39 protein-coding genes and 2 pseudogenes (2 of these 41 running past the window's edge) are annotated in these 57671 nt (G+C 46.0%); 31 read left to right on the top strand and 10 right to left on the bottom strand.

Features of this window, described 5'->3' with window-relative positions:
• On the top strand, positions 1-2010 hold the 3' portion of the coding sequence (locus GC102_RS24305) for an adenosylcobalamin-dependent ribonucleoside-diphosphate reductase (RefSeq protein ID WP_171691784.1). Its footprint begins 618 nt before the window's first position; only the last 2010 of its 2628 coding nucleotides appear in the window; the start codon falls outside the window, past its left edge; it ends in the stop codon at positions 2008-2010.
• Positions 2011-2493: 483 nt separating this feature from the next.
• On the opposite strand, the gene GC102_RS39650 is transcribed toward GC102_RS24305, so the two are convergent.
• Positions 2494-2919 carry a hypothetical protein gene (locus GC102_RS39650; RefSeq protein WP_246321090.1) on the bottom strand — a complete coding sequence of 142 codons (426 nt, stop codon included), beginning with the start codon at positions 2917-2919 and terminating at the stop codon, positions 2494-2496.
• A 39-nt stretch (positions 2920-2958) separates the two neighbouring features.
• A complete protein-coding gene (locus tag GC102_RS39645; RefSeq protein WP_246321089.1) occupies positions 2959-3270 on the bottom strand; it encodes an IolE/MocC family protein in 312 nt (103 codons plus the stop codon).
• Positions 3271-3406: 136 nt separating this feature from the next.
• Between GC102_RS39645 and GC102_RS24295 the strand changes: the two genes are divergently transcribed.
• From GC102_RS24295 to GC102_RS24260, 8 genes are all read left to right on the top strand, one after another.
• Positions 3407-4669 (top strand): Gfo/Idh/MocA family protein, encoded by a 1263-nt coding sequence (locus GC102_RS24295; RefSeq protein ID WP_171691783.1) that lies wholly within the window; start codon positions 3407-3409, stop codon positions 4667-4669.
• Between the two features lie 180 nt (positions 4670-4849).
• Entirely contained in the window at positions 4850-6901 is a 2052-nt protein-coding gene (locus GC102_RS24290; protein ID WP_171691782.1) for a family 43 glycosylhydrolase, read from the top strand.
• A 209-nt stretch (positions 6902-7110) separates the two neighbouring features.
• Complete coding sequence (locus GC102_RS24285; RefSeq protein WP_171691781.1) at positions 7111-9558, top strand: glycoside hydrolase family 2 protein; 2448 nt, start codon at positions 7111-7113, stop codon at positions 9556-9558.
• Positions 9559-9675: 117 nt separating this feature from the next.
• On the top strand, positions 9676-10590 hold the full coding sequence (locus tag GC102_RS24280; protein WP_171691780.1) for an ABC transporter permease: 915 nt from the start codon (positions 9676-9678) through the stop codon (positions 10588-10590).
• A 25-nt stretch (positions 10591-10615) separates the two neighbouring features.
• Positions 10616-11509: a carbohydrate ABC transporter permease gene (locus GC102_RS24275; RefSeq protein ID WP_171691779.1), complete on the top strand. Its 894-nt coding sequence runs from the start codon at positions 10616-10618 to the stop codon at positions 11507-11509.
• Between the two features lie 67 nt (positions 11510-11576).
• Complete coding sequence (locus tag GC102_RS24270; protein ID WP_171691778.1) at positions 11577-13205, top strand: extracellular solute-binding protein; 1629 nt, start codon at positions 11577-11579, stop codon at positions 13203-13205.
• Between the two features lie 78 nt (positions 13206-13283).
• Complete coding sequence (locus tag GC102_RS24265; RefSeq protein ID WP_171691777.1) at positions 13284-14858, top strand: response regulator; 1575 nt, start codon at positions 13284-13286, stop codon at positions 14856-14858.
• Positions 14859-14868: 10 nt separating this feature from the next.
• Positions 14869-16617 carry a sensor histidine kinase gene (locus tag GC102_RS24260; protein WP_171691776.1) on the top strand — a complete coding sequence of 583 codons (1749 nt, stop codon included), beginning with the start codon at positions 14869-14871 and terminating at the stop codon, positions 16615-16617.
• A gap of 93 nt (positions 16618-16710) precedes the next feature.
• Here GC102_RS24260 and GC102_RS24255 read toward each other — a convergent pair.
• Positions 16711-17404: pseudogene (locus GC102_RS24255) on the bottom strand (IS6 family transposase).
• A 183-nt stretch (positions 17405-17587) separates the two neighbouring features.
• Here GC102_RS24255 and GC102_RS24250 point away from each other — a divergent pair.
• The 4 genes from GC102_RS24250 to GC102_RS24235 all read left to right on the top strand — a co-directional run bounded on the left by GC102_RS24250 (position 17588) and on the right by GC102_RS24235 (position 20706).
• The gene (locus GC102_RS24250) at positions 17588-18058 is read left to right on the top strand and encodes a MarR family winged helix-turn-helix transcriptional regulator (RefSeq protein WP_171691775.1); all 471 of its coding nucleotides are present in this window, start codon (positions 17588-17590) and stop codon (positions 18056-18058) included.
• Positions 18059-18108: 50 nt separating this feature from the next.
• The gene (locus GC102_RS24245; protein ID WP_171691774.1) at positions 18109-19170 is read left to right on the top strand and encodes an LLM class flavin-dependent oxidoreductase; all 1062 of its coding nucleotides are present in this window, start codon (positions 18109-18111) and stop codon (positions 19168-19170) included.
• Positions 19171-19471: 301 nt separating this feature from the next.
• Positions 19472-19951: a DinB family protein gene (locus tag GC102_RS24240; protein WP_171691773.1), complete on the top strand. Its 480-nt coding sequence runs from the start codon at positions 19472-19474 to the stop codon at positions 19949-19951.
• A gap of 425 nt (positions 19952-20376) precedes the next feature.
• On the top strand, positions 20377-20706 hold the full coding sequence (locus GC102_RS24235; RefSeq protein ID WP_171691772.1) for a hypothetical protein: 330 nt from the start codon (positions 20377-20379) through the stop codon (positions 20704-20706).
• 1 nt (position 20707) lies between these two features.
• On the opposite strand, the gene GC102_RS24230 is transcribed toward GC102_RS24235, so the two are convergent.
• Entirely contained in the window at positions 20708-21835 is a 1128-nt protein-coding gene (locus tag GC102_RS24230; protein ID WP_171691771.1) for a GntR family transcriptional regulator, read from the bottom strand.
• Positions 21836-22044: 209 nt separating this feature from the next.
• On the opposite strand from GC102_RS24230, the gene GC102_RS24225 reads away from it, so the two are divergent.
• The 5 genes from GC102_RS24225 to GC102_RS24205 all read left to right on the top strand — a co-directional run bounded on the left by GC102_RS24225 (position 22045) and on the right by GC102_RS24205 (position 29482).
• Positions 22045-23346 (top strand): glycoside hydrolase family 125 protein, encoded by a 1302-nt coding sequence (locus GC102_RS24225; protein ID WP_171691770.1) that lies wholly within the window; start codon positions 22045-22047, stop codon positions 23344-23346.
• Positions 23343-24245 (top strand): carbohydrate ABC transporter permease, encoded by a 903-nt coding sequence (locus tag GC102_RS24220; RefSeq protein ID WP_216628147.1) that lies wholly within the window; start codon positions 23343-23345, stop codon positions 24243-24245. Before GC102_RS24225 ends, GC102_RS24220 begins: the two co-directional genes overlap by 4 nt.
• Before the next feature lie 13 nt (positions 24246-24258).
• Entirely contained in the window at positions 24259-25089 is an 831-nt protein-coding gene (locus GC102_RS24215; RefSeq protein ID WP_171691769.1) for a carbohydrate ABC transporter permease, read from the top strand.
• Between the two features lie 99 nt (positions 25090-25188).
• On the top strand, positions 25189-26538 hold the full coding sequence (locus GC102_RS24210) for an ABC transporter substrate-binding protein (protein WP_171691768.1): 1350 nt from the start codon (positions 25189-25191) through the stop codon (positions 26536-26538).
• Between the two features lie 109 nt (positions 26539-26647).
• Complete coding sequence (locus tag GC102_RS24205) at positions 26648-29482, top strand: carbohydrate-binding protein (protein WP_171691767.1); 2835 nt, start codon at positions 26648-26650, stop codon at positions 29480-29482.
• A 177-nt stretch (positions 29483-29659) separates the two neighbouring features.
• Here the strand turns inward: GC102_RS24205 and GC102_RS24200 are convergent.
• Positions 29660-31228: pseudogene (locus GC102_RS24200) on the bottom strand (IS1182 family transposase).
• A gap of 179 nt (positions 31229-31407) precedes the next feature.
• Positions 31408-33234 carry a UbiD family decarboxylase gene (locus tag GC102_RS24195; RefSeq protein WP_171691766.1) on the bottom strand — a complete coding sequence of 609 codons (1827 nt, stop codon included), beginning with the start codon at positions 33232-33234 and terminating at the stop codon, positions 31408-31410.
• 167 nt (positions 33235-33401) lie between these two features.
• Here GC102_RS24195 and GC102_RS24190 point away from each other — a divergent pair, with 167 nt between their 5' ends.
• The 3 genes from GC102_RS24190 (at position 33402) to GC102_RS24180 (ending at position 40832) form a co-directional block, all read left to right on the top strand.
• Positions 33402-34493: a Ger(x)C family spore germination protein gene (locus GC102_RS24190; RefSeq protein ID WP_171691765.1), complete on the top strand. Its 1092-nt coding sequence runs from the start codon at positions 33402-33404 to the stop codon at positions 34491-34493.
• 574 nt (positions 34494-35067) lie between these two features.
• Positions 35068-36231 (top strand): DUF4317 domain-containing protein, encoded by a 1164-nt coding sequence (locus GC102_RS24185; RefSeq protein ID WP_171691764.1) that lies wholly within the window; start codon positions 35068-35070, stop codon positions 36229-36231.
• A gap of 551 nt (positions 36232-36782) precedes the next feature.
• Positions 36783-40832, top strand: coding sequence for an FIMAH domain-containing protein (locus tag GC102_RS24180; protein WP_171691763.1), 4050 nt, complete (start codon positions 36783-36785; stop codon positions 40830-40832).
• Positions 40833-40968: 136 nt separating this feature from the next.
• Here GC102_RS24180 and GC102_RS24175 read toward each other — a convergent pair whose 3' ends face one another.
• Positions 40969-42141 (bottom strand): ROK family transcriptional regulator, encoded by a 1173-nt coding sequence (locus GC102_RS24175; RefSeq protein ID WP_171691762.1) that lies wholly within the window; start codon positions 42139-42141, stop codon positions 40969-40971.
• A gap of 311 nt (positions 42142-42452) precedes the next feature.
• Here GC102_RS24175 and GC102_RS24170 point away from each other — a divergent pair, with 311 nt between their 5' ends.
• From GC102_RS24170 to GC102_RS40150, 9 genes are all read left to right on the top strand, one after another.
• The gene (locus tag GC102_RS24170; RefSeq protein ID WP_171691761.1) at positions 42453-43898 is read left to right on the top strand and encodes an ABC transporter substrate-binding protein; all 1446 of its coding nucleotides are present in this window, start codon (positions 42453-42455) and stop codon (positions 43896-43898) included.
• Positions 43899-43958: 60 nt separating this feature from the next.
• Positions 43959-44906 (top strand): carbohydrate ABC transporter permease, encoded by a 948-nt coding sequence (locus GC102_RS24165; protein ID WP_246321088.1) that lies wholly within the window; start codon positions 43959-43961, stop codon positions 44904-44906.
• A 34-nt stretch (positions 44907-44940) separates the two neighbouring features.
• Complete coding sequence (locus tag GC102_RS24160; protein ID WP_171691760.1) at positions 44941-45777, top strand: carbohydrate ABC transporter permease; 837 nt, start codon at positions 44941-44943, stop codon at positions 45775-45777.
• Positions 45778-45824: 47 nt separating this feature from the next.
• Positions 45825-46997 (top strand): ROK family transcriptional regulator, encoded by a 1173-nt coding sequence (locus GC102_RS24155; RefSeq protein ID WP_171691759.1) that lies wholly within the window; start codon positions 45825-45827, stop codon positions 46995-46997.
• Between the two features lie 38 nt (positions 46998-47035).
• On the top strand, positions 47036-48016 hold the full coding sequence (locus GC102_RS24150; protein ID WP_171691758.1) for a Gfo/Idh/MocA family protein: 981 nt from the start codon (positions 47036-47038) through the stop codon (positions 48014-48016).
• 62 nt (positions 48017-48078) lie between these two features.
• The gene (locus GC102_RS24145) at positions 48079-49068 is read left to right on the top strand and encodes a Gfo/Idh/MocA family protein (protein ID WP_246321100.1); all 990 of its coding nucleotides are present in this window, start codon (positions 48079-48081) and stop codon (positions 49066-49068) included.
• 165 nt (positions 49069-49233) lie between these two features.
• Positions 49234-50001 carry a Cof-type HAD-IIB family hydrolase gene (locus GC102_RS24140; protein ID WP_171691756.1) on the top strand — a complete coding sequence of 256 codons (768 nt, stop codon included), beginning with the start codon at positions 49234-49236 and terminating at the stop codon, positions 49999-50001.
• Positions 50002-50468: 467 nt separating this feature from the next.
• Positions 50469-51578 (top strand): SGNH/GDSL hydrolase family protein, encoded by a 1110-nt coding sequence (locus GC102_RS24135; protein ID WP_312883371.1) that lies wholly within the window; start codon positions 50469-50471, stop codon positions 51576-51578.
• A 212-nt stretch (positions 51579-51790) separates the two neighbouring features.
• Positions 51791-51916 carry a hypothetical protein gene (locus GC102_RS40150; RefSeq protein WP_281367700.1) on the top strand — a complete coding sequence of 42 codons (126 nt, stop codon included), beginning with the start codon at positions 51791-51793 and terminating at the stop codon, positions 51914-51916.
• On the opposite strand, the gene GC102_RS24130 is transcribed toward GC102_RS40150, so the two are convergent.
• The 3 genes from GC102_RS24130 to GC102_RS24120 are packed head-to-tail and all read right to left on the bottom strand — an operon-like array spanning position 51898 to position 56774.
• Entirely contained in the window at positions 51898-53487 is a 1590-nt protein-coding gene (locus tag GC102_RS24130) for a response regulator (RefSeq protein ID WP_171691755.1), read from the bottom strand. The two genes, GC102_RS40150 and GC102_RS24130, sit on opposite strands and share 19 nt — an antisense overlap.
• A complete protein-coding gene (locus tag GC102_RS24125) occupies positions 53480-55252 on the bottom strand; it encodes a sensor histidine kinase (RefSeq protein ID WP_171691754.1) in 1773 nt (590 codons plus the stop codon). Before GC102_RS24125 ends, GC102_RS24130 begins: the two co-directional genes overlap by 8 nt.
• A gap of 4 nt (positions 55253-55256) precedes the next feature.
• Positions 55257-56774, bottom strand: a complete 1518-nt coding sequence (locus GC102_RS24120) for an ABC transporter substrate-binding protein (protein ID WP_171691753.1) — start codon at positions 56772-56774, stop codon at positions 55257-55259.
• Between the two features lie 168 nt (positions 56775-56942).
• Between GC102_RS24120 and GC102_RS24115 the strand changes: the two genes are divergently transcribed.
• A protein-coding gene (locus GC102_RS24115) for an ABC transporter permease (protein ID WP_246321087.1) crosses the window boundary here: on the top strand, positions 56943-57671 show its 5' portion. 249 nt of this gene lie beyond the right edge of the window; 729 of the gene's 978 nt are visible here — the first part of the coding sequence; it begins with the start codon at positions 56943-56945; the stop codon falls past the right edge of the window.

Below are 57671 nucleotides of genomic sequence, written 5' to 3'. Positions count from 1 at the left end.
CTTTTTAGCTATACAACAGGCTTAATCGAACAAGGAGGCAGCCGTCGCGGAGCACTTATGCTTATGATTAATGACTGGCACCCTGATCTTGAGGATTTCATCACTGTGAAGTCAACGATGGGTCAAATTACGAATGCAAATTTATCCGTTTGTGTAAGCAATGGATTTATGAAAGCCGTTAAGGAAGATCTCGAGTGGGAGCTTGTTTTCCCGGATACGACGGATCCTGATTACAATGATAAATGGGATGGCAACTTAGATGCTTGGAAAAAACTAGGTAAAGCCGTCAAGCCTTATCGTACTGTACGAGCACGTGATGTTTGGCATACAATCATTGAATCTGCTTGGAAATCAGCTGAGCCGGGTGTCGTATTCTTGGAATACTACAACCAAATGTCCAACAGTTGGTACTTTAATCCGATTATTTGTACGAATCCATGCGGGGAGCAGGGGCTGCCGGCTTGGGGCGTTTGCAACTTATCCGCTATTAATCTATCTAAGTTTTATGACGTGGAGAATCATGATGTGGATTGGGCAGATTTGGGCAAAGTGGTTCGTTATTCGACTCGCTTTCTCGATAATGTTATCGATAAGACACCTTATCATTTCGAAGAAAACCGTACGAATCAACAAGGCGAGCGCCGCGTAGGCTTAGGTACTATGGGTCTTGCTGAACTGATGATTAAATTGAAAATTCGGTACGGAAGTCCGGAATCTCTGGAGTTTTTGGACAAAATCTATGGCTTTATGGCTAGAGAAGCTTATCTGGCATCGGCTGAAATTGCCGGTGAAAAAGGGTCTTTCAAAGAGTTTATTGAAGATAAATTCCTTGAGAGCGGATTTATGAAAAACATGACGAAAGTATTCCCTGAAGTGGGCGAAGCGATTAAGCAAAATGGTATGCGGAATGTAACAGTAATCACTCAAGCGCCTACTGGAAGTACGGGGACGATGGTCGGTACTTCGACGGGCATTGAGCCATACTTTGCTTTTGAATATTTCCGTCAAAGCCGTCTTGGCTTTGATAAACAATATGTACCGATCGCACAGGAGTGGAAAGATGCGAATCCGGGTCAAGAGCTGCCGGACTACTTCGTAACCTCCATGACATTGACTGCAGAAGATCATATCCGAGCGCAAGCTGCGATTCAGACATGGGTGGACAGCTCGATCTCCAAAACAGCGAATTGTCCTGCAGACTTCACTGTGGAAGAAACGAAACGCTTGTATGAATTGGCTTTCGATCTAGGTTGTAAGGGTGTAACAATCTACCGTGATGGCAGCCGTGACGTGCAAGTATTGAGTACTAGCGCGGATAAAAAGGAAGAGAAGAAAGCAGAAGCAGCTCCAGTGGCTGTTGCCGCGGAAGCCGTGAAAGAAGCAGATAGCTTTACTAATCTATCAGGCAAACTAGCTGTAGATGTGGATGCGAAGACAGAGCAAGTATTCGATAAACAATATAAGCGCCGTCCGCAAATTCTACGCGGTGCAACATATAAAGTGAACACACCATTCGGGATGGCGTATATCACGATTAATGATATGAACGGTACGCCGAGTGAAATTTTCCTCAACGTAGGAAAAGCAGGCTCCGACGTGTTCGCGATGTCCGAAGCACTCGGTCGCGTGTGCTCCTTGTTCCTGCGCTATGGCGATCACGGCGATAAAGTGAAGCTGCTCGTGAAGCACTTGAAAGGCATTGGTGGCTCTGGCGCCATTGGCTTCGGCAACAACCGCGTCGAGTCTATCGCAGATGCGGTTGCCAAAGCGCTCGAGCAGCACGACGAAGTGATGAACGAGCAAGACGACGCGCGGAACTACGTGACCGCGACGAGTGAAGTGCTGGATGCGCCAGCACCAGTAGTGCCTGCGAACGGGCACACGGGTCATAGCAGTAGCGCGGCTAGCGCTGCGCCGAAGGACCTGTGCCCGTCGTGTGGATCCGCTTCGCTGGTTAACAGCGAAGGGTGTAAGAATTGTGTCAACTGCGGATATAGCAGGTGTTCTTAGTATTGAGCCAGGGCGGGAGCCCTGGTTTTTTCTTAACTGTAAATGTTTCAAAGTTTGTTGTAGTTTTTGTTTCAAAAAAATGATTATACAAAAAAATGAATAAATATTCATGTGTGTTGTAATTAAAATATCGCTGATTTGAAGATAAAATGTCATTGAATTTGAACTTAAATGTCGCAGGCTCATACCTTGATGGTTTTTTGCTTTTAATTAGTTTTGTGTGGCGTCATAATTTCTAAGATTGGTTTGGCAGGCATTACAACATCGGACTGGAGCCATTCTCAAGCTATCCGACTCATGGTATAGCCGACGCCGTGTGCATGGAACTGCGAAGCTTATCCAAGGTGGAGAAACGCAAATGTTCACGATGTCTGCAGCATTGCTGGAGTTATAAAATCTTATGAATCAGAGTTAAAGGAGCTCGCTACCGGAGCTCCTTCCTTTATTGATGAACATATGAACGTTTGGTTACTTGAGATGTTTCTAGCAGCGTGCACGCTGCCAAACGTCCAAGATAAGTTGCCTGAAAAGGAGCGCCTGCTCCCAGCGATCGGAAATTTCCAGCCTTTCCGCTGCATAGTTGTCGGACGTGATGCCATAAGCGGGAGGCCCGAGTTCGGGAAGAAAGGGAAGCATATCTCCCGGCTGCGCGTCTTGCAACCAATTCCGCACCCCTTTTTCCCACCAACGCATATAATGCGGCACCATCGGATGCTCGGCGTTCGGCCCGATATCCACCTGAATCTGCTCCCCATTGGAAACGCGGGCATGGATCGCCGTAGTTCGCCGCAGCAGTTCGTCGAAGAAAGGCTCAGCCTGCTCGGACTCGCCCGTCATTTCGCCGGCGACAACATAGTGGGACAAATCGATCGTTAGCCGCAAATTCGGTATGGCGCGAACGTATTCCACCGTCCGGTGCAGATCCTGGGTAACGCGTCCGCGGTGGGTTTACACAAAAACAGGCATTTGCGCAGCAACCGCTTCGTCGATCAGTCCGTTTAACAAAGCGATCGCCTCATCCCCGATGACGAATGAATCCATCACCTGTGCATTGACGTACTGCGCGCCGAAATCTTTCGCTTGCTGCAGCAGCTCGCGCAAATCCTCGCGCTTCCGCGGGAAGGCCAGCGCACCGAAGCTGAAACGGTATTCGTCCAGCTTTTTGCGCCATAGCTCGGCCTCTGCCGGCTTCGGCACGAACCCGACAATACCGGTAAAACCGGCTTCAGCGATTTTCTCGAATTTTTCCTCGAACGTCAATTCGCGCCTCCGTTGCCGATTCCGATCATGGCCCAATTCTCCAAGTTCGTTGATTTAGTTCACTTTTCGTTGGTTTGATAACTAGAACTATATCCCCCTCACTTAATACAATTAGGCATAGAGGAGATGGATGAAAATGACCCAATTAACCGCTATATTGATCGGCGCAGGTGCTAGAGGCGCACAGAGTTACGCACCTTATGCGCTCGATTATCCGCATGAACTGAAGTTTGTCGCCGTTGCCGAAGCAAGTGAAAGCCGAAGAAATAATTTTGCCGAGCTTCATAATATACCGTCTGATTGTTGCTTTGAATCTTGGGAGCAGCTGTTGGAGCGACCGCAAATGGCCGATATCGCCGTCATTTGCACACAGGACCAGATGCATTACGAGCCGACCATGCAGGCATTGGAGAAAAAATATCATGTTCTGCTGGAGAAGCCGATGTCGCCATCTCCGATGGAGTGTATCGAAATGGAGCTGGCGGCAAAGGAAAACGAACGTCTTTTAACGATTTGCCATGTGCTTCGTTATACGCCGTTTTGGTCTGCAATAAAACGAGTTATTTCCGATGGCAAAATAGGACAAGTTGTGTCGATTCAATTGAACGAAAATGTAGGATATTGGCATATCGCCCATAGCTTTGTACGAGGAAATTGGAACAATTCGGAGACGTCAAGCCCGATGATATTGGCCAAATCGTGCCACGATATGGACGTTTTATCATGGCTGATGGATCAGCCGTGCGTGCGCGTCAGTTCATACGGTTCACTGATGCATTTTCGTTCGGAGAATGCACCCGAGGGAGCTACCGACTATTGTCTCAGCGGATGCGCTGTTGAGTCCAAATGCCCGTATTCCGCGCCCCGGTTTTACTTCGGGGAAGGCAAGAGCTGGGCGCGCCATTTCGTCGATGAGCTGACCAAAGAAAATATCGTCAAAGGACTTCAAGAGACAAATTACGGACGCTGTGTTTATAAAAGCGATAATAACGTGGTTGATCATCAAGTGGTCAATATGGAGTTTGCGAACGGTGCTACCGCCATGTTCAGCATGTGCGGATTTACGAGGCACCAGGAGCGGAGAATTCAAATCATGGGAACGGGTGGCGAAATTCGGGCTGAGGATAGCAAAATCGTTGTGCGCGATTTCTTGACCCATGAGGAAACCGTCATTGAAATTCCGCTGCAAACAAGCGGTCACGGCGGAGGGGACAGCGGCATTGTACGCAGTTTCTTAAGCGAGGTCCGAAGCTTTGCAGGCGGAGAAAGCCTCTCCTCGGCCTCGGCTTCCGTAAGAAGCCATATGATGGCCTTCGCTGCCGAGCATTCGAGACTTCATAATGGCAAGTCGGTTGAGCTGAATGAATTTTATAAAAGCATCATGAACACACCGGATTAATGCGGCTGCATAATGCCAGAACAGTTTCCGGCTGGCATGACAAAACTTGATTTACGCGTATAACTCTGATGCAGATGATTCGGAAGTGTTCTTTCCATTCCGAAACATCTTTTTTCTTTTGTTAGCTATATCATGATCATATCGGTTATGTAATTCCAAAAAAATGGGAGGTCTACGACTATGAGAAGAAATGTTACAGAAACTGCAAATGGATGGATTGCTGACAATGGAAATGGCACTTATACAAATCCAATTATGTGGGGGGACTATCCGGATAATGATGTGATAAGAGTTGGTGTTACTTACTATATGTCTTCAACGAGTATGCATTTATTTCCAGGTTGTCCTATTATGAGCTCTAAGGACTTGGTGAATTGGGGATATGAAAGTTATGCTGTTGATAGGATGGAAGGTGACCAATACGACCTTATCAATGGCGATGTTTATGATGAGGGTCCGTGGGCAACGAGTCTAAGGTATCATAAAGGAAAATTTTACCTTATGTTTAATATCAATAAAGATGCTGCCTATGTAAGTATTGCAGATCAAGCTAAGGGGCCTTGGACACTCTATAAACTTGAAGACGAGCTTTATGATCCAGGATTATTTTTTGACGATGACGGTAAAGTTTATGTTGTGCATGGACAAGGAGAACTCTATATAAGTGAGTTAGAGATCGTAGATGAAGAAACAGGCCGATTATCTATTCGATCCAAGAGAGAACCTGGAGCTACAAAAAACGGTAAGAAGATTTACTCTTATCCATGTCCCGGTCATCGTTACTATGGGTATAATGAGGGCTCTCATGTATATAAAATCAATGGATTCTACTATATTTTAACGACGCCAATTTGGAAGCATGGCTCAAAAAAAGAAGTTGCCATTCGAACCAAGGATTTAGCCCACGGACCTTATGAAGCCCAGGATATTATGGCAAGCTTTATGAATTTCTGGGGCAATGGTATTCATCAAGGGGGGATTGTCGATGTTCCTCAAGAAGATGGTACATTAGAATGGTGGGCAATTATATTTCAAGATCGATCGAAACTTGGAAGGGTGCCTACCTTGCAGCCAGTAACATGGAAGGACGGTTGGCCGTACATGGGGGAAGTCGACGGTGAAAAAGCTGTCGTTACTTATAGAAAGCCTAATATCCCGAATTTAGGTCATGTTGAACCTAAGGCACTTCCAACTTCGGATGATTTTAGTGCGAATGTGTTAGGGTTACAGTGGCAATGGAATCACAATCCGGATAACAGTAAATGGAGTCTTGAAGAAAGACCTGGGTATATGAGACTCAAAACATCAAGCTTAACAGATAACTTAACCTATGCAAGAAATACGCTTACACAGCGGGTTGTTGGTCCGGATTGTGTAGGGACTGTGAAGTTAGATGCGAGTTATATGGCCGATGGCGATACTGCAGGTTTATGTATCATGCAAAGAGAGTTTACCTTTATAGGGATCAAAAATGGAGCGAGTCATAAATCTATTGTAATTCGTGATAATATGACTGAACTTGTATCCGTCGATGTATCTATAGATATTCAAAACGTATGGTTCAGAGCTGAGATTCCACGACATGAATATCGAATGGAGTTTTCCTATAGTTTAGACGGTATTCATTTTACACGTCTTGGCGGAAGATACGATATGCGTTATGGAACCTACGTTGGAATGAGATTTGGCATTTTTAACTATGCAACAATAAAGCTTGGCGGATATGTAGATGTAGATTCCTTTGAACTGATAACGACAGAAAATCAAGGTAATCTATTTGGGATAAATAGAAGAATCGATGCTGCACGCTACGATGATCAAAAGTTTGTTTCAGATAAGGATCTCCAAATAAACCCAAAAACAGAATGGATAAGTGATGATCCAAACAGCGAATATGATCTATGTATTTCGAATCTAAAAGACGGAGATTGGTTGCAATATGATCAAGCCGATTTTGGTGCCGGCGATGCAGTATGGTTAAATGCAAGAGTAGCAAGTTCTTTAACTGGGGGTACGATTGAGGTAAGAATCGATCACATTGACGGCGATTTGATAAGCACTCTTCCTATTCTAAATACTGGTGATATAAATAAGTATGTAAATGTGAAAAGTGACCTTACAAAAAAAGTAACTGGAAAGCAAAAGATATTTCTTGTGTTTCATGGCGCGAGTCAAAATATGTGTAAACTTAACTGGTTTATGTTCGGTTCGGGAGAATTTCAAATTTCCTAAAGTTGAAGATACGATTTAGGTGATCAACTCGGTATGACAAAGCTTGATTGGCGCGTCGGATACAGATGTTTCGGAAACGTTCATTCCGAAACATCTTTTTTTGTCAGCCATACATCATGATCGTTGCTGGAGTGTACATTTCGTTGATGCGTGCAGTAGTTTTACAAAGCTTTAAAAAAGTAAAATAACGATAAGGGAGGAAGTCATACATGACACTGAAAAATCGCTCTAGACAAACTATAAATTTCAATAGAAACTGGAAATTCATTCGTGAGGATATCATTGGCGCCGAACGGAAACAATTTTCGGATGAAGGCTGGGACACCGTTTGTTTACCCCATACCCCGGCAATCGAATCCGTGCATGTCGATCTGCATTTTCAAGGGATTTGCTGGTATCGCAAGCATTTTACCGTATACGAAGAAGATGCGGGAAAGAAAATTGTTGTGGAATTCGAAGCGGCTATGCAACATGCTGACGTATGGGTCAACGGAACGTATAAGCTCAACCATAAAGGCGGTTTTTTGCCGTTTACGGTGGACATCACGGATGATGTCAATTTAGATGGACCCAATGTTGTAGCCGTTCGGCTCGATAACCGAAACAGCGGAATCATACCGCCGGGAAGGCCGCTTGAGAGCTTGGATTTTTCCTATTTCGGCGGTCTTTACCGCAATGTGCGGCTGCATATCACGGAGAAGCTTCATGTCACGGACGCCGTTTACGCCGGAAAAGCGGCGGGTGGCGGGACTTTTGTCAGGTATGCAGACGTCTCGAAAGATTCGGCGACGGTCGAAGTTCAGACTCATGTGCTTAATGAGCATAACGCGGCCAAAACAGTAAAAGTCGTGACAACCCTTCTCGATCAAGAGGGCCGGCATGTTGTTTCAGCCGAGAGTTCGAGTGAGACGGTTTACGCAGGGGAAGAGCAAACATTCTGGCAAGCGCTTAAGGTAACGAAACCACGGCTTTGGCATCCGAACATTCCCTATTTGTACACGCTGCATACGCAAGTCATAGGCGACGGCCATACGGAGGACGAAGTTTACACCCGCATAGGAATCCGCACGATTGCGTTCAGTAAAGGAGGCGGCTTTGCGATTAACGGAGAAAGGCTTGTCATTCGCGGAACGAACCGCCACCAGCAGTTTCCCTATATCGGGAATGCAGCTTCGAACAACGCGCATTACCGCGATGCGAGAAAGCTGAAGGAAGCCGGATTCAACTTCGTCAGGCTTGGTCATTACCCGCAGGCGCCCGCCTTTCTTGACGCTTGCGATGAGCTCGGACTGATGGTTGCCGAACCGGTGCCGGGCTGGCAGTACTGCGAGGAAGGCGAATTCCAGGATCTTGTCCGCCAGAACATCCGGGATATGATTCGTCGCGACCGGAACCGCCCATCTGTCATCATGTGGGAGGTAAGCTTGAACGAAACGTACCACCGCAGAATAGGGGCGACGGACGAATTTTTTCATGAATGCCATCTGATTGCGCATGAAGAGTATCCCGGGGATCAAATGTTTACATGCGGGGATACGATCGGACGGACGAATCCATCTTACGTCAATTTTGACGTGCCGTATACACTATGGAACGACGAGAACTTGACACGTCCTCTGGAGGAGGTCCTTCCTGACAAAGGAGGGTTTGATAGAGAGTACGGGGATTACGAGTTCGGCGGTCACGAGAGCACGAGCCGAGTATCGCGCGGCGTCGGAGAGCAGAAGCTGCTGCTGCAAGCTTGGAATTATCAATGGTCGCTGAACCGGAACCGCGGCAACCGTTGGTCGCTTGGGGACGCTTCGTGGGTCGGTATCGACCATAACCGCGGCTGTTATCCGCGGCTGTCGGAATGCGGGGCGCTCGATACGTTCCGGCTGCCTAAGTATGTGTACTATTTTTATCAAAGCCAAAGAAACCCGGAAATCGTTCACGAGCATGCCGAGAGCGGGCCGATGGTTTTCATCGCGAATGAATGGTCGGAACGCACCTCGCCGGCGAAAGTCGTCGTCTATTCCAACTGCGAAGGGGTAGAGCTGTTCGTCAATGGAGTATCGGTCGGCGTACAACTACCTGATCAAGGTCCGGACACGGAATACGGTGAACGTATTACCGGTTATGAAGTGGACTATTGGCTAACGGATGAAGAGCAGCACAAGGGAAAGGACGGAAGCGTACAAGGAAAAACGGATGCCGGCGATATGAAGGTATTCCCGCATGACGGCGGTAACTGCCGCAATTTGGCGCATGCTCCGTTTACCTTTACCGGTGTGACGTATGTGCCCGGGGAATTGAGTGCTATCGCGCGAATAGGCGGCAAAGAAGCCGCACAGTGCGCTGTTCGTACGCCGCTGGAGCCCAAGGACCTATCCATCCGCATCGACAAGAGCGGGAAGGAGCTTGCCGCGGACGGCGCCGATTTTGTGTTTGTCTATGCCGAAATCAAGGACGTGAATGGAACCGTGGTTCCTTCCGCCGACAATGAGGTTTTGTTTGATATTGAGGGTCCTGCCGTTATCGTTGGCGCAAATCCGGCACGGGCAGAAGCCGGTATTGCGGCAGTGCTGCTTCAATCCCGGGAAACGCCCGGGGAAATCATGGTAAGGGCGTATTCCACAGGTTTAAAGCCGACCGCGGTCAAGTTTGCAAGTGTATAAAAGCAAGATACTTTGTTGATAAAGTGCAGGTTTCGTTGATAGCGTCAGTATTTTTCATTTTGGATAACCGCTAGAATCAAATTAGAGACTGTAAGACGGAATAATGAGGTGAGCTTGATGAGAAGACGTTTTCTACAGCAATGGGATTTGCAAATTATGGTGATTCCGGCCATTCTCCTGATCGTCATCTTTTCCTATATTCCGATGTGGGGTGTGCTGACGGCATTTCAGGACTACAGTCCGGCAAAAGGACTTCTGGGGAGCAATTGGGTCGGATTTAAACATTTCCGGATGTTTTTCAATGCTCCTGAATTTTGGGTGATTATGCGCAATACGGTCGTGATCAGTTTGCTTAAGCTGCTTGTGGCTTTTCCCGCGCCCATCGTTCTCGCTTTAATGCTAAACGAGATTAAAAATGGCGCGTTTAAGCGCTTCGTCCAGACGATCAGTTATTTGCCGCATTTTATATCCTGGGTTATCGTCTCGGGGTTCGTCATCTCGATGCTGTCCGTCGATAACGGGAGCCTGAACATGGTGCTGCAAAAGTTCGACTTGATTAAAGAACCGGTCAACTGGCTGTCGATTCCCGAATATTTCTGGACGATCTTGATTGCTTCAGGCGTATGGAAAGAGATCGGGTTCGGCGCGATCGTCTATTTAGCGGCCATCGCCGGCGTCGATCCCCACTTATACGAGGCGGCCTCGATCGACGGCGCCGGACGTTTAAGGAAGTTATTTTCGATTACGATACCTTCGATCTCCCCGGTTATTGTCATTTTCTTGATTTTGTCGGTGAGTCAAATTTTAAATGCAGGATTTGAAGAAATTTTACTGTTGACGAATCAGGGAATGAACGTCGTTTTGAGACCCGTATCGGAAATCATCGATACGTACGTATATCGTGTAGGGATTGAAAACTACCGCTATTCCTATGCGACGGCCGCCGGTTTTTTCAAAGGTGTCATCAGTGTTGGACTGCTCGTTATGGCCAACTGGGTAGCCAGAAGGCTGGGCAGGACCAGTTTATGGTAAGCGCGTTCAGAAAGGAGGAGACAGCTTGAAGCGCTCAACTGAGGACTATGTAATTGATATTGTGATTTATTCCAGTTTGATTATTCTCGCTTTCTTAACCTTGTATCCGTTCTGGAATTCACTTGTTATTTCATTTAACGACGGCAATGACACAGCTGCGGGAGGCATCACCTTTTGGCCGCGGGAATTTACGCTGGAAAATTACCGGTACGTTTTCAAGGATAACCGAATGATTCATTCCTTATGGGTCACCGTTGCGAGAACGGTTGTAGGTACCTTTCTATCCATCATGTTTACTTCCATGTTCGCCTATGCGATGGCCAAACGGGATTTGATCGGCAAAAAGTTTTACATGATCGTTTGCGTGATCACGATGTATTTTGGCGGAGGACTTATTCCGACCTACTTGTTGATCAAAGAGCTGCATTTGATGAATACGTTTTGGGTGCTTGTCATACCCGGTATGATCAGCGTCTGGAATATGATTATATTCCGCACGTTTTTCCAGGGGCTTCCCGATGGGCTTGAAGAATCGGCCAAGATCGATGGCTGCAATCATCTCGGGATCTTTTTCCGGATCGTCCTTCCTGTATCCGGGCCTGTCATCGCCACATTGTCGCTGTTCACGGCAGTAGGCCATTGGAACGCCTGGTTTGACGCTTCGATTTATATTACGAATCAGAAGCTGCTTCCCATCCAGGTGCTCTTGAACCAAACGATCCGCTCGATTGTTGCCGTCGAGTCTTCTACTCAAGTAAGTGCAACGAAGCAGGAGTTTTTGCTCGGCTTGCAGAGCGTTACGCACAAGTCGATTGTGATGTCCACGACGATGGTGGCGACCATCCCGATTATGCTCGTCTATCCGTTTGTGCAAAAGTACTTCGTCAAAGGTGTGCTTGTCGGTTCGCTGAAAGAATAACGCTTGTTGTTAGATGCCGGTGACGGCTTTAACATATACTAGTGATTACGAAAGGGGATAGTGTCACATGAGAAAGAAAACATGGTTCGCCGGTTCAGCAGCAGCTGCGCTAGTGCTTGGCACGCTGCTTACCGGATGCGGGAGCGACAATGGCGCCGCCAAACCGGCAGAAGGGAAAGAAACCGCTTCGCCTACGAAGGAAATGGATAAGCCGCTTTCCTTTAGCTATTACAATTTCGACGACGACTGGCAGCCCGCACCTTGGGGAGAAACGGTCACAACCAAATGGATTCAGGAAAACAAGAATGTCTCGCTGGGCTACGTGCCTACGAACGGCAACGCCAAGCAAAAGTTTAACGCCATGTACGCCAGCGGCGATCTGCCGGACGTTATTGCACTGGGTGCGGGCCCCGAGCTGGACCGCTTGATCAGCGAAGGCCAATTGGTCCCGCTTGATCAATATCTCGACAAATACCCGAATCTGAAAAAGTCGGCCGGCGATAAAATCATCAACATCAACCGCTCGAGTGATGGCAAGCTGTATCTGATTCCAGATTGGTACGTAGGCGGCGATCATTTGAACGGCAATGGCGGCTATGCCGTCAACCGGAAAATATATAAAGAACTCGGTTCTCCGAAACTTGACACTTTAGCGGATTTGGAAAGCTACTTGCGCACGGTCAAAGAGAAATATCCGAACGTCATTCCGCTTGAAGTCGGCAATCCTAGTGCGATCAAAATGATGTATTCAGCATTCAAAGAAAACAGTCCGCCCTTCTTTATAACCAGAATGTTCTATCCGGAAGGCAATGCGCTGAAGTCGATTACGGAAGATCCGGCCTTCAAGGATTTCATGCTCTTCGCCAGCAAGATGTTCCGCGACAAGCTGATGACGCAGGACGTCTTTACCCAAAAAACTGATCAAATGATCGAAAAGCTCAGCCAAGGTAAAGTAGCTGTCGCGATCGAATCGAATCTTTCCAGCAGGGCCCGCGTTCCGAACTCGAAGCTCAGAGCACAGGATCCTGAAAGCGGATACGAATTTATTTGGCCGGTGCATAAGGACGGTCTCGATAAAAACAAAATTTATCCGAACTATACGGGAAGAGAAGGCGGCGGCAAAATCGTCATCACGAAGAAAGCAAAAGATCCGGAACGCATTTTCGCTTTCCTCGATTGGGCGACCAGCGATGAAGGGCAAGCCGTCCTTTGGTTTGGCCCTCAGGGATTGCTTTGGGACAAAAAAGATGAGAACGGCATTCCGATTCCGAACGACAAATATAAAACAATGGACAAAGCAGAGCTTGACAAGCTGCACATTTCCGATAATATGATGGTTGGCAACGCGACCTGGGTTGACTTGTCCAAGGTTGCCAGAGACAAGCAGCTTAAGGAATCCGAGAGAGATTTCACAACGACGCAGCAGGTCAACGTTACCTGGAAAACGTCCATGGATATTACCGCCTTTGCCAATACGGACCCGCAGGGCGATTCCGATGAAGGCATTGTCTTGCAGGCCGCGAAAGATATTTTTGACCAGGGATTCTCTAAAATGATTTATGCGAAGAGCGATGAAGAAGTCCTGTCGATTTTGGCAAAAACGAACGACGATATGAAAAAAGCCGGGTTTCCGAAGGTTATCGATTTTGTCCAGAAGAAATGGCAGGATAATCTAAAGAAAATTGGTGGCAAATAATGCATTTGTTTGACTAACCGTTTGGGAGAGTATACTCTATAGTATGCTCTCCATATTCCATTTATAGGGATGATAATCATGTACAACGTGTTACTGGTAGACGATGAACAATTAGACTTGGAAGTGCTGCAGCGGTTCATGCCTTGGGGGATGCTGGACATGACGATCGTTGGGAGAGCGAACAGCGGATTTGCCGCAATGAAAGTGCTGCAGGAACACAAGGTGGACGTCCTGATAACCGACATCAAGATGCCGATTATGACCGGACTTGAGCTTGCAGAACAGGCTAGAAGTTTAGCACCCGAGCTGAAAATTATTTTTATAAGCGGACACGACGAATTCCAATTTGCCCAAAAGGCGATTAAGATGAATGCCAGCTCTTATATTCTGAAGCCGGTGGACGATCAGGAACTGCTCAATACGCTGCAGCTGGTCAAAGAGCAATTAAATTACGAACGGGAACGGCAAAAGAAAGAATCGCAAATCGAGGAGTCGATCCCGCTGCTGCAAAACGAAATGCTGCTTCAGTGGTTGAAGGGTGCCATCGATTTTCAGAAGCTTGACTTTCTTTACGACGGGCGCCGCATTCGCCAGCAGGTCGGGCAAGGCAGTGTCGGTATTATTGAAATCGACGATCGGGCGTGGAAGCTGAAGCAGTTTTCCGACGATCAGAAATCGTACGTAATTGAACATGTTCTTCGTTTGGTCACCGATTTTATTCACATGCATCGGCTTGGTTTTTTTTGCAATACGGATGATGACAAAATTGTGCTCGTCTTATCCGGTGAGGATATCGATCCGGTAACATTAATGCAGTCTCTGGTCGATCATGTGCGAACGCATTCGAGCCAGACCATTACGGTCGGACTGGGCTCGCCGGTATCGGACATCCAGGACATGCCGAGCTCTTACCGGCAAGCGGGGGATGCGCTCGCCACCAAAATGTTTCTTGGCAAATGCAGAGTAATCACGCTGGAAAGTACGGAGAGGGAGATCGTCAAATCGACATCCGACCTTGAACAAATTATGGAAGTGATGCTCGCGGCTACCGCCAATTATGAGCTTGTCCGCATTTACGATTGCTTGGAGCAGCTGTTCAATCTGGTCCACAGCTTGAAGGAAAAGCTCACCGTCTATAACTTTGCTTTGTACGTGATTTCCAAGATCGATTTTTTCCTGCGGTCGCTGAATGCTAATTTCTATGATTTGTTAAGCATAGAGCTGAATAGCTTGAATGCGCTTTATGAATTTGAAACGATCGACGATATCAAAGCCTGGCTGCGCCGGCGGCTGTTCGAAGTTTCCGAGCATCTGCATTTAAAAAAGAAAAACCCGAATCGTAAGCTGATCGGCGAAATCGAGCAATACGTCGCGGAGCAACTTGAGAATTCGCTGCAGCTGAGAGATGTCGCGAAGCAATTCGGTTTCTCGCCAAATTACCTTGGTTACGTGTTTAAAGAGGCAACGAATGAATCATTTGGCGATTTCGTGACAAGGAAACGGATGGAGAGGGCGAAAGAGCTTTTGCACGATCCGAAAATAAAAATATACGAAGCTGCAAACCGGGTTGGTTACCAGAATCTTACCTTATTTAGCCGGCATTTCAAGATGACCTGTGGTCTTGCCCCTGTAGACTACCGTAAACAAAGTTAGGTGTAAAAGGATGAAACGGTTTCCCGATATTACGGTTTCGTTTGGATATAAACTGATGATTTCTTATTTCCTGCTGGTGATGATTCCGGTCGTTTCGATCGGCTATTATGCGTATACGACATCCGTCCAGTATGTAAAAGAGCAGACAATTCAAAATGCAACCGGAACGTTGAAGCAGGTTCGCGACAATATCCTCGAGAAGATGAAAGTGGTCGAACGTGTCGACAATCAAGTCTACCTGGATCAATCGCTCCAGCAGGTATTAATTAAAAGGGTGGAGCCTTACGACAGCTATCAGATAACCTCCAACAATGTAGTTCCGCGATTGGAGGCCGCTTTAAATTTGACATCGAACCATATCGCATTGGATTTGTTTTTGCATAACGACACGCTCCCTGAGATTTTTTTCGGTAACACGGAACAAGACCCGTTGTCGAAAGGAAAGAAATACGAGCTGTTTCATTTTGAGCGAATCGAAGGCCTCGATTGGACCCGCATGTTCAGTGCTTTGAAGACGGATTCGTTGTGGGAGCAAGTGGATATGGACGCGAAATTCGGCAACGTTTCGCTCCTTAGAAAAATGATGGATTTTCATACAGTCTCCCCAATAGGATTCATGCGCATTACGGTCAAAATGGATGATCTGTTTGAAAACTTGAACTACGGCAACAGCAATACGGGCGTCCCGAGCTACTTGGCCGTAACGGATGAACGGAATACCCCTATTTATCAAAGCATTCAGAATCCTTTGCCCCATGACTGGACCACGCAGCCCGAGCGTTATTTGCAAATTCGCGAGCCGCTTGAGGGATTTAATTGGGAGGTTATGGCGCTTGTCCCGCTCCATGAGCTGGAGAAAGGGGCAAATAAGGTTAGAAACGTCACATTGCTTGTATGTTTGCTCAGCCTTACGATTTTTTTGGCGCTTGGCGCGCTTATATCCACCTACTTCACCAAGCATATCCGAAAAATTGTCCAGTCGCTTCAATCTTTTCAAGAAGGCAATTTTTCCAAACGCATCCGTTTTACCGGCACGGACGAGTTTGCCCGGATCGCGGGCGCGTTCAATGAGATGGCGGAAAATATCGAAGCATTGATTCAAGAGGTATACGTCAGCAACCTTCGAAAAAAAGAGGCGGAGCTTGATGCTCTGCAGGCCCAGATTAAACCGCATTTTCTTTACAATACATTATCCTCGATCAGCAGGTTGGGCCGTTTGGGCGAAGCGGACAAGCTGCACAGGATGGTGAGCGGACTGGCCACATTTTACCGGTTGACCTTGAATCAAGGAAGATCGATCATCCCGATTCGCGAGGAAATCCGCCAGGTTCAATCTTATATCGATATTCAAAAAATTAAACATGTCGACCGGTTGGACGTCAGCTATGACATTCATTTTTCCGTATTGGAGTATGACACGGTGAAGTTGATCTTGCAGCCGTTTGTTGAAAACGCGCTGGAGCATGCCATGTTCGAGGAACGTTTGCATATCCGCATTGTCGCGTATCTCGAAGAAGGAAATATTGTGTTCAAAGTGATCGATAATGGAATCGGGATGAGCCCGGAAACCGTTCTCAAAATATTCGCTGATAAAGATCAAAGTATCGGCTACGGAATTCGGAACGTCAACGACCGGATCAAGCTGCAATTCGGAGAATCGTTCGGCGTCACGCTGCATAGCGGTTTGGGGATCGGTACGACAGTTCGTATCGTCTTACCGGTATACAGAGAGGAATATCGTCAGCCATATGATACGTGAGGAAAATAGTCTCGTCCGCTGGGCGTAAAACGTTCGGCGGTTTTGGTGCAACTATTGAAACTAAAAAAAGATAACCGTCTTATTGTTAGTTGACTATGCTGTCAAACCAAACAATTTTTTGATTAATACAACTGCAGAGAGGACAGACGAATGATTGCATTCGATTGTCCTTTCCTTATCATGTGCATGACTTCGATTCCCGCGATAGTTTTTTCGGCAGTTTTGAAAGACTTGAATCCCAACATTGGTTTTATGATTTTCTTTATGAATCGATGATCTTGTTCAATAATATTGTTGAGATATTTCTTTTTTCGAAGTAACGTTTCTTGATTCATAACTTTCTCGTCCTTCAATTGCTGAACTGCGGCAGGGTACGCTGGTTTTTATCGACAGTGATCACGCGTGGCGATTGATTGTGTGGTGAAGTCAACATCTTCATGAAAAATCGTTTGGCCGCAGGAGCATCTCGATTTTCAGACAACATGGAATCAATCGTATTGCCGTTTGAATCCACGGAATCATTAGTCGGCTTTAAATAGGGACGAATTCGCTTATCTAGTTCCGGCCCAAACTGATGAACCCATCGCATGATCGTTGTATGAGCGATATGTAAGCCCCGTTCTTCTATCATTTCTACTAAATCACGATAACTTAGACTATACTTCAAATACCATCTTACCGTTAGCAAGATAACCTCCGATTCATACTGCTTCCACTTAAATAAATCTAATCCCGTTTCCAAAGTAAATGTCCCACTCTCATGGCTTAATTTCAATGATATTATCATGAATTAGAGCTTTGCACCACAACCTAAAAAAACTAGGATCATAGGGACCTGGCTTTTTTGTTATGTTTATTTTTATGTTGACAAAGTGAAATTCTAATAATATATTTTATATTGTTATAATAAATAATTTTAGGATAAATAATATTAGTGTAAATGTAGTGGTGAAAAGAAGGTGGTAGTAGAATGACTGAACGTGATGCCGAGGGTAAAGCTCTTGATTTAAGGCTTTCACGCGTATTAAGGAACATGGTGAATGCTCTGTACGGGAGCTTAGAACGTGACATTGAGAGCTATGGCCTTGACAGGGAAACCTTCCAAATTCTCGAGTTTCTATACAATAATGGTCCGCGTCCGATCCAGAAAATAAGCGAAACCTTCTCGATTCCAAGCGGGAGCATCACTTATGTGGTAGATAAGTTGGAGAAGAAGGGGATCGTGGCACGACTTCCAATACCGGGAGATCGACGCAAAACGAATGTAGCATTAATGGTGGAAGGACGAAGCTACTTCGACACTATCTTCCCAAAGCATGTTCAGTTGATCTCTGACAATTTGTCCTTTGCGACAGATGAGGAGAAGCTCGAACTTATTCAAGTGCTGAAGAAAATTGGTTATGGCATTAAGAATTGTGAAGGCATTGCTACAAAGGATTAGTCGGGATTCTTTCTGTTTTACTTTAATTTTACATTTAGGGGGATATTAAAATGGAAATAGGTGTAGACACGTTTGTTGAAACAACTCCGGATGTTCATACGGGTGAAACGATAAGTCATGCGCAGCGATTGCGTGAGGTTGTGGAAGAAATCGTCCTCGCCGATCAGGTCGGGTTGGATGTATTTGGCGTCGGAGAGCATCATCGTAAGGAATTTGCGGATTCGGCAACTGCTGTTGTGCTGGCTGCCGCGGCAGCCAGGACAAAAAATATACGCTTAACTAGTTCGGTTACAGTGCTCTCCGCTGCGGATCCCGTACGTTTGTTCCAGCAATTTGCCACACTCGATGGAATTTCAAATGGACGTGCTGAAATTATCGCGGGCCGAGGCTCTATGGTCGATGCGTTTCCCTTGTTTGGATACGATTTAAAAGATTATGAAGAGCTGTTCGAGGAGAAATTAGAACTATTACTAAAATTAAGGGATTCGGAGAAAGTCACTTGGAAAGGAGGGCATCGACCAGCCTTTACGAATCTTGGTGTGTATCCGCGTCCGGTCCAGAACCCATTACCGATTTGGCTTGGCAGTGGTGGGAATTCGGAATCGGTCATACGAGCAGGGGTACTTGGGCTGCCTCTTGTTTTAGCCATTATTGGTGGGAGTCCGTTACAATTTGCTCCGCTAGTTCCACTCTATAAAAAAGCTGCTGCTCGAGCAGGGCATGATGTATCGAAATTAAAAATAGCCGTACACTCACTGGGTTTCGTGGCGGAGAGTACATCGCTTGCGGTGGACAAGTATTTCCCACCCACGCAGGCATCGTTTAACTATTTTGGTAAGGAGCGCGGTTGGGGACATTATACCCGTTCAAGCTTTGATGCCTCACGCAGTTTAGAAGGCGCACTTTACGTAGGCGATTCCGAAACGGTGGCCAACAAAATTATTTACATGCACAAACATTTAGGCTTCTCCCGATTCTTCCTGCATTTACCTGTCGGCACGATGCCGCATGAGGATGTCATGAAAGCGATTGAACTATTGGGAACGGAAGTCGCCCCGCGAGTTCGGGAAGAGGTCGCAAGATTGGATGCTGAGGAAGAAAATCCGAGCTGATACCGATAATCGTGTAGTTTCTAGTCGGTTGAACTTGAATGATGAAGTTGCATATTAGGAGGGGAATTTACCGGAAGTCCGTCCCCCGGGCAAATCACAATTCAAGGAGGAAGAAATCATAGACCTCCTTTATATTTGTATATTTAGGTTTAGATATCTGGATTTAAGATATTTAATATCACTATTTCGCATTATACATGATGACAGGAATCATTGTATCCTACTATTAGGTAATCTTAAATTAGAAAGAGGCGAAACGTTTAATTCCGGGAATTATTATAGAAGAAAAGGAGCGATACAAATGAGTACAAATCTTTTCGACCAAATGGCCTTCATCAGAAGTCAAACGCTAGAAGCGATGGAGGGCGTAACGGAGGAGTTGGCGGATCGAATTCCCGTCGGTTTCCGCAATAATCTCCGTTGGCAGCTTGGTCACGTCTATACCGTTACGGAAAAATTCGCGTTTGCGCAATTGAAACTTCCGATGCATCTGCCGGAAGGGTTTATGGAGCGGTTTCCTTACGGAACGTCCCCGCTGGACGATATCGCAAACTCGTTCCCTATGCCAACGTTACCGCAGCTGGAAAGCCTGTTGAAGGAACAGCCGGAGAGAATTCGCGCGGTGCTGCCTAGTAGCCGCTTGAACGAAAGCGTACCTACCATTACAACGTCAACGGGACTCGGTTTGCTTACTCCGGAGCAGTCGCTTCGTTATAACATGTATCATGAAGGATTGCATTTCGGGATCATCTCGGTTTACAAGAGATTGTTGTCCCGGTAACCAGCAAAAGAATAAATAAGCTGTGCCTGGAACTAGGGGGACCCTCTCCCGCACGAAGTTTTTTTCGTATCCAGCGGACAACATAACTCCCGGTGAGGGAAGGATGTCGAAAGGCAATATCCAACTTCGTTAGCGCAAAAATATTTCGTAGAAGTGATTTTCGTAAAATGGGTTCAAAAGGTAATTTCATGAAAAACATAGTGAAGGCAGTCGTGACAAGGGTGGTTACATAACTCGCAGCGGCTGCTTTTTTTGTTTCAATAGCAAACAAGCTCTTATATATAAATATCTGCCCTAAAAGTGGGATTTTCCGCATTATGGCAGCGGGAGTAGTCTGATATACTGAACACGCACCAGGAAAATGTAAGTGCTTCCAAGTTGTGGTAGAGGTAAATGAATACAATCATGAAGGAGGACATTTGTAAATGCTAAAGGTTAAAAGATGGCTTAGTGCGGTTCTGGCGTTTGTGCTAATGGCGTCGGTTCTTATTATTCCTACAGAAACCGCCCAAGCTGCAACGGAATCAACAATGGACGCAGGAGCAGCGCCCGCAGCGATTTATCCTTACGATCAATCCACAAGGTATGCGGCTTCAGCGAACTTTACGCTCAAAGCGAATGGGGTGCCGATCCCGGTAATTAAAGCTTACAACGATTATGATTACGCTCATTTCTCGATGTCCGGCGGTCCTGTGACGTATGAGGTGACGATTCTGGGTCATGTTTATAAGGCTGAATCCAAACGTTTGAAATAGGTTATCTATCCATCCTCTTTACAAATGAATGGGCAACTAGTGTTTTCTTAGGGACAGTGGTACGATCCCACTGCATTTGCATTAAATTTACTGCATTTATTCCCATTTCTTCTTCGTTTTGACGAATAAAGCTGAACAAAGGTTCTTCAAATAGATCGTCTGGAGAGTCGAAACAAACTATTTCGTATTTCGTGAGTAATCCTAGTTTAATTAATACTTGTCGTAAATGGATAGCTAATAAATATTCACCTACCACGAACGCTGTGATTTGCGGATTTCTCATAATGAATTGAGATATTATTTCACGGTCTTCCATAATGTTGGAGTCCTTGTTCAATTGATTTGGAAGTGTAGCACTTAAATTTGTAATAAAATATTGCTGATCTATCCCAACCCCTCGGTGCAGTAATGCATCTGTATACCCATGAATTCTTTCTTCAATTGTAGATGTGTTTTCTGGAGGAGTAGAAACAAAAGCAATATGTTTATGGTGTTTATCTAGTAAATAATCAGTAAGTTCTTGCGCTGCTTTTTTATTGTTTGTACATACCGAACAAGCATTGATTCCTTTTAAATAGCGATCGAGTAGGACAAGCGGGAATTCATTTAAGACAAGCTTCAAAAGCTCTCCATTGTAATGCTCTCCGTGAATGGGATAAACAATTAATCCATCAATACCCATATTTACAAGTGTACGAATCGCGATTTCCTCTTCTTCCCTTAGATCATGGGTTAGTTTTAAAATCATCCGAATACGAAGCTTAGAGCATTGACGTTCAATCGCGCGTAGCAATTTTGTTCCATAGGATTCTGAGAAATCGGGCAAAATAACCGCAATTAAGCGCCAGTCGTCGGAGGAAGGAGTTTCCAAATCGACCATTTCTTCTGTCGCTGCTAAGGAATGTAGCTCTGGTAAATTACTACTTACATAGGAACCTCTGCCGCGATGCCGTTCAATTAAACCGTCTTTAGCTAAAATTTCCAAGGATTTTTTAGTTGTTATGCGGCTGACGTGGAATTGATCCGCTAGTTCTAGCTCGGTAGGGATACGGTCCCCTTCTTTTAGTACTCCGCTTTTTATTTCATGCAATATATGTTGGTAAATTTTTTCGTAGAGTGGGATTGCCATATTAATCATCCTTCGTTTATTTAATGATATACCTAATATACTATTTATTTTTTGTGAATGCAAACCAATTACATTGTTTATATGGATATGTTGTATATTACATGTATTAAAATTAATATATTGACATAATATTAATACTAATAATATACTATTTACATGAAATGAGTATAGAAAATGTCATAATAACTAACAACGAGGCGAGTGATTACATGTATTCATCCATTCAAAACAGAATTCACATGTTTGAGCAGAAGTTTTTATCGACATCTCCTAAATTAGTCAGTATGTTCAAACAATGTTATCCAAACACACTGGAAACAACGGTTGAGCTTTTGGCAGATGAAACGACGTTTATCATTACGGGTGATATTCCAGCTATGTGGCTCAGAGATTCGTCAGCACAGGTAAGACCCTACATTACTGAATGTGCGGGTGATAAAGATTTACAGCGTCTGATTCGTGGATTGATCCATCGGCAAGCCAATAACATTTTGATTGATCCTTATGCAAACGCCTTCAATAAAGAAGGTGATGGTTCTGGACATCAATCGGACCTTACGCAAATGGGTCCCTTTATTTGGGAGAGAAAGTTTGAATTAGATTCTCTATGCTACCCGGTCCAGCTTTGTAAGGAATATTGGGATGCTACACAAGACATGGAGCTTTTTAACGATTCTCTGCATCAGGCCTTGCGAATCATTGTGGATACGATGCGAACTGAACAGAATCATGATCACCATTCTTCCTATACATTTGAACGAAGTGAAGAACACTGTGTGCTGCCTTCGGATACGATTCCCTTTAGAGGAAAGGGGACTCGAACGAATTATACGGGTATGGTATGGTCGGGTTTTAGACCAAGTGATGATGCTTGCAAGTTCGGTTTCTTAATTCCCGCCAATATGTTTGCAGTAGTGATTCTAGGTCACATTATTGAGTTTGCAGAAAATGCGTATCAGGATCATGCTCTTGCTGTCACTGCTCATGACCTTAGGGCAGAAATTGAGTTCGGTATTCAAACATATGGCGTGTACCAACATCTCAAGCATGGCCCAATCTACGCTTATGAAACAGATGGTTTTGGAAATTACAATTTAATGGATGATGCAAATGTCCCAAGCTTACTATCCATACCCTACTTGGGTTATCGTTCGATGGACGATGCCATTTATCAAAATACACGTGCCTTTGTTCTGAGTAAAGATAATCCCTATTATTATGAAGGGATGTATGCGAAAGGAATCGGTAGCCCTCATACGCCACACGGGTACGTTTGGCATATTGGCTTAATTATGCAAGGGCTTACATCGAGGGATCACAAGGAGCAGGATGCCATTATTCAAATGCTGCTTCATACTAATGCGGAAACAGGATTTATGCATGAAAGCTTTCATCCGGATCATCCTGAGCAATATACGCGAAGTTGGTTTGCGTGGGCGAATAGCTTATTCGGGGAATTTGTATGGAAATGGGCTGAACAAAGGGACTTGATAAAGGAGGTACATAATTGAACACAATAGTGAGAAAAAGGAAAATAAAAGCCTTAATCATCGGTTATTTATTCATTCTACCTTCTATTATTGGCTTTAGTGTGTTTGTTGCCTATCCATTAATTACCTCATTTTATTATGCTTTAACAGAGTGGGATGGTTTTGGTAAACCGAAATTTGTCGGATTTGAAAATTACAAATATATGTTTACGGTGGATCCTTCTTTCTGGATTTCCATCAAAGTAACTTTTTACTTTGTAATTCTAAGCGTTCCTGCTTCACTAGCACTGGGTCTACTTTTAGCATTGTTATTAAACAAAAATCTTCCCGGTATTAAGTATTTTCGCACTTTTTATTATTTACCCACCGTCTTACCCATAATTGCATCACTTACCCTATGGAAGTTTATTTATCACCCCCAATATGGTCTTGCCAATCAATTTTTAAATTTGCTCGGGCTCCCTCAGGGAACGTGGTTGACGGATGAAAAATCAGCTTTGATTTCAGTTATTATTAATGGCTTATGGCAGGTTGGAGGCACTATGATTATCTTTTTAAGCGGTCTCCAATCTGTCCCACAAGACTTTTATGAAGCCGCACAAGTGGATGGAGCCTCAGAGTGGACCAGCTTTTTAAAGATCACCATCCCGATGATTACTCCCATTCTTTTTCTTCAACTCATCTTAGGCATTATTGGAGCTTTCCAAGGGTTTACTCAGGTTCTCGTATTAACGAATGGAGGACCCAATTTTTCTACTATGCTTCTTAATTTTAAAATATTTCAGGACGCCTTCAATGGCAAGATGTTTGGCTATGCGATTTCAGAAGTAAGTATCCTGTTTACCATCATCATGATATTTACATTGGTTACTTATAAATTTTCCAATCGATTTGTATATTACGAAAATGACAATCGGTAAGAGGTGAGGTAGTATGAGAAATTCTGGATTTCAAATATTTCGATTTATTATTCTATTAGTTGGATCAATATCGATGTTATATCCCTTATTTTGGATGATCATTATAGCTTTAAAGGGAAACGATGATGTATTCAGTCTTCCACCAGATTGGTATCCTAAAGAATTCAACTGGGAAAACTTCATAATTGGAACTGCACAAATTCATTTTTGGAAAGCGTTTTCAAATTCAATGATTATTGCAGTAATTTGTACAATCGGACAAATCGCCAGTTCTATTCTTGTGGGGTATGGTCTGGGTCGATTAAGATTCCCTGGACGTAAAATGTGGTTTTCTTTATTTATTGGAAGTCTAATGTTACCAGGTTTTATTGGTTTGATCCCGCTATTTCACTTATATACATCACTGGGTTGGTATAACACTTGGCTTCCTATTATCGTTCCTGCATTTTTTGGAAATGCGTCCTTTACATTTTTGTTTATCCAATTTTCAAGTACCATTCCAAAATCCTTTGATGAAGCCGCGAAAATTGATGGTGCGAATGATCTTCGTCTACTATGGAGTGTTATTGTGCCGATGTCTATGCCAATTATTATTACCATGATGATTTTTTCCTTTCAGGGCTCTTGGAACCAGTATCTTGAACCCGTTATATATTTGGTCGATCAAGCAAAATGGCCATTAGCAGTTTCCATGGCTTCATACGCATCAACGTGGACAACGCAATGGAATTATTTTATGGCTGCTGATCTTCTTTATATGCTTCCTATGTTGATTATCTTTTTTGTAGGCCAAAAGTATTTCATGCAGGGGCTTGGATCGGTCAATTCCGCCGGTTTGAAATAATCTCGACTCATTGAGAGGGGGGATGAAAACGAATATGTTTGGGTTGTGATATTTTCTTGAATTAAAGTGTTTTTATAAAAATTGGGAGGTAATACAAAAATGAAGAAAATACAGGCAAGGGTAAGTTTATTATCAACAGTCGTTCTGGTAAGTATATTCGCTTTGTCAGCTTGCAGTTCTACAGATAATACGCCAACTTCAAGCGCTTTAGCCTCAGCTAATCCTAAAGCTTCTCCTTCGGCTGCTATTAAGGAACCTACAAAAGCGATTGAAGTCACTATCATGACTTGGGAATCACCATCCATGAATGACAAGATTATGGCATCTATGAAAAAATTCGAAGCAGCAAATCCAGGGATAACTGTGAAATTGATCCCAGCGCCATTATCCGATTATGGTCTTAAAATTAATCAAATGATCGCAGCCAATCAGGGTCCCGATATATTCATGACTGGTAATGATATGGTTATTGCAAACGGTGCGGAAGGAAGATTGTATGACTGGAGTGCCAAGGCAGCTGGAGATAAAGAATTTATGGATAGCTTTTATAATGGTGTATTAGACGCTTGGAAACAAGATGGCGGCAAATTATATGGGTTACCGGGTCTATTAAATACGTATGGTTATTTCTATAACAAGAAACTCTTCAAGGATGCGGGATTAACCGAGCCTAAAGCTGGTTGGACTTATGATGAAATGTTTGCAGATGCACTTAAGCTTACTTCTAAAAAGGGAGGCGTGCAGCAATACGGATTGTACGCAACAGTGGATCCGTTCAAATTATCCTTATATTCTGTTTCTGCCGGTGGCGCGCCATTTGCAGATGGAATTGTGAAACCTACGAAGGTCGAAATCAGTCCACAATTTATTGAAGGTTTAGAGAGATATAAAGTTGCAATCGCTAATGGTTCGATGATCCCGCCAACCTTTGATCAAACCAACGTCATGAGCAATTTTAAAGCAGGTACTGTGGCGATGACTCAACAAGGTCAATGGGTTGCGGATGATCTGATCAGAACTGCACCTAATTTAGATTGGGGCTTTGTTCCAGGTCCTGTAGTAAACTCACAATCGGAAATTTATGATGCAGTTGGGTGGAGTAGCCCTTCCAATATTAAAAATCCGGATGCTATCTGGAAAGTGCTTAAATATATGGATTCGACGATGTATGCAGAAGTGCTGCCGCAAAATCCAGTTGCACCTGCCGCACATAAGGATGCAGCAAAAGCTTACTTCGATTTTTTGACTTCTTCAAATCATGCAGATGTTGCCATTGGTGTGAATCACATTCTTCAATCAAAAAATGTTCAACCCGTTCGATTCCAAACCACATGGGCAGGTAAAGCAAATCCATTTATAGATGCTGCATGGAATAATATTTTGACAGGGAAAACTCCTGTTAGCGGTCTCAACGATATGGTTGATAAAATTACAAAAGTTATTAAATAGTGTAGGCTAATTTTAGTAGAAGAGAGTTTTGTCATTGGGAAATGGCAATGCTCTTTGGAAGCAAGATTTTTAATTTATAAATTACATATGACAAGGGAGGTAAAATGTTATGGGCTTGAAAACAAGTAAAACAATTAATTTCTTAGTGTTGACTTTGGTATTTTCCTTAAGTCTTACTTCATTGTCTGCCGTTAGAAGCACAAATGCGTATGCACTTACTTCGTCAAATGAAGATACTGCCAAAGAAAAAATAAATACAAAGTCAAATGCAGACACGGCCATAGAGGCATTCAACGCAAAATTTTGGGATAGCAATGCAAAGTATTATTGGACGAATTCTAATCACGGCGGTGAGTATCAAGGCTTCTGGGTCGAGGCTGAACTTTGGGAAATGGTCATGGATGCATATGTTCATACATCCAATGCTGAATTGAAAGCAAAGCTTCGAACTCAGATTGATGATATATTTGATGGTGCGGTAGCAAAATACGGAACAGACTGGACTAACAATCATTTCAACGATGACATCATGTGGTGGGCGATGGCAAGCGCAAGGGCATACGAAATCACGAAAGAACAAAGATATTTGGATAAGGCAAAGTATTATTTTGACTTTGTATATAATACGCAATGGGATGACAGCTTTGCAAATGGAGGTATCTGGTGGATGAATAGCGAGCATACCACCAAGAATGCTTGCATCAATTTCCCTGCAGCTGAAGCAGCCGTTTATCTTTATAACATGACTAAAGATAATCACTATCTGGATGCAGCTGCTCGTATATACAGCTGGGGGAAAACGATGCTTACAGATGGCAATGGAAAAGTTTTTGACCGTATAGAACTTGAAAAAGGTGCTGTCCCGGATGCAACGCATTACAATCAAGGTACTTTCATTGGCGCTGCAGTTGGACTGTATAAAATAACCGGAAAAACCGTATATCTTGATGATGCGGTGAAAGCAGCGAAATTTACCCAAACTCATTTAGTAGATGTAAATCAATTGTTGAATTATGAAGGACCCAATGGTGACTTAAAGGGTGGGAAAACAATTTTACTTCGCAATTTGGCTTATCTTCAAAAGACATTAAACGGCAAGGACGGTAAGACCTATAAGCCGTTTAGCAAAGACTTTAATTACTGGCTTGCTTTCAATACTCAAATGGCATGGAATCATAGAAATGCGGATAATATTGTGGATGGAAACTGGGCAGGTCAACTGCTTTCCGGAACTTATGAATCCTGGTCATCAGTCGCAGCTGTTGAAGCGTTAACTGTTTTATCACAGGACGAATCCAAGGATGTTGTTTTAAACTTTGCAGCTAAAAATCCTTACAATAATATAGAAGCAGAAAGCTATAATATTGGTACTGGAATTATTATGGAAGGCAGTACGGAAGGTACACTGCAATTGGGTGGAATTCAGCCTGGATTCTATGCAGCATATAAAAATGTAGATTTTGGATCCACTGGTGCAGCAGGATTTATTGCTAGAGCAGCAAGCGGAACAGGCGGGGGGAACATAGAAGTCAGATTGGATTCATTAAATGGTGCAAAAGTCGGTACCTTAAACGTACAAGGAACGGGCGGTTGGAATAACTATTCAGATGCCGTTACAGTTCTTAAGGATGATCAAGGAAATCCGAGCACTGTTACAGGAATCCATGATCTATATCTCGTCTTCACCAAAACGCAAGATCAATATTTATTTAATTTAAATTGGTTTAAATTCACCACAACGGATCCAACCAAAACAGATGCATATACAAGGCTGAAAGCCGGTAATTATGACAGCAGTTCAGGTCTTAGTAAAAATGCGGACTGGGGATTTTTAGACGGCATTAAAAACAACGCTTACGCATCCTACAAAGGAATTGACTTTGGAACAGGTGCTGCCGGAGTTACTGCTCACGTAACAAGCGGCAATCAAGGCGGCACGATTGAAGTGAAGTTAGACAGTTTGGACGGTCCAACCGCAGGTGTTATTGGAATTCCGGCATTAGGTAGTTGGGATAACTGGGTTGACATTATGGCGAATATAGATGATACCAAAGCAGTAGGTGTTCATGATGTTTATCTGGTGTTTCATGGAACAAATGGAAGTGACTCACCCTGCAATTTGGAGTGGTTTTCTTTTACAACAGTAAAGGGCAAAGCAAGAGATGCGTATGGAAAGTTAGAGGCTGAAAATTATACCAGTGGTGTAGGTTTCGGTACGGAAAATGGTGGAGGGCAAACCTACCTTGCTGGCATTTATGGTCCTAATAACCCCTATGCCATGTACAACTATATAGACTTTGGAAGCACAAGCCCAACTAAATTTTATGTGAATGCAGCAAGCGACACAAGTGGAGGAACGATCGAAGTACGATTAGATGGCATGAATGGTCCCGTTGTAGTAACAAGTACCGTGTATGGAACTGGCGGTTGGCAGAATTTCAAGGTGTTCTCGGCGGATGTAACAACTCCTGTAACCGGAAAGCATATCGTATTCGTGTTATTTAAAGGAGGAGATTGGCTATATAACATTGATAAATTCACTTTCGGTGACCCAACTGTATTTACAGCACCAACTACACCTACTGAACCTGAGAAAGACAATGTGCCTCCGGGAGAGGTAGAAAATGTTCTGGTGATTAAAGGAAATGACAAAATGAAATTGTATTGGGATGGCCCATATGATATTGATGGTCAAAAGGTGCAAATCACTCTATTAAACAATGGACAACAGGTTGGCAACGTAATAGAAGTTAATCGAGGAATACAAACTGCTGTTATATCAGGAATTGAAAAGGATAATAAGCACTATAAAATCTTAATAAAGACAGTAGATAAGTCAGGAAATGTATCAAAAGGAATAATTGTAAATAGTAATAAATTTCCTTTTGATAAAAGTGGAAATTCTGAAATAGAGCTGGAAAATCAGGAGATAAGTCGGCAATAAAACCGTTAAAGATAAGCCTATGCGATTCTGAATACTACTGTTGAAACGCTAATAAATAACTTCAGAAAACCATTTCATAATGGCCTATTACTTAGAGGCTGTCCCAAAAGTAATAATTATAGATGTACGGGATGGATCCAATCATTAGTAAAAGTGAATATTTGAATGAAAAAGGAGCTAAGCGGCTTGTATGTGCTTAGCTCCTTTGTTTTTGGCGTCTACTGCTGCTTTCTTGAGCAGATTGTGGGCAAGCGAAAGCCACCCGACCTCCAGACTTACTTTGGGTAAGCCTCGAAGCAAGAACCGTTTGAATCCTCGGTTGTACTTCATATCACCAAACACAGGCTCTGGCTCGATCATACGCCTGACCGCTAGGGCGTAGCCGTCTTCGCTGCGAAGTTTTTCACGTGCCTGGTTCTTTAATCGCAAATACTTCATGCTCACTTTGACTTCGCGATTGCCTAAAGACTTCGTACACTTCGGTTTCAGTGGGCATCCTTCACAACTTGTACTCCGGTAATGACGATACTCGATTTCGTATCCACTCTCTGTGCTTTCCTTGCTTATTCGGTGAAAAACAAGAGCTTGTCCCGCAGTACATGTCCACGTATCTTGTTCGGTGTTATAGGTCCAGTTATCGATTTTGCTAATATCCTTTTGTCAGGCCTTACTTTTTTCACGATGGTAGGTGTTGTATTTGACGACGGCTTCGACTTCATTTTGCTCTAAATAGTCGTAGTTCTCTTCGCCGCCGTATCCCGCGTCGGCGATAATGGTTCCCGGCAGCTGACCCAGCTGCGATTTGACTTTTTCAAGATGAGGGATGAGGCAGCGCGTATCGGTAGGTCTTTGATGCACACTGTAGCCGAGGATGAATTGATTTTCGGAGCCAATCTGTACATTGTAACCCGGCTTAAGTTGACCATTACGCATGTGATCTTCTTTCATTCGCATGAACGTCGCGTCTTTGTCGGTCTTACTGTAGCTGTTTCGATGCCCCAAAATTTCTTCATGAGACTCATACTTTTGCAGACGAGGGAGTAAGTCTTTGCGAAGCTTACGCACCGCCTTCTTCAGCGGCTTGTCCTTCGGTTTTTCCTGTAGTCTTTCTTCCAATTGCTTGACGGCAAGCTCCAACTTTTCACTTGTGATATTCGTGGTTTCGCCAAGCTCGCAGAGATCTCGGCCTCCATGCGCCCGTTCTTCTTGCTTTTCAGCTTCTTCGATGGTCGCAAACAAAGTCTGTACTTTCTCCCGAAGCTTTGCCTTATGCTTCACTACGGCTTTACCCCAAACAAACTTATACCGATTGGCATTCGCTTCGATTTTAGTGCCGTCTACAAAGTAGTTTTCAAGTTGAACATATTTCTCGTCGGCGAGAAATTGCAGAACCGCGACAAACACAGTCTCCAGCACAGCTTTCATCCTTTCGGAGCGAAAACGATTAATGGTGCGGAAATCCGGCCGCTGTCTGCCTGCAATCCACATGAACATGACGTTTTCACGGACAGCCTTGGCGATCTGGCGGGAGGAGTAGATGCGCTGGGTGTAGGCGTAGATGATAACTTTGGTTAACATTTTAGGGTGATAACTGTCTCGTCCACCTCTAAGATAAGCAGCGTCAAAGATAGCATCGTCCAGCCGATTCACTGCTGCATTAACGATACGAACGAGGTGGTTTTGAGGAATATCTTCTTCTAAATCCATTGGCAGGCAAAGTTGATCCATGGTATATTGAATGTACAAAGAAACCGTCTCCTTTAGTAATGGTTGGTCGCACTTCCATTTTACCAAAGAACGGTTTCTTTTTGTTTACAAAAAATTGAGAGGGTGCCCCTCAGTCATTTTTATAACTTTTGGGACACCCTCTTGTTTAATACTCCTAAAGCAATATTTTATTCATGAGATCTCCACAATCTGCTTCATTACAGCACGCCATTCAAGCTGCCACCGGTAGCAAACAGCCGGTTGATCCGCTTTTCAATCGACGGATCGGAGACAAGCGGTGGGGCGTGATGTGGTTTCGTCCGAGCATCGATAATGACATTGTCGCAACCCCAATGCTTGAACACGAACCCGTCATTCACTCCGTAAATATCATGGGACGGATTGCTCCGGGTAAAGGTAGTCCACAGGAAGTTGGCTAGCGACGCGCCGACAAAGGAACTGTCGTCACAAAGTACGATCAGCGGACATTCCGGCATCGCCCCGCGCGCGCCGATCGCTTCCGTTAGTTCGCTAAGTTGCCGGTTGGCATCCGCGTAATTACTGAATAATGGTCCTTCCAGTGCGACGACACCCGGCAGGGCGAGCAGAGGGTTGCCATAATCTCGTAGTCCCTGAAGCTGCTCAGGCAAGTCATTACATAGCTCACGCTTCTTGTCTCCGCAGGCAGCGAATACGACTTTGCTTCCTCGGTTTAGACCAGTTCCGGAATAGTCCAGCGTATCGATTGTCGTGTTTGTTTGAAAATGAAGATCGCGCCTGAGGTCGATCCGCTCTAGTACGTAGGCTAGAAATTCCGCTTCCCGATATGTGCTGAGCGGCTGTCTTTCTTCAGCGGCGATAAACAAATATTTAGCAAGACTGAGTTGTCCCGTCCCGAGAATCCGGTTTGCGATCGTAAGCAGCTCGGACGGCTGCTGCACCTTGGTGTAAGGGGTGTAGCGTTCGGTACCGATCGCAAACAACAGCGGGTGAACGCCCGCAGCATCGACGGCGTGAACCTCCTTCACGCCCGGCACCTCCTGTCTTACAGCATCGCCGGTTAGTTCGTGAATGAGCGCCCCAAACGCAGTGTCCTCCTGCGGTGGCCTGCCGACGACGGTAAACGGCCAGATCGCGTTGTGCTTCGCGTACACCTTTTTGACGCGCATCATTGGAAACGGATGGACCAAGCTATAGTAGCCGAGATGGTCACCGAAGGGGCCTTCCGGTTTCGTCTCGCCGGGATGAATCTCGCCCGTAATGACGAAATCGGCGTCGTGGCTGATGCAAAATCCGTCCGAATAACCGAATCGGAAGCGGCGGCCCGCGAGCAGGCCTGCGAATGTTAACTCGCTTAAACCTTCCGGCAGCGGCATTACGGCAGACAGAGAATGGGCGGGAGGTCCGCCGATAAAGATGCTCACTTTAAGCGGTTCTCCCATACGGTTCGCTTTATGCTGGTGAATACCGATGCCCCGGTGAATTTGGTAATGCATGCCGATTTCCTTATTCGTCGCATAGTCATTACCCGTCAGTTGTACCCGGTACATCCCCAAGTTCGCGTTCATAATCCCCGGTTTATCCGGGTCCTCAGTATAAACTTGCGGCAGCGTAACGAAAGCCCCTCCGTCCATTGGCCAATGCTTAATCAACGGAAGATCGGTTATCGCTACTTCCTCAAAGCCGGAAGCACCGCCTCGATGCCGAAGCGGCAGCGCCTTTGTCGCCGCTATCCCAGCGCTAACATGCCGGATTGGCTGCCTGAGCGCCCTCATCGGATCGTTGCGCAGAGCGATGACGCTCTGTGTCGATTCCCAGGTCTGCCTAAAAATAAACTTACTTCGCTCCATTGAGCCGAACAGGTTTGAAACCGCCCTGTATCGAGTTCCTTTCAGATTCTCGAACAAGAGGGCCGGACCTCCGGCATTGAACACTCGCAGGTGAATTGCTGCGATTTCCAATTCGGGGTCCACTTCTTCCCGGATTCGGATGAGATGGCCATGCCGTTCAAGGTCGTTTACACATGCTTCCAACGTTGGGTACATCTTAGTTTACTCCTATCTTGGCAACGAATTGCTACAGAATTTTGAAGCTTGTATAACCCTATTTTACACAAGGAGATGCAATTACGCTAAAACCAGCTAATAGCTTGTCAAGATTTTTCTCTTAAGTGTTGTGGCTCATTGTCCTTTTTTGACGATAGCGGTTGTGAGTGGATAAACGGTTTGACCGTGCATATTCATTCCATTTGCTGGAAACAACAAATAATCGATTCAAACTTTTCATTGTACTTACGGCTTTAACCCTTCTATGTGGTTGTTGGGATGTTAAAGAAATCAATTTGCGTACCCCTCCTTTACTCATCGGCATAGCCAAGGGAAACGATGATGAATACAGAGTGACACTGTATGTTCCCATAACGCAAAGAGGCAAAACGGCATCAAGAATAGTAACGGGAAAAGGCAATTCAATTTTCAATATTCTGCAACAAATGCAGACAAACTCTGATGATGCCCTCGATTACTCACAAGTACAATTCATTCTTATCCAAAACAACTTGGCAGAGAACGAAGAGGAAATGGGTAAACTTGTTCGACTTTTAATGGAGATGGAGCAACTGCCGTCCAAAGCGTTGGTTACCATTACAGATGAGGGTATTGAGAAAATGCTGTCGAATATTGATAAAGTAACAGGTGCTCAAATTATCTCTATCCATGAATTTTTTAATAAAGGGGAGTGGGCACCAGAGGTTTCGAGTACCCGCATTTTGGAATTTTATGGAAGTTTGTATTCCTATACGAAGGATATAAACGTTCCGATCGTCATTTCCGGCAAAGATACAGTATTACGCTTTGAAGGCTCCGCTTTATTCAAAAAAGAGAAAATGGTGGGACGGATCAACCCAAAGGAAAATCTACTAGTTAATTTGTTTCATCACCGCAATGCAACAGGCGAGATAGAGAGCCTGGGCTCTGCTGACATGATCGTAAAAAACAGCTCATTGCACATCAAGTCGTCAATGAAAAAGGATGAACCGTTGGTGTCATGCGATTTGAAATTAAAAATACGAGTTATGGAAAGAAAAGAGGGCGTGACGGATAAACAGATCCATGAAGAACTCGAAAAGCTGATCGAAAAGCAGTTTAAAAGGATATTTGAACAAGCCCAAGAAAACAAATCAGATATTTTTGGGTTTGGCCAACACTTCCGTAATCGGATTCAATATCAGGAATTAAAAAGCTGGAGAGAAGAATATTATCCAAAGTTAAAAGTGAATTTTCAGGTCCATGTAAGCTATTTGTAATTTCAAAAGCGCCTCCTTATTATCATGAGAGGCGCTTTTGGTTACTTCCTGAAATGCTTCGTGGCTCCCCATTTCATTACAAACTTTAGGATGTATTATTCATGAGAAAAAAAGATAATGATACAGTAATTTAACCTATTGGAGCAGAATTCTTGTTCCATTTTTAGAAAATTATGAAACATTTAAAACGGAGCGACGCAAATTTGCAGGCTCCGTTTTCTAATTAATTATGGAATATCACATTTTTTTTGTCATAATTTTCGAGAAAATTTTCAGAATTAGTGAGGATAGATTCTCAAAATTGTTGAGAAATCTATAATAATGCATTAACATACAGGAAGTAGTTTATCCAAGTCTTCAAAAGTAGAGTTATTAAACCAATTACGAGACATGTGGAGTGCTATTCACTCTAAGTTTGGAACGGAAATAAAGGGAAGTAACCGTGGAACCCTTCTCATGAAGGGCTTTTGTTTTGATGTGAACACTCAGGAAGGCAAATCATCCGTTACAAATTTCTAATTCAATCATTAGTACTAGTAAGGCCATTTTACTTCATAGGAGCGTCTGAAGGACCATGATAAAGAAAGAAATCGCGCATATTCGCAAGCATTTTAAATTGGATAACGAAATGCTTAAAATCCACGATATTTTTAACGTGTATATCATGAAGGAAAGCAACGAGATCTACCATTATGAGCGCCAACCGTTCGCCCTAGTAGACAGGGAAAAGCAGGAACTATATATGCTCAATTTCAAAAAACTGCTGACCGGCGAATTAGATCAGAAGATGTATGAGTTAAAGTTTCAGGAGGAAGCGGAGCAGCCTACACAGGTGCTTCTCCATCAAGGTTTAGTGACTGGTAATGCGGAAGAATGGCAAGATCTGATGCTTTTGTTGGTGGAAAAAATGTTGGTGGATACCACATACGAACAGGATACAGTGATTACTTTCGTTCGCGGACAATATTCACGGCCGACTAAGAGTAGGAACGAAGATGCCATGGAGAGCGAAAAAAACGAGATGTTCGCGAATCTATTCATTCTGTGCAGCGTGAATTCTACGGAACAACAGAAGAAAACGCTCATGTTTGACTATGTGGAGAGAGAATTTAAGTATAACGTTTTCGTAGATCCGATCATCAAATTGAACACGCCGGAACAAGGTTTTTTCTACCCTAGTGTGACAGACAACTATTCCGACGTGAATCGCATTCTGTATTGCTCGGGGAGAGCGCATGAACCGAATTGGCATTTCATCGATCAAGTCTTAAATGCCGAGAAGACCGTGACGGCGTTAGAAGAGAGAGCCATTTTTGAAGACATCGTGAAGGAAGTAGCGGGCGATCAACTGGATGCATCTACGATCGCTCATGTGTATGAGGAAATTCATCGGGTCATCGAGTCCAACGAGGATGAAGAACCTCCAAAGCTGGACTATAAAGATGTGGAACGCATGCTGTCGGTCAGTGGTGTAGAGGGCGTGACGATGGAAAAGGTGGAACGAGCGTTCCAAAACGTCGTCGACGACAAAAACTATGAACTCAAAGCAAGCAGCGTCATGCCGAAGTTCACTTCTAAATCGATTAAAATTGATACGAAGATAGCCACGATTTCGGTCAGTCCTCAAGATTTAAAGTACGTGAGACAGGTAAATTATCAAGGTAAACGATGTATCTTGATCGAGGTCGACGAAGACGTCGTGATCGAAGGATTTACGCTCAGTACGGAGACGTTGTAGAGTAGGAACGTTCACGCAGACGGCGCAATTGGCGTGCTCAGTTTTGTTAAATTGGGCGGGTGCGACACCGACAAATCTGCTCTGGTAAAGAAGTGAAACTTAGCCCATGCTTATATGCATGAAATTTACGGCATGCCAGATAGTCAATTTCACCACGGTGCATAGAAAATTCTAATCAATTCTGGAACAACAATTAAATAAATATACGAAAAGAAGCGGACTTCTGATGATTCTCAGTTGTCGGCTTCTTTTTTGCAAGGTAGTAATCTATGAAGAAAAAACTATTGTACCCCATTTGCGGTCAACGCAGCTTTAACTGGAATCTCCGCTGTCAAAGAATGCTGTGGCTCTGCTTACACCCCTCACTTATAACCCATCGCCATATCTTAAAAAAACCTTTACAAAAACAAAGAGGAAACGTGGCCTTGATGGCGAATGATATTTATCAGTAATTAATAAATCAAATAGTTTTATAAATTAATTACTAGGATGGAGCTGTTTCCTGTACTTCGAAATCATTGTGTAAATTGATACAAGGAGATGACTAACAAGTGAAAAAGAAACTGTTAACCCGCTGCTTCACCTGCCTAATGGTTACACAGCTTGTCGCCGGCTCTCTGCTGACGCTTAGCAGCCCTGCAGCTGCAGAAAGCGCAGCCGCCGTCGAAGCCGTAGCTGGAATCCCCCGCATGCTCATTACTGAAACGGTCCCTGACTCCGGTGGAGACGATGCACTGGGAGAGGATCCCTACGAGTACCTAGAGGTTTATAACAACAGCGACCAGCCGATTGACTTCAAGGACTATTCTATTTTATACAGGTACCCGGGGGAGCCCGGCCAGGATTTATTCTGGCGGCCTTACACCGATAAACAGATTATCATCCAGCCTAAGCAGGCCATGGTTTTCTGGGCGGTTACGGCGTCAGGGGAGCCCAAGACGGTGGCTGATTTTAATCAGCATTTTCAAACCTCGCTCATTGAAAATAAAGACATTGTCCGGATTCCCGGCGGTATTAACAACCTGAGGGAAAGAACCCTCGTGGTAGCTACTAATACAGGAACCGACATTGTACGTGCGAGCTTTAATCCAGGCGTGATTGATACAGCTGCGGATCTGAGTATCGAGTACGGCGTTCCAGACGCCGGCAGTCTCGATATGAAGAAGCTCAGCTCCAAGGAGTTGCCAGCCTCCCCGGGAACCTTCAACCCGGCTAACGTACCCGCGGAGCCTGTCCTCACTGTGAACGACCCTGTCCCGCCGTCGGTAAAGGATCTTTCGGATCACACCGGGATTGACCTGATCAAGCCGATTGAGCTGATAGCCGAAGCGGCAGATGATCGTCTTCTTGCTTCCCTTAATTTATACTATAAATCCAACAAGACGACGAATTATAAAATGGTAACCTCGCCGCGCGGCGCCGACGGACGCTTCCGCTACTCGTTGGAGATGATGGAATGGTTCGGGAGCCCGACACTCGACTACTATTTCCAAGCATCCGATACCTTCAACACAACGTCAACGGCTCCTCCGAAAACGATCAGCCTGGCCGGGAATGAGAAAAGCCCTGCGCTGAACGTTCTTGATGGCGATGTTCTGTCTGGTGAGCGAGTTCTGATCGGTTCGTCTACCACCGCAGGGTCCATGTCGCTGTCGATCGACGGTCAGCCGGTCAGTCCAACGGAACGAGCCATGGAGAAAACGGCTTATTTTGTATTTGAAGCGGACGACATAAATGTAGGGCAGAACGTGACCACCATGGGCAGCGAGACGCTGTACTTGATTCCGTTCCAAACCAATGATTACAAAACCATGGTAGTGCCGGTACGGCCCGATTTGTTCAAGTACGGTCAGGCGAATCCGATTGCACTGCGAGCGGGTTCATCAACCCGACCTTATTATGAGAACCAGCCGGAGCCTGGCCTGGATGATTTCAATATCCGCAATGTCCGGCTTGTTTTAGCAGACGGTACGGTCATCCGCGACCCGAAATATGCGAATCCGGCCACCATACTGGACATGGGAGATAACGGACGCTTCCTTCCGGTTGTGTACTTCAACTTCACGATTCCCGAGCGCTATTGGGACGGGATCTCCTACCGATGGAACACTGCAGCAGCCGTTGACGGACCTCATCGGGTCGAGGTGACTCTGCCTGACGGCAGCAAGGACACAGCGAGCGTGATGGTAGACAATCAAGGCCCGGTTGTAACTGCGAATATTACGGAAGGCAGTACTCACAAAGGGACTTTTGAGATACAAGCTTCCGCATCGGATGCGGCTTCCTCCGTCAAATCCTTCGAGGTGAAACTGGATGGCAAGCTCATTGAGGTTCCGTATTCCACCTCCTCTGCGGCTCTCACTCCGGGGGAGCATAATCTTGTGCTTAAGGCTGTAGACGCCGGGGGCAAATCGACGGAGAAAACGACCAAATTCACAACGCCTGCAGAGCTTCCGGGTATGCCGCTTCTAGCGGCGCCGGCGGACGGTGCTCAGGATACGGAAACGAACGTGAGCCTGCAGGTATCGGTTTCCGATCCGACCGGCGACCCGCTGAACGTGAAGTTCTTTAAAGGGCAAAAGATCACCGCCGCGGACGCGGGAGTGATCGCTTACAAGCATGCGGCTGATGTAGAGCCTCCTCTGACCTTGACGAGTCCGGGAGAAACGCAGCTGACCGCCGAAGAACAAACAGCCGCCGGAGCCTCCGATGACCGTTACGTCACTAATGACTCTACTGAACAGTTTCCTTATCAGCGCTTTGAAGTGGAAGTGAGGGCGGAAACCGGCGCCGGCGATCGTCTCGAGCTAAGTTGGGAAGGGCATTCGCTCAAGGGTCGTAAAGTAGGTTTGTACGCATGGAATTATACTGCGGCAAAGTGGGATTCCCTAGCGTCCACAGTGGCCATTTCCGAGGAAGACTTTAACCTCTCAGCGGCGGTGGACGGCGGCAATTATGCAAGAAACGGCAAAGTCCAAGTCCTGATTCAGGACGAGATTCCGCGCCGTGAGCAGTACGATTTTACCATTGCCTCTATCCCGGACACACAGATCTACGCGGAAATTCAGCCGGAGTATTTTGAGTCCCAAGTCAATTTCCTGCGCGATGCCAAAGAATCGATGAATATTCAATATGTGATGCAAGTGGGGGACATTGTAAACTCCGCAGGAATCAAAGGACAGTGGGAACGTGCGGATAAGTTTATGAAGGTGGTGGAAGACGCCCAAATTCCTTGGGGTTTAGTCGCGGGCAACCATGACGTGTTCGACGGAGGAGCGACGTCAGTGCCGGATTACTCGGAATTCTCGAAGTATTTCGGAGAGAACCGCTTTAAGGATAAGCCTTACTACGGAGAGTCGTACAAAGATAACAAAGGTCACTATGACCTGATATCAGCAGGCGGCAACGATTTTATTTTCGTCTACATGGGTTGGGGTATGAATGATGAGGATATGGACTGGATGAACAGCGTTTTGAAGCAGTATCCGGATCGTAAAGCGGCCATTGTGGTTCATAATTATTTGCAAAATAACGCAACGAGATCCGCAACAGGCAACGAGATTTACCAGAAAGTAGTAGTTCCGAATCCTAACATATGGATGGTCATGAGCGGTCATTTCACCGGAAGTGCGCTGCGTACCGACCAGCTTGATGATAACAAGGACGGACAGCCGGATCGCAAAGTGTACCAGATTCTTAACGATTATCAGGGCATTCCGAACGGTGGAAATGGATATTTGAAGCTTCTGCATTTTGATACGGAGACGGATACCGTCTATGTTAATACGTATTCGCCGTATTTGGACGATTACAATTATTACGATCCGAGCAAGGACGAGTTTAAGCTTTCGGTGGACCTGAAGCCGATGGTGAAAAGAGTGGCGACCGACGCGATGACGGTAAAAGTGTACGCTAACGATGCGATTGGATCGGCGCAGGCGGCCAGCGGTTCCACAGCCATGGTCAACTGGAACAACCTGAAAGGAAGCACGGATTACGAATGGTACGCACTGGCAGAGGACAGCTTCGGCGGACGGACGTACTCGGATATTTGGTCCTTCCGCACCCAGGTTACCGTTGAAGCGCCGCAAGGCGTGAAGGTGGCAAACGTGACTGCAGGTTCGGCGCAGTTGAGCTGGTCCCCGATAACGGCATCCGACGGAAGCAGCGTGACCTACCAGGTGTACGGCAGTCATGGGGCCGTCTCCACGGTGACCGGCACGGTGTACACTTTGACGGGACTGGATCCGGATACGGTGTATTCGTTCCAGGTCAAAGCTGTACACTCGTCGGGAGCGGTATCTGTGCTCAGCGAGCCGTTAAGCTTTAAAACATCGATTGACCTGCCTGCTCTGCAGAACGGCCTGCAGCGCTTTATTGCCTCCGGCAAGGTTACCCATCCGCTGGCCAAACAGCTGGAGAATGCACTAAGCCAGGCGGTCAAACATATGCAGAATGGACAGCGGGATCAGGCAGCCAAGCAGATTGAGGACTTTTTGAAGTACCTCTCTAATAAAGCACATCAAGATTTGGTTGCTGCGGACGCTATGCAGTGGCTGAATGATAAAGCTGAGGCCCTGCTTCGCATCTGGAGCCGATAACCTGCCTGCAAGGCGCTAATAAACGAAAAGCCCCTGGAAGATTTCTCATCTCTTCCAGGGGTTTTTCGTTGCGACAATATCGTCCATAACCCTATATTTCCAGTTTACTGAAGTACAACCGAGCAGTGACTGCGAGTCACAGCGACAAGCTATCGAGCGGGATCTTGAACACGCTCTGCTGGACAAGCCCGACGGCTAGTGCAGTCTCGTCCTCCATGTCGGTGAGGTGTAGGAACTCTACGTTCCGGCACGTTTCCGGCACTTGGGCCATCACTCGCGCTTTGAGTTCGTCGACGAACGAGTCCCCCCATACCGGCAGCATAAACCCGGTGAGCAGAACCCGGTCCGGATTGAGCAGGGTGACGATATTGGCAACGGAGTAAACGATCGCCGTTCTCACCACCTCGCTCAGCAGAACGGTTTCGGGGTCTCCGGCGCGGACAGCTTCGTTGAACTGCTCCCAACTCCGACCGAGCGTCCGGAGCAAGCCTCTGGAGGAAGCCAATGTGGTTAGGCACCCTCTGCCGCCACAGTAGCACTCATAATCGTAGGGCGGCATAAATGCCTTATAGTGGCCAACCTCGCCTGCTACGAAGGAGGAGCCGGTGACCAGCAGTTTCTCTACGACGATGGCGCCCCCGATGCCTTTGGCTAATTTGAGCGTCACATTGTTTTTGGAGGAGATCAGACTTCCGCCCATATTTTCGTTGAACGCGAGCAGATTGGTGTCATTCTCCAGTAAGACGGGGAGCCCGTACTCGTCCTCGAGCAGCTTCGCCAGCGGTATCCGCTTCCATCCGAGCCCCGGCGAGCGAAGCAGAATGCCTTCGGAGGAGTCAACGAGTCCATGGACGCTGAAGCCGATTCCTTTCAGGCAGGTTGGGTCAGGGGTCTGGCCCATGAGTTTGTCGATCACGCTGCGGATCACCCGGAGCAAGTCCTCTTCGGTCTCGTAACTGTCTGCCTTCACTTCAGCTTCCGCCAGGCGGGTGTGCTGGAAATTATATACCGCTCCTCGTGCCGATGTGCCCGACAATTCAATGCCGATCGCACAAAAGCGGGAACCGTTAAGCAGCAGGGGAACACGCTTACGGCCGCTGCCGCTCTCAAGGGATTGCGGTTCTCCTTCGATAATCAATTGATCCTCTAGAAGCCGGTTTACGATGTTGGTGACGGTTTGCTGACTAAGTCCGGTTTTTCTGGCTAGCTCTACACGTGAGATCGAACATTCCGAATAGATCAGATGCAGTACCTTCTGCTGATTTATGGATTTAAGCAGCGTGTGGCTTGCATGTTTCAATGTGGACATAAGTCGACCTCTTCCTTGAACTAAACACGTTTATTCTCTTAGTTGAAATTAGTTTACCACGCAGGTCATTACTGGGTAAAGGTAGGGATTTTTGTCGAAAGATTTTTATTGTATCTAAAAGAAAAAACAGGTAGGATAATAATAAATAAAATTGATTTATTAACTAAGTGTAAATTGTAAGCGTGTTCACACCATGTTAATCAGAGATTTTTAACAGATCCCTTACAAAACGATAATCATCGCCAAACAATTACACTGTATTATTGGATTTAATAAATCAATTTTCTTTATTAATTCGAGGGGGTTTAAGTATGAGAAAGAATTTTGCAAAGCTGACGGCTTTAAGTTTGACGGTCGCCATGTCCAGTTCCTTGTTGGCGGCATGCAGCAGCGGGAACACACAGCAAAATCCGGGAGCCCAGACCCAACCGGGCGCATCAGCGGAGGTTTACGAAAACGGTTTGTCGAAGAACGAGAAAGTAACTCTGAAGGTCGGATTTTTCATGGGTGGTTACGGGCGCGAATGGTTCGACTATGCTATCAAATCTTTCACAGCAAAATACCCGAACGTTTCATTCGATATTACGGCATCGGCAGATATGAAAAACACCATTCAAACTAAGATTGCAGCAGGCAACGATAACGATATGTTCGACATCTTTAACACAGCACCGACGTCAGGAATTGTTCCATTAGCTGAAGCCGGAAAACTCGAACCCTTGGATGATTTATTCAATAAGAAGCTTCCGGACGTACCTGATAAAACGGTTAAGGACATGATCTTGCCGGGAATGTTTGAATCGTTCACCAGAGTCAACGGTAAAGTATACGAGTTCACTACAGCCAGTTCGTTCGGTGGTTTGTTCTACAATAAGACCTTGTTCGAGAAGAACGGTTGGAACCAAACTCCACGGACATGGGCTGAATTTAACGACCTTCTCGCAAATATCAAGAAATCCGGAGTTACTCCAATTACATTCCCGGGTATTCATCCGAACTATCACGACTGGGCCTTCGGAGATGCCAAAGTATTTGAATTGGCAGATATGAAAGGCGGCGCGGATAAATACATTGAAAATTTCAAAACTTATACGGGGCCACAATATACTTCACCTGAAAGTATAGAGCATTGGAACCGTCTTTATGAACTGGGCAAGAAGGGCTATTTCCCTGAAGGCTTACCTGCTTTAACGCATACCCAGTCCCAGATGCAGGTGATTCAAGGTCAAGCTGCGATGGTATCGACAGGAAGCCACGTAGAGAATGAAATGAAGAAGTCGACACCTGAAGACTTCAAATGGGGCTATATGGCGGTTCCGTTCGTCGAGAACAAAAACCAGAAAATTTGGATTAAAAGCGGCATTACGAACTTCAACTATATGTGGGCAGGCAAACCGGAATTAAACAAGAAATGGTCCAAGGAGCTTATAGTCTGGTTGATGACGCTGGAAAACCAACAATTTGCTGCTGAAAAATCAGGGGCTCTCCCGATGCGTAAAGATTTAATCGACGATTCCGCAAAAGTTGCAAAACTTTCGAGTTCAGCTCAAGCAATTTTGAAGTACATTAAGGAAACCGAAGCACGGACATATAAAGCGCACAGAACCGTCAGCATCTCGGATCCGAACATGGTCAAAGCGACAAAGGTTAGAGACGAAGCGATTACGAAAATCGTTTTGGGCAAGCAGGATCCTAAACCAATGCTTGAAGAAGCGGAAGGCTTGCTGCAGCAAGCTGTTAAAGCGCAGAAGAAATAAACAGAACGAGCGGGGAGGAATTCCTCTCCGCTTTAATTTCATAATAGGAGTTGACTTCCTTTGTCCGACTCAACGGTATTGAAAGCGCAGCAAACTCCGCCTCGAAAAATGGGGCTGGATAAAGCGAAAACACAAAAATGGATATTTTTAACCTTAGCCATCGTCCCGCCCTTCGGCGGATATTTACTGTTTACGCTATTTCCGAATATATTATCGATCTACTATGCCTTACTGGATTGGGATGGACTCACAGACCCCAAGTTTGTCGGGCTCAAGAACTTTGCTACTGCTCTCCAGGATGAGTATGTCTGGCGTGCACTCGGCCATAACGTGATATTTATGATAACGATTCCGGCTTTGGTTGTACTAATTTCTTTGCTCCTAGCCTATTTGGTTACGAATAAATCATATTTCGAGAACGAATTCCTTAAAGTGCTGTTTTTCTTTCCGAATGTTCTGTCGATCGTTGTGGTCGCTCTTTTGTGGGCATTCATCTACGATGGGACTTACGGCTTGCTGAATGGAGCACTCCAGCTTATCGGCATTGACATGAAGAACTTTTACTGGCTGGGCAGCGAAAGCACGGCGATCTGGGCGCTCATCCCGCCATGGGTGTGGGGCGGCGTAGGCTTGTACGTAATTATTTTCGTCAATGCTATGACGGCTATTCCCAAATCGCTGTATGAATCGGCCATTCTGGAAGGTGCCGGCCATATGACACGCTTGTTTCAGATCACTATTCCACTGATTATGTCGATCGTGCGCGTAAGTGTGCTATTTCTCATTATAAGTACACTGAAAACCTTCGAGCTGATATTAATCATGACAAACGGTGGCCCGTCCGGGTCGACGGATGTGATTGGTCTATATATGTTTAACCTGGCATTCGGAAACGAGTACATTAACTACGGTTACGCATCAGCGGTCGGAATGATCCTGTTCGTCATCCTGGTTACAGCCAAGCTGCTTATGGACAAATTTTTGCCGAACCGGGGAGTCGAGTTCTAATTATTACTGTTCTAACGTGGGGAGTGGATTCGGGTTGAAAGAAAAAAGGACACTAATGGACGTGATTTGGCGTCTGGTCTTGTATATTTGGGCATTAACGATACTTTTCCCGCTGGCATGGGTTTTTTATGAATCCTTGAAGACCAACCCGGAATTTTTCAAGGATATATGGGCCCTTCCCAAACAAGCGCAATGGTCGAATTATGTCATTGCTTGGACCGAATATGGCTTCGGCCAATCCTTGTTAAACACACTTTATTATGTGGGCGGAAGCCTTGTAGTAAGTCTCTTTTTTACTACACTTAATGCCTATGCGCTGACAAGGATGGAATTCAAGGGAAGGAACCTCATTTGGGGCTTGATCATGCTTTCGTTATTCCTTCCCGGCATTAATGCCTTGGTTCCTCAATACGTAATCATGCGAGAGTTACATTTAACGAACAGCCTGACGGGTTTGATTTTGCTGTCAGCCTTAGGGGAAAGTGTATTCTACTTGATGCTTCTGGGAGGCTTTATGAAGTCGCTGCCCAAGGATTTGGAGGAAAGTGCGCATATGGACGGCGCTTCGATCTTTCAAGTTTTTTGGCGGGTCATCGTGCCGCTTTCTACTCCCGGGATTGTTACCGTAGCCATCTTCAAGTTCCTCGGATATTATAACAACTTTATGGGTCCGTTCATCTACTTGAGCGATCCAGAAAAATATACAATTGCGGTGCAAATGTATCAAGCTAACAAAATGATGGAATACACTACGGACTGGGTTACCTTGTTTGCGGGTGTAACGATTGCGATGGTTCCTTCCATCATCGCGTTTATATTCTTCCAAAAGATGATCATGCAGGGTGCGACTTTAGGTGCGGTTAAGGGCTAGGTAGAGAGAAAAGGGATATCGATAGGAAGGAGCTGTCTTGTGCACAAATGAACGAGAACACAAGCAGTAAATGGCTGAAGTCTGTGAATCAGCAAAAGGTGCTTCGATTGATTTACGCAGAAGGGCCGATCTCCCGGGTAAATCTGGCGGAGAAAACGGGACTGACCCCGCAAACGATTACGAACATTGTAAACAGGTTGCTTAGAGAAGATATTCTGCAGGAAAATGTTCCGTTGGAAAACGGGGTGGGCCGCAAGCCCGTTCCACTTGTCGTCAAAAGCGGAAATTTATTCGCCATCGGGATCGAGGTTGCGGTCAAATACGTGCGTGGTACACTGGTGGATTTTCGGAATGTACCCATCTGCGAAGTCACGGAAACGATGTTTTCCGGTGGTAATGAAGACCATGATGAGAATAAGGTCGAGTGCATCGTTAAGGTGATCGACCAGTTGCTAAAACGGGTGCCGAAGATGAACCAGCTCAAAGGCATCGGATGTAGTATCCAGGGGCTGGTCGATTCCACGGACGGCGTCGTGCTGCTTTCTTCCGGTCTGCATTGGCGGAATTTCCCGCTAAGGGAAAGGCTGGAGCAGCATTACAACCTGCCGGTCTATCTGGAGAATGACGCGAACCTGCTTGCGCTTGTGGAAAATTTGAACGGAAGCCTGGCTGCATCGAATCATAACGTGACAGTAAAATTGGATTACGGCATCGGCGGAGCTCATGTGATGAACAAGCAACTGAATTCGGGGGCCGGACATGTGGCGGGCGAGCTCGGGCATTGTAAAACGTTCTTCGGCATCGAAGCCCTGCCGTGCCACTGCGGAGCCAAGGGCTGCCTGACTACGCTGGTCTCTGGAAGCGGAATGAAACGCAACCTGGGATTTACGCTGGAGGAGTTCGGGCATCGGATTCGGGAAGGGGATCCGGTTGCGCGGGAGTGGCTTGCAAAGATGGCCGAGGCGGTAAGCTCCGCCCTCAGTAACTTGATTACCTTCTTGAACCCGGACCATGTATTGTTTACCGGCAAGGTGCTGGACCATACGGGAAATTATCTGATGGACCCGCTTAGAAAGCGTATTCTGGAGAACATTCCGGAATCCTGCCGTAAGGTCCGACTTCTTCGGCTGGAGCAGACACCGGACGATTCGGTTCTGGCGGCCGGGCTGGTCATGAACCGGTTCTTCGACGTTCCGCCGATACATTTATCCGTCATTTAACGGGGTTTAAGGCTGTTTTGCGAAAAGGAGAATCCTGCATGAAGATTGCTGTAATCGGCTGCGGTACAATGGGCCGTACCCATGGGGCCGAATGGATTAGAATGCCCGGTATTGAGCTTGTTGGTGTGTGTGATATGCAGGAAGAAGCTGCTCAGGCGCTTGCCGGGAGGTTGGAGACAAAGGCTTTTTTCGATTTCGATCAAATGGTGTCGGAGGCGTGTCCGGAGGTTTTAGACATCTGCTTACCAACGCATATGCATAAGGAATTTGTTCTCAGGGCCGCCCGTCTCGGGAAGCATATCATTTGCGAGAAGCCATTCGCCTTGTCGCTCGAGGAAGCGGATGAGATGGCCGCTGTCTGCGAGCAGCAGGGAGTAAGGCTGTTCATCGGTCATGTGGTGCGTTTCTTCCCAAGCTATATCGATATTCGCCGCAAAGCTGCAGATGGAGTAGTCGGGAAGCCCGGAGTGCTGCATACAAGACGGATGGGCGGTAATCCGGGTGTTGCCAAGACCTGGTACACCAATAGTGAGATCAGCGGTGGAGTGATCCTCGACCTAATGATTCACGATATTGATTTTGCTCAAAGCATCTTCGGGAAGGCCGTATCCGTGTATGCAATGAACCGCAGGCACGAGGGTCTCGACTACGCACTGGCAACCCTGCGTTTTGAGAATGGTGGGATTGCGCATCTCGAGGGTTATTGGGGATTTCCGGGCCCTTTCACGACCAGCGTGGAACTGTCCGGCAGTGGGGGTGTCATCCGCTTTAACAGTGAGGAAGCCGTTTCGCTCAAGATGTTCAAAGTAAATAACGATTTGCCTGAGACCCCTGCTCTCCCGCTTCCCAAAAGCCCTTCTATGTATAATCCGTATTACTTGGAGCTCGCTCATTTCGTGGAATGTCTGCGGACCGGCGCCGAGCCGGACATAACGATCGCTGACGCCCGAAGTGCGCTGCAGACGGGCCTTGCCGCGATTGAATCCGCCGCCACAAGTCGTCCGGTACGCATACAGTGATGAAGTGGGACAGGAAGGGGAGAGACGTAGTGACTGAGTTAACGAATGTTGTAAAGATAGGTATGATCAGCTTCGCCCATGGCCATGCTGCCGGCTTCTATCGCCAGCTCCGGAGGCTACCAGGTGTGACGGTAGTGGGCATAGCGGATGAGAACCATGCTCGGGTGGAGCCGTATTTGCAGGAGGATGCCGAAATCCGTTATTTTGCGGATTACCGTGAGCTGCTGAGCAGCGGCTGTGATGCGGTGGTCATCTGCTCGGAGAACGTTCATCATGCGGAGCTCACGATTTCTGCAGCGGAGGCGGGAAAGCATGTGCTGTGTGAGAAGCCGCTAGGCTTGAACGTGGAGGAAATGGAACAGATGGTAGCTGCCTGCGAGAAGAACGGAGTCCGGCTGATGACAGCGTTTCCCTGCCGCTTCCTCCCTGCAGTTGTGCAGGCCAAGGCAGCGATCGACAGGGGCGAGATCGGCGAGGTCGTTGCAGTGAAAGGATCGAACCGAGGCACCATGCCAGGAGGTTGGTTCATTGATCCTGCGCTGTCGGGTGGAGGCGCCCTATTGGACCATTCCGTTCATGTCATGGATCTGCTCAACTGGATGTTGGACAGTCCTGTAACGGAGGTGTACGCTGAAGCTGCGACCCTGTTTCATGAGATTCCAGTGGATGACGCCGGAATATTGCACGTGAAATTCGCGAACGGAGCTTTTGCTTCGATCGATACCAGCTGGTCGCGCACGAAGTCCTTCCCTTACTGGGGCGATGTTACGATGGAGATTGTAGGAACGAACGGTCTGCTTACCGTCGATGCCTTTGGCCAGAAGAGCGAGGTCTACAGCGACGAGAGAATGAAAGCCCAGTGGAGCCACTGGGGAGACGATATGAACCGCAGTCTGGTGCAGGCTTTCATCGATGCGATAAGAAGCAACAGGGAAGTGCCGATTACCGGCAAGGACGGCCTTCGGTCGGCTGCTGTCGCTGCAGCGGCTTACGAGTCGATTCGCCGGGGTGAGCCGGTTACTTTGGATGAAAGTGGACGAGTGAAGGCTTAGCAGGAAATAAGCTGTCGCAGAAGCGAATGACTAGAGTAACCAGCCAGCAACTGCTCAAATCAATCAGCAAACTGGCCGCAGGCTTGGTGTTGAAGCGCATATTTGAAGTGCCTGTCGATAGCCTGTCGTTGTAATCGGAAAGAGAGCGTGGAGGAGATCACGGGAATGCCTGAATATAAATTGCTGGCTTTGGATATGGACGGCACGCTGCTTACCGACGATAAGCAGGTGACGGAAGAAACGAAGAAGTGGCTCCGGAAAGCTGTGGATCATGGGGTAACCGTGATGTTCGCTACAGGCCGGGGTATGCAAACCGCAAGCTCTTTTTGGGAGGAGCTGGAGCTCGATTCGCCTATGGTTATGTTGAACGGAGCGGAGATTTGGGAAGGGCCGAACCAGTTGATGGCTCGCACCTATTTGCCCCGCGAAACGGTTCGACAACTGCATGAGCTGGCTCTCCGGGAAGATGCGCATTTCTGGGGCTATTCCGTCGAGAGCCTGACCGGCCAGGGAAATTGGAGCGAAGAGCTGTTCGAAACGGATTGGATGAAATTCGGCATGAAGCATGACGATTTGGGGGTAGTGGCGCGTATCCGTGAGGAGCTGCTCGGCTGGGGCGAGCTGGAGATTACCGCTTCCGCTCCGGTCAATGTGGAGATCTCTGTCAAGGGAATCACCAAGGAAAGCGGCGTGCGGGAGGTTTGCCGGTTACTCGGCGTCGAGATGGCGCAGGTCTTGGCGGTCGGCGACAGCGAGAACGATATTTCGATGCTACGGGCGGCTGGGCTTGGCGTGGCGATGGGCAACGCTGAGGAGCAGGTTAAGACGATCGCTGATGCCGTCACGGCGTCCAACAACGAGGAAGGCGTCGCCAAGGCGGTGCAAAAATTTATTTTTGGTCTGGACATAGCCGAGTGCCGATCGATTGTATAAGGCTTGGCCCCGCGAGCCGGGGGTTGGTGCCGGCATAAAGGTAGGGTGTAAAACAGAGTCGTAAACTTCACCGCTCCCTTCAGGAATCAAAGTACAGCTGAAACTTGCATACACAGATACCTGTAGTGAAAATTGGGTCACAAACGGTTACCCGGTTATGCGGAGATTCCCTGTAATAACTTTCTATGTGTAAAGCCCCGGTTCCCGGGGTTTTACTTTTCATTTATTTGGAGAAATGGGGACCTGAAATGAGCCTTCCTGTATTGGGGAAGCTTAGCATGACACTATTATCAGGTCTGCTAATTAGACGGGAATGGACTCAGGAAAACTCTGGCAGAAAAAGATTGGCCACGGTCGGTTGTTTCAGTGGTTATGATTCAAGATGCAACTAACGGATAACGAGATCTTAAACAAAAGGACAGGGCTACGGAACGATTCAGATTTGTATTTATGGAAGGAATGGTACTGTGGAAAAAAAAGAGAAGAATCCGATAGAGCTATACGATCCAGGAATGCGTCCCAATGAAACGTTCGATGGCTCGATTCATTGGTATTCCCCTATGGAGCAGCCTTTTCAAATTTCCGGTTTGGCTTGGTTTACGCAAGAAAAAATCTATCGCAGATTGCCGACTTTGCCATCCGGAGCCACTCCGGAAGCCGTCGATAACTTAGCCAATCATACTGCAGGAGGACAAATCCGGTTTCAGTCGGATTCCTCTTCTCTATTGGTAAAGGTGAAGCTGAAAGGTAAAGCCAATATGGTCCATATGCCGGCAACCGGACAATGCGGCGTCGATTGCTACGTGGGTTCTCCCGACACCCTCCTTCCCCTGCGGTATGTCAACACAACGAAATATGACCTCACTCTCACCGAGTACGAATGTGCGTTATTTACCAATTGGAATGCCTCGATGCGCAATATCGTCCTAAACATGCCGCTCTATCAGGGGGTAGAGGAGATATGGATCGGTTTGGATGAGGGCGCAACCGTAACCGCTCCCCCCGGCTACGCTTCCGGGAAGAAAGTAATCATCTATGGTACTTCGATTACGCAAGGCGGCTGCGCCTCGCGGCCTGGCATGGCTTATACGAACATTTTGAGCCGAAGAATTCCGCTGGAATTTATTAATCTTGGTTTCTCTGGAAGCGGCAAGGGAGAGCCGGAGCTCGCCGAAATCATTTCGCAGATTAATGACCCTGCGTGTACGGTCATTGATTATGAAGGCAATTGCGTGAGCACCGAACTTTTCCGTAAGACACTTCCGGAATTTATTAGAATTTATAGGGGAGCTCATCCGGTAACACCGATCTTGGTTGTCTCACGAATTCGTTACGCGCGTGAGGAGCTGACCCCACACTTGTACGAGGCAAGAATGGAACGTAAGCGTTTCGAACAGTCTCTCGTTAACGAGTTGCGGGAGCAAGGTGACTTGAATATTTATTTCTTCGACGGCTCCGGATCGCTCGGTAATGAAGATTTCTTCGAATGCACAGTAGACGGCTCGCATCCAACGGATCTTGGTTTTCTGCGGATGGCAGACGCACTTGAAACAGTTCTAAAAACACTGCTTTTATAATATCTACATAGCGTACAATCAAGCCGGCAGCGATTTGCAGCTGGCTTGTCGTGATATTACATTTTTACCGTGGCACACTTCAAATTCTAATTAATTCTGAAACAACAATAACGGAGCTGCGCGTGTTTGCGGGCTCCGTTTTCTAATTCATTATGGAATATCACACCTAATCGAATTGATAAATACTCTGATGAATCCTTAGAGGGGTTCCTATGGCCAGTTCTACTGTACCGATTCAGGTGACGACTAAAACTGTATCCATTACCGTCCCTGCGAGCGTAACGAATGCTGAGATTGCGGTCGCATTTGGGAATTTGGTTCAGTCGATTGTATGGTGACGATAGCTTTGTGGGCTGGCATCATATATTTTGCGGAACATTTTGGTGAAATGGGAAAAATTCGTGTATCCTAACGATTTGGCGATATCCGAAACCGTCATAGATGAATGCAGCAGCAGCTCCCTCGCTCGCTTCATCCGTTCGATCAGAATAAAATCGGAGATCGATTCACCGGTTTCCTTTTTGAATAAGCGTGATAAATAAGCCGGATTCAGGTAAACCTGATTCACCAATTCATCACGGGTAATGGGCTCTGCCAAATGGTCTATGATGTAACGCTTCAATCGGGCAATGACACTTTCATCTTCATTTTGAGCAAGCTTGTCCATGATGATATTGGCAAGCTTCAGCGCCCAGTCCCGCATGTGTTCGATCGACTGTATCGGGAAGGTAGAGCTCCCATGCTCCCCACTACCAAACAATCCGTAGGCGGATATGCCTTTCTTGTGAAGAATATAATGAAGCATCTGCAAATAACCGTGGCCAAAGGCTTGCAGCACAGGAAGGATGGGCTCTTTTCCCTGACTGAATGTGCAGCAGACGTCAATAATCTGCTTCTCCAGCTCCTGTTTCTTCCCTTCTTCAAGCAGAATGGCCCAAACCGAGAACGAAGGAAGCTTGAGTTCCATGGAGCTGAAGCTCTCCGATTCCAGCGTATATACATTTGTCGCTTTGTTAAGGTTGTTGAATTCCATTTCGAGTAGATTTTCGAACGTTAGATGAGCAATCGGTAATTCGGTATGTTCGCTAAGGTAGCAAGACACTTTGCAACGGAAATATACCTCGCACGCTGCGATGAGGCGGTTGCACCGCTCCCTAAGCGGCTCTTCCTCCCACGGGTGCTCCGCTTGATGGTAAAGTACAATGATATTTTCACCGTTGTGGGTTTGGATGACTTCCCCGAAGCCGCAGCCAACAACAACCTCAGCTGCCGCATTGCGCAGCGCGTATTCCAGTAGTTCCTCATCGCGAGCGCTCAACTCCCTTCCCCATTCTTCGATGCTGATCAGGACTAACCGCAGCGGGGAAGCGGCCTCGATAGGAAGATCGTACTCATCCATAAGCTGATGGACGTTATCCGCAGAGCACACGATGCGTAGGCTGAGCACATCCTGCCAGAATCGTTCATGGATTACGGCTTTTTTTCTTTTCAACCGTTCATTAAATTTCTCGTTCAACTGCTTCATTTCACGATCCTGCTTGATATTCCCCAGCACTTGCGCAACTGTGGCATACAACAGTTGAAAATCAACAGGTTTCAGCAGATAATCGAAGCTTTCTAGCTGAATTGCCCGTTTGGCAAAGGAAAAATCAGCGTGGCATGTTAAGAAGATGACTTCTGTATCGCGGGAATATCCCTTCACCCATTCGACCAGTTCCAGACCCGAGCCTTTCGGCATTTCAATATCGCAGATTAGCAAATCGATGGAGCGATCCTCGAAGAGTTGAATGGCATCGCGCATGTTGCTAGCTTCATAGATTTGACTAACCTGTAAGGAGTCCCAATCAATGCCATTGCGAACGCCTTGCACCGCGTACATCTCATCGTCAACGATCATCACCTTAAACATCGTCTATCCCCTCAATCCCTTCATTGTTCGCAAGTGGAATATGAATTTCCACATTCGCTCCGCCATCCTGTTTGTTGCCAAAAACCATAACCGACTGACCATAAAGTAATCTTAGCCGATGATAAACGTTCCAAATCCCGAGATGTTCATCACCTTCATTGTTAAAATATATCCCGGAATGCAGGTCGGCCAAATTATCAGCTGTAAATCCACATCCATTATCGGAGATCGCGATGATCGCCAGCTTCCCTGTCTCGTCTGCACTAACCGTAACCTCGATATGAAACGGCTTTTCCATAAAATCAAAGCCATGCTTCATGCAATTTTCCACAAAGGGCTGGATGATTAAGGGCGGAATCATAACGTTCTCAAGCCCATTCGATATATGAAAACGATAGGTGAGTCGATCGGGAAATCGAAGCTGGTTGATATTCAAATAGTGCAGGATATGCTGCAATTCATCGGAAATACTGACCCAAGAGACATGAGTTCGAGTGAGAAAGCGAAAGTAGCTGACCAAATGAACAGACATCTGCTGGATTAACTCGTACTTCTTCACTTCGACCAAATTGTAAATGATATTGATAGAATTCATTAGAAAATGCGGATTGATTTGAACCTGCAAATGCTTCACTTCCGCTTTATGTACTTTGATCTGTTCTTCGTAGATATCGATTTTGAGCTGATGAATTTGCGTCACCATATGGTTAAATGTTTCTTTGATCAGATTAAACTCCTTCGATGTTTGGTTTTCCAGACGCACATCGAGGTTTCCATGCTCAATTTTGCGCATTCCTTTCAAGAGCAAGGATATGGGCTTCAAAATGACGCGATTTAAAAATACCAAATAAAAAAGCAGCGTAAACAGTGCGGCAAGAGGAATGAGCAGAATGATTTTTTGAAAGGATGGCAATTGCTGCAGCAGCAGCTTCTCCGGAATAATGACCGCTAACTTCAAAGCTGTTTGCGTAAGCTCCGAGCTGACGACCATGAAGCTGCGCTTGCCATCATCGACAATCTGATACGGTTGTTCAGGATCGAACGTTAATCCGGCGAATTGATCTCCTCGCAGTTCGAAATTGGGAGTTTCGGACAGAAGCTGATGGTCTTTCGAGACGAAAGTAACCGTCCCCAATCGATAGAGCGCAGCCAGATCTTTGGGAGACATCAGACGGTCAAGACTGATCCAAGCTCCAACATATGAGCCGTAGCCGGTATCAAGCAAGCGCACCAAAGCAGATTTGTTATTGTAGGTGAACAGTTTCCATTCTAGAAAATAAGGACTATTTGCACGGGTTTCTTGCAGCAAGGATGGAAGTGTATCCTGAATGGCCGACTCATCTTCGAAGCTTTTATTGGCCGTTTGTGTCATGAAGAGGTCCTGTTTGCCTGGCACGTAAACGAAAAACATATCAACGCCAAGCTCGTAGTTATGATAAGCAATCAAGTTGTTCAGAATCCTCATTTTCGTCAAATAGTACTCATCATCGGTCAATGAAGGGGAAGCAAGTGAATTGAAATTCGGATCCTGAGCAGCGATGTTATACATAAAGTTCTTCTCTTTATTCAGAATAACGTCGATCTGCTTGGAGTACACAAATAGCAAAGTTTTATTTGATTCCGCCACTTGTGTACGTACGACATTAGAAGCGTAAAAATTGATATAAACGAGAAATAGAACGAGTGGGACGGTGATGGAAACAAAGCCGATTATCAATTTAAAGCGAAGCGATCGATTGACGTTTGTGCTCATATTCATATTCATAATCTTACCGAGCCTCCGCATGCTGAAGATCCCTATTTTGTTTCAATAGCACCCATGCGTCAAGCTGCTTTTGAACTTCAACCATGACTTTATCAATACCGGCAGCTTTCTGTTGTTTGATGTAAAGCGGCAATGTAGTGTCGGGATTAATCGTTCCACTGTAGAGCCCCTTCTGGTACTCTCGGTCAACAATCGCCAGATTGGCTAGTTCTGTCTTTACCGGCTCGCTGTTGAAGAAGAATCCAAGGGCGATTGACTTATAGGCAGCATCGTTAAATCGCTCGAAATTACGCCATTTGTCCGGATCTTCATTTTCCCATAAATAAGCTAACTTCTGATTTCCAAACATCCAGCCATTGTTGCTGAAGCCGACTCCACCCGCGCCAACTCCTTCCGGGTAACCAATACGGCTATTCAATTTCTTCACATAATGCTTGCCTTCGATTCCCCAATCCAACAGGTTTAACAAGGTAGGATCGGAATAGAGCAGATTCAAAAAGCGCATGGCGGTCTCTTTATTGCGTGAAGTGCGAGAAATCGCCAGCATGGCACCGGTTGCCTCGATGGACGTCGTTACCGGCGGCAAAGCTTCAAATTGCACAAGATCGATGCCAAGGCTGACTGACATTTCCTTATCTTTGCCAGGCTTTAGAGGGGAGCCTATGGCCGCGCCCTTTCCGTTACGGATAAAGTGCCAGCTTTGGTCTTCTTCCATCGTGCCCGAATCTTTATGGATCAGTCCTTCCTTATACCACTTATGCATCCGTCTCATGATCTCAATATACGGGGCATCTTCCGTAATGTTGATCGCTTGCGGCTTATTGCTGTTGTAAGCGATTCCAATGTTGCTTGCAAATAGGTCATAGTGGCCAGTAAGTAGCGCATTCGTGAAGCGAGAGCCCACTAATGGCGAGATGTTGGGCTCATTCACCTTGAGGGTGCGCAGCATAATTTCAAGCTCATCCAACGATTTAATGCCGGTGCTATTGAACTTATAGGTTTCCGCCAAATCTTTTCGCATTAAAAGTCCGTAAGACTGTGCAAATTCCTTGACCGTCGGCACCGCATAGTTGCGGCCATGAATTTGGCTCCCACTCAAAAAATCGCTGCCAAGTGCATCGGTGATGTCTTTCCCGTACTGCTGCAGCAGATCGTTCAGTGGAACGAACTGCTCTTTATACACACTTGAGGCGTAGTTGTCCCATCCGGCGGTAAACATCAAATCGAAAGGCTCTCCAGCTGCTCTCATCATTTTCGATTTATCCGCCCAAGCATTCCAATCGATCACCTCCAGCTCGATTACTGCATTGATTTTATGCAATAAATATGCACTCATTTCCGCTTGAATCAATGGCAGATCCTTCGGTACTTTTACTCCAGGGTACACGAGAACCAGCTTATAAGGCTGCGATTCGGGTGGTGGGGGAACGCCCTTATTCATTAACGAACAACCTGCTGTTAGACAGGATAAGCTGATGATCCCTCGTACTGCGAGCTTACGCCATCTCTTCCCTTTGGTCATAATGCACCCCCTATTCCAAGCCGAAGCTCATCTTTATTCCCATGGTAGCACAACGAAAGTCATAAAACTATTAGTCGAATGTCATCAAATGAGTATCTGAAGCAGAGTGGAAATTTGTAATATAAATGCATGGGACATTAAAAAGATAGTTAGAAAGGAGCAAGCCTTATGTCGACCGCACAGATCGAAACGAATCTTAACGCAGCCAACAAACCTGTCGTCAAAAAGCAAAGCGACTTTAAACGCCAATTCAAAAAATACAAGTGGCTGCTGCTCATGACCGTTCCCGGTATCATTTATTTGTTCATCAACTGCTATTTACCTATGTTCGGAATCATACTTGCCTTCAAAAAACTGAATTACGCCAAGGGGATATGGGGGAGCGATTGGGTTGGTTTGGACAACTTCAGGTTTTTGTTTTTGTCACCTGACGCTTATCTCATTACTCGCAACACCTTGGCTTACAACGGTGTCTTCATCCTCATTAATTTGGTGCTTTCTGTTGGCGTGGCGATCCTCTTAAATGAAATAAAGAATAAGCTTTTATCCCGTTTCTATCAAAGCTCGATGCTGCTGCCCCATCTCATGTCGGCGGTCGTCGTTGCCTATCTGGGCTATGCGTTTCTCAGCTCAGATACCGGTCTCATTAACAAAAAGATTATGCCTATGCTTGGAAATGATCCTGTATCTTGGTACAACGAAGCTGGATATTGGCCTTACATATTGACTCTCATCAATGTTTGGAAAAATGTTGGATTTCAGTGCATTATCTACTTGGCCGCTATCATCGGCATCGATTCGGAGTATTACGAAGCAGCGAGAATAGACGGCGCGAGCAAATGGCAGATGGCTACGCGCATCACGCTTCCTCTGATTTCGCCAATTATCATTACCATG

It is taken from the genome of Paenibacillus germinis, assembly GCF_013141785.1.
In the GTDB taxonomy this organism is placed as follows: Bacteria; Bacillota; Bacilli; order Paenibacillales; family NBRC-103111; genus Paenibacillus_E; species Paenibacillus_E phytorum.
The sequence above is the reverse complement of the archived record's forward strand: the minus strand, read 5'-3'. Positions and strand labels throughout refer to the sequence as shown.

Coding starts and splice junctions, on each gene's coding strand:
- GC102_RS24295 (WP_171691783.1), top strand. CDS start 3,407: ATGACCCAATTAACCGCTATATTGATCGGCGCAGGTGCTAGAGGCGCA.
- GC102_RS24290 (WP_171691782.1), top strand. CDS start 4,850: ATGAGAAGAAATGTTACAGAAACTGCAAATGGATGGATTGCTGACAAT.
- GC102_RS24285 (WP_171691781.1), top strand. CDS start 7,111: ATGACACTGAAAAATCGCTCTAGACAAACTATAAATTTCAATAGAAAC.
- GC102_RS24280 (WP_171691780.1), top strand. CDS start 9,676: ATGAGAAGACGTTTTCTACAGCAATGGGATTTGCAAATTATGGTGATT.
- GC102_RS24270 (WP_171691778.1), top strand. CDS start 11,577: ATGAGAAAGAAAACATGGTTCGCCGGTTCAGCAGCAGCTGCGCTAGTG.
- GC102_RS24265 (WP_171691777.1), top strand. CDS start 13,284: ATGTACAACGTGTTACTGGTAGACGATGAACAATTAGACTTGGAAGTG.
- GC102_RS24260 (WP_171691776.1), top strand. CDS start 14,869: ATGAAACGGTTTCCCGATATTACGGTTTCGTTTGGATATAAACTGATG.
- GC102_RS24250 (WP_171691775.1), top strand. CDS start 17,588: ATGACTGAACGTGATGCCGAGGGTAAAGCTCTTGATTTAAGGCTTTCA.
- GC102_RS24245 (WP_171691774.1), top strand. CDS start 18,109: ATGGAAATAGGTGTAGACACGTTTGTTGAAACAACTCCGGATGTTCAT.
- GC102_RS24240 (WP_171691773.1), top strand. CDS start 19,472: ATGAGTACAAATCTTTTCGACCAAATGGCCTTCATCAGAAGTCAAACG.
- GC102_RS24235 (WP_171691772.1), top strand. CDS start 20,377: ATGCTAAAGGTTAAAAGATGGCTTAGTGCGGTTCTGGCGTTTGTGCTA.
- GC102_RS24230 (WP_171691771.1), bottom strand. CDS start 21,835: ATGGCAATCCCACTCTACGAAAAAATTTACCAACATATATTGCATGAA.
- GC102_RS24225 (WP_171691770.1), top strand. CDS start 22,045: ATGTATTCATCCATTCAAAACAGAATTCACATGTTTGAGCAGAAGTTT.
- GC102_RS24215 (WP_171691769.1), top strand. CDS start 24,259: ATGAGAAATTCTGGATTTCAAATATTTCGATTTATTATTCTATTAGTT.
- GC102_RS24210 (WP_171691768.1), top strand. CDS start 25,189: ATGAAGAAAATACAGGCAAGGGTAAGTTTATTATCAACAGTCGTTCTG.
- GC102_RS24205 (WP_171691767.1), top strand. CDS start 26,648: ATGGGCTTGAAAACAAGTAAAACAATTAATTTCTTAGTGTTGACTTTG.
- GC102_RS24195 (WP_171691766.1), bottom strand. CDS start 33,234: ATGTACCCAACGTTGGAAGCATGTGTAAACGACCTTGAACGGCATGGC.
- GC102_RS24185 (WP_171691764.1), top strand. CDS start 35,068: ATGATAAAGAAAGAAATCGCGCATATTCGCAAGCATTTTAAATTGGAT.
- GC102_RS24175 (WP_171691762.1), bottom strand. CDS start 42,141: ATGTCCACATTGAAACATGCAAGCCACACGCTGCTTAAATCCATAAAT.
- GC102_RS24170 (WP_171691761.1), top strand. CDS start 42,453: ATGAGAAAGAATTTTGCAAAGCTGACGGCTTTAAGTTTGACGGTCGCC.
- GC102_RS24155 (WP_171691759.1), top strand. CDS start 45,825: ATGAACGAGAACACAAGCAGTAAATGGCTGAAGTCTGTGAATCAGCAA.
- GC102_RS24150 (WP_171691758.1), top strand. CDS start 47,036: ATGAAGATTGCTGTAATCGGCTGCGGTACAATGGGCCGTACCCATGGG.
- GC102_RS24145 (WP_246321100.1), top strand. CDS start 48,079: ATGATCAGCTTCGCCCATGGCCATGCTGCCGGCTTCTATCGCCAGCTC.
- GC102_RS24140 (WP_171691756.1), top strand. CDS start 49,234: ATGCCTGAATATAAATTGCTGGCTTTGGATATGGACGGCACGCTGCTT.
- GC102_RS40150 (WP_281367700.1), top strand. CDS start 51,791: ATGGCCAGTTCTACTGTACCGATTCAGGTGACGACTAAAACTGTATCC.
- GC102_RS24130 (WP_171691755.1), bottom strand. CDS start 53,487: ATGTTTAAGGTGATGATCGTTGACGATGAGATGTACGCGGTGCAAGGC.
- GC102_RS24125 (WP_171691754.1), bottom strand. CDS start 55,252: ATGAATATGAATATGAGCACAAACGTCAATCGATCGCTTCGCTTTAAA.
- GC102_RS24120 (WP_171691753.1), bottom strand. CDS start 56,774: ATGACCAAAGGGAAGAGATGGCGTAAGCTCGCAGTACGAGGGATCATC.